Here is a 57,671-nt window from a genome sequence, read left to right on the forward strand (position 1 = left end):
GGTCCTACAGCTGCACAGCCAAGCACCTTGCCCTTGCGGCTGACTACAAACACATCGGCCTGTATCGTTGTGCACAGCACCTCCGCCATTTCCCGGAAATTGAGCGCTCCACCGGCCGCACGCTGCAGCAGCCGGTTTAGCGTTCTTGTTTTTGCTAGTAAAATCATTTTTTCTTTGCCTCCTACTTTCCTATCCGTGCCCTATAAAATATATTGACTCAAATCGCGATTTTTCGCAATATTGCCCAGCTTCTCACGAACATATTCCGGCGTGATCATCATCTGATCCAGCTGCAGCTCAGGCGCTTCAAATGAGAGATCCTCCAGCAGCTTTTCAAGTATGGTGTGAAGTCGTCTTGCACCGATATTCTCCGTGTTCTTGTTCACGTCCGCAGCTATTGACGCAAGCTCATGTATCGCTTCATCCGAAAACTCGATACGGATCCCTTCGGTCTCAAGAAGCGCTGTATATTGCTTGGTCAGCGCATTTTTAGGCTCGATCAGAATTTTCACAAAATCCTCCAGGCTGAGATTGGTCAGCTCGACACGGATCGGAAAGCGCCCTTGAAGCTCAGGTATCAGATCGGAAGGTTTGGCCATATGGAAAGCACCCGCAGCGATGAACAGAATGTAGTCTGTTTTGACTGGGCCATATTTCGTCATAATTGTCGAGCCTTCTACGATTGGCAGAATGTCGCGCTGCACCCCTTCACGCGACACATCCGGTCCTGATCCGCGAGACGGACTCGCGATCTTGTCGATCTCGTCAATAAAGATAATGCCGGATTGCTCCGCACGGTTTACCGATTCGGAGATGACATCATCCATATCAATCAGCTTGTTCGCTTCCTCCTGTGTCAGCGCCTTGCGAGCCTCTTTCACCGGCAGCTTGCGCTTCTTGGTCCGCTTGGGCATGAATTGGCCGAATAGCTCCTGCATGTTCATCCCCATGCCTTCTCCGCCCTGTCCAGACAGCATATCGAGCATGTTGGGGGAAGTATCCTCCACTTCAATCTCAATACTCTCATTCTCCAGCTTGCCGGCTTCGAGCTGCTCCTTCACCTGTCTGCGGCGCTCCTGCAAGGATGCGTCCTGCTGGGGCTCCTCCTCGGTCTCCTTGTTCGCCGTATTGCCGAATAGCATCTCAAGCGGATTCTTCTGCGTCTTCGATTTCGAGATGGAGGGAGCAAGGAGGGATACGATTCTTTCATTAGCCAGTCTCTCCGCCTTATCGCGCACCTTTTCCGTTTTTTCCGCCTTGACCATCCGAATAGCCGTTTCCACCAGATCACGCACCATAGATTCCACATCCCGGCCAACATACCCGACCTCTGTGAATTTGGTTGCTTCCACCTTAACGAAAGGCGCATTAACAAGCTTCGCCAGCCTGCGCGCAATTTCGGTCTTGCCGACACCAGTCGGACCGATCATTAGAATGTTCTTGGGAACGATTTCGTCGCGCAGCGCTTCGTCCAGACGACTTCTGCGGTAACGATTGCGAAGCGCAACCGCGACAGACCTTTTCGCTTGCTTCTGGCCTACAATATATTTATCGAGCTCTGTCACGATTTGTCTCGGCGTCATTGCTTCATTAACCATTCATTATCCCTCCACCGGTTCGCGGCCGTCCGCGGCTACTCTAACTCTTCTACAATAATGTTGCGGTTTGTGAAAACACAGATGTCTGCTGCAATCTCCAATGCCGATCTTGCCATATCCTTTGCTTCCATATGCGGCGCATGCTGGTACAATGCCCGCGCTGCCGCCAGTGCGAAGCTCCCGCCCGATCCAATCGCCAATATGCCGTCATCAGGCTCGATAATTTCTCCATTGCCGGATATAAGCAGCAGTCCATTGGCATCCATGACAAGCATCAGCGCTTCAAGCTTGCGCAGCACACGGTCAGAACGCCAATCCTTCGCGAGCTCGACAGCCGCCCGCTGCAAATTGCCATGATGCTCTTCCAGCTTGCCCTCGAACTTCTCGAACAATGATATCGCATCCGCCACAGAACCAGCGAACCCGGCAATAACCTGACCGCGATACAGACGCCTAACCTTCTTGGCTGTCCCCTTCATGACCATGCTGTTGCCGAATGTCACTTGCCCGTCTCCCGCTATTGCACCCTTGCCGTTGTGACGAACCGCGCAAATCGTCGTTGCATGAAACTGCATCTCCATCGATTAGCTCCTCCTTTAGTTGAGGCCGTATTGTATATGTACAAAGAAAGCAGCGGCTGGCAACTGCTGTTGGGCCGCCGTTTCCGTTCAGTCGTGGTTAAGTTGTTCCTTGAACTGCTCCAAGCCCTCCAGAGCACGATTGGCAATGGCATCATTCTTATCCTTCTTGCTCTTCATCCGCTTATCCAGCGGCGGGAACAGTCCAAAATTTGCATTCATCGGCTGAAAATGCTTGAAATCTGCCGTAGTGATATACTCTGCCATACTGCCCAGCGTCGTATCCGGCGGAAACACAACCAGTTCCTGACCTAAGGCAAGACGTCCTGCATTCAAGCCTGCAATGAGTCCTGAAGCCGCTGACTCCACATAACCTTCCACACCCGTCATTTGACCGGCAAAAAAGAGTGTGTCGCGGTTGATGGACTGGTAGGTGGCACGAAGCAGCTTAGGCGAATTGATAAAGGTGTTGCGATGCATAACGCCATATCGGACAAACTCCGCATTCTCCAAGCCAGGAATAAGCGATAATACCCGCTTCTGCTCCCCCCATTTGAGATGGGTCTGGAAGCCGACTAAATTGTACAGCGTGCCTGCCGCATTATCCTGCCGCAGCTGCACAACCGCATGCGGCAGCTTGCCGGTATGCGGGTTCACAAGCCCCACTGGCTTCATCGGACCAAACAATACAGTCTGCTTGCCTCTGCTGGCCATCACTTCAATGGGCATACAGCCTTCAAAGTATTGCTCCTTCTCGAAATCTTTGATTTCGGCCTTCTCGGCCGTAATGAGCGCCTCATGGAAACGCTCGAATTCCTCTTCGGTCATCGGGCAATTCAGATATGCAGCCTCCCCTTTGTCATAACGGGAAGCCAGATATACTTTGCTCATATCAATAGAGTCCTTCTCTACGATAGGCGCAGCCGCATCGAAGAAATAGAAGTACTCCTGACCGAGCAGCGCTTGAATTTGCTGCGAAAGCTCTGGCGCCGTCAATGGACCTGTAGCAATGACTACGATTCCATCCTTCGGAATTTCCTTCACTTCCTCACAGCGCACATCGACAAGCGGATGCTCGCTGAGCAATTGTGTAACATTGCCGGAGAATCCGTCACGGTCAACAGCCAGCGCACCGCCAGCTGGAACCGCGTGACGATCCGCGCAATCAAGGATAAGCGAGTTCATTCTTCGCATCTCTTCCTTCAGAACGCCTACGGCGTTGGCAAGACCGTTGGCACGCAAGCTGTTGCTGCATACCAGCTCAGCGAATTGATTCGTATGATGCGCTGGCGTTTGCGTCTCCGGACGCATTTCGTAAAGGGTGACAGGCACACCCTGCGAGGCGATTTGCCAGGCAGCCTCGCTGCCGGCAAGTCCTGCGCCGATCACTGTCACTCGTTGTGGATGAGACAAAACATTTTCCTTCCTTTCATGAGCCCATTGAGTAGGACACGATTGCGCAGACTTCAGCGGCCCTATACCTCGATGCCATCGTTCTCTTCAATTACCTCTTCGTTGAAATCACATTGGGTGCATTGATGCTTGGCACCGCTGCGGTTGCGCTTCTCAACCAGCAGTCCCTGGCATTGCGGGCACGGCTTTCCAACCGGCTTATCCCACGATACATAGTCGCAGCCGGGGTATTGATCACAGCCATAGAAGAAACGTCCCTTCTTGCTGCGCCGTTCAATAATTTTGCCCTCTGCGCATTTCGGGCAGGCAACGCCTATATCCTTCACAATCGGCTTCGTGTTCCGGCAATCCGGGAATCCGGAGCAGGCGAGGAACTTACCGAAGCGACCCATCTTGTACACCATATGACTGCCGCACTTCTCGCATGTCTCTTCTGACACTTCATCTTGAATTTCTATTTCCTTCATCTCTTCTTCGGCAACCTCTAGCCGCTTCTCGAACGATTCATAGAAGGAGCCGAGAACCCGCACCCAATCTTCCTTGCCTTCCTCAACATGGTCGAGATCGCCTTCCATATGAGCAGTAAATTCGACATCAAGAATTTCCGGGAAGAACTCCTCCATCAGCTGAATGACAAGATCGCCAAGCTCTGTCGGAATGAATTTCTTCTCTTCCATCGCGATGTAACCGCGCTTCTGGATCGTCTCCAGCGTCGGGGCATAGGTGCTTGGACGGCCAATCCCGATTTCCTCCATCGTCCGCACAAGCCTTGCCTCTGTATAGCGCGGAGGCGGCTGTGTGAAATGCTGCTTCGGATCAATCGCCTCAGGGTCAGCAACATTGCCGATCACAAGAGGCGGCAGAAACTTCTCTTCCTCTGTCGCGCCATCGTCATTGCCTTCAACATAAATTTTCATGAAGCCATGGAACTTGACCTTGGAGCCTACTGCTCTGAATACAGCCGTTCCGACCTTCAAATCGACAGACATCGTGTCCAGCACAGCAGAAGCCATCTGAGAGGCTACAAAGCGTTCCCAAATCAGCTTATAGAGTCGGAACTGATCCCGGCTCAAGTACTCTTTCATCGTATCGGGATCACGAAGAACGGATGTCGGGCGTATCGCCTCATGCGCATCCTGAGCATTGCTGTTCTTCTTGACATAGATGCGGGGCGTATCGGGGAGGAATTTCGCGCCGTATTTCTCTTGGATGTACGGATTGACCTCTTCCTGCGCAACGGGCGAGATTCGCGTGGAATCTGTACGCATATAAGTAATTAAACCTACCGTGCCTTCCTTGCCAAGATCAACGCCTTCATAGAGCTGCTGTGCGACCGACATCGTCTTGGAGGCACGGAAGCCCAGCTTGCGCGCCGCTTCCTGCTGCAGGGAGCTCGTAATGAATGGAGCTGCAGGATTGCGCAGACGCTCCTTCTCCTTCACTTCGCTTACCGTAAAGGCAGAAGAGCCCATCGCAAGCAGCACTTCCTCCACATCCTCCTTGCTGCCGAGCTCGCGTTTCACGCCATCAATGGAATGAAACTTCGCTTCAAAGGCTGCAGATTCATGCTTCAGCTGTGCCGTTATCGTCCAGTATTCCTCAGGAATAAATGCGTCAATCTCATTCTCGCGATCAATGATAATTTTCACAGCAACGGATTGGACACGACCTGCGGACAAGCCCTTCTTTACTTTCTTCCATAGAAGCGGACTAATCTTGTAGCCTACCAGACGATCCAGTATTCTTCGCGCCTGCTGCGCATTAACAAGATCCATATTGATTGGACGCGGAGTTTTGAAGGCATCCTTTACTGCCTGCTTCGTGATCTCATTGAACACAACCCGACAGGAGTCCTTCTCGTCAATCTCCAAATAATGAGCCAAATGCCATGCAATCGCTTCCCCTTCGCGATCCGGGTCAGCCGCGAGATATACTTTCTTCACTTTCTTCCTGGCATCCTTGAGCTCTTTGAGCACACTCCCTTTTCCACGAATCGTTATATATTTAGGATTGAAATCATTATCAACTTCCACGCCGATCTGACTCTTCGGCAAATCACGAATATGTCCCATAGAAGCCTTAACGATAAATTTGCTTCCAAGATATTTGCCAATCGTCTTCGCCTTGGCCGGTGATTCGACAATTACTAGTGAATCCGCCATAAACGCGCCCCCTCTCCAACATGCTACGTTACACTATATATAGAACCTCTGTGCTGCTCGATCTTCCGTTTTATAGTTAAATTTATCAGAACTGCGTGCAAAAGTCCAAAAGGCATTGAAGAAAGCTCATGCAGCTCATCTGTTGAGCACGGTTGATCCAACAAAATCTGGTAAATGCGCTCCTCATCAGCCGTCAATATCGGCGAGGGCTCCGAGCCCCACTCACTGTTTATCAGCCCCTGGGCCGACAGCCAGCTGTATTCCTCCAATATATCTGCCACTGATGTAATTAGCTTGGCTCCGCTCTTGCTGATCAAACGGTTCGTCCCTGCACTCTTCGGCGATGACAGCGGTCCCGGCACTGCAAACACTTCTCTTGACATCTCAAGCGCCAAATCCGCTGTTATCAGAGAGCCGCTTCTTTGTGCGGCCTCGACAACAACCGTACCGAGCGACAGGCCTGCTATGATGCGGTTGCGTAGCGGGAACAGCCCCGGGTGAAGCGGGGAGCCGAGCGGAGTCTCCGATACAAGGACCCCGCGAGCTGCAATATCATGATACAACGACCGATTCTCAGCCGGATAAATCATGTCGACTGGCGAGCCGAGAACAGCTATCGTTCCCCCTCCGCCTCTCAGCGCCCCTTCATGAGCGATGCCGTCAATTCCCCGAGCCAAACCGCTCACAACCGCAATGCCGCGCTCTGACAAGCCCTTGGCAAGCTCAGAGGCCGTCTTACGGCCGTATGCAGTCGGAGCTCTCGTACCGACAATCGCAATCGACGGCCGATTCAACAGATCCATATCCCCAATCACATACAGCACCCAAGGGGGCTGCGGGATTTCGGACAGCAGCTCCGGGTACGCTGCATCGAAACGTGTAATCACATTAATTTTCCGCTTATAGAATTGCTCGCTGCGCCGCTCGATGTCAAGCGCTTCGAATGCTTTCACCACCGTATTCGCCTGTTCCTGCCTCATGCCGATCGATGTCATCCAAGCGTTTGCTGTAAAGCGCTGATAGCTGTCCCATCTGCCATATTCAACGATCTTGCGAATCGTCTGCCAACCGATCCCTGCTGATTCATGAAGTGTAAGTATCATTTCCCTGCGCATATCATCGCTCGCCAATAAGTCCATCCCCTTATGAGGGCGGGCACACATTCTTACCCTATTTTGCTTGAGCGTGATTCAGAATGCAAGCCGCACCTTAATATTAATGAAAAAAAGCAACCTTCCGAAGCCCCAAAGACGGGGTCCACGGAAGGTTGCTTACCTTCTGTTCAAGCTATATATAATAGAAGCTTTATATCTTAATGCTCTACTTGGACAGGGTCAGGCTTAATGCGTTTTGCACTTTTCGAGCAAGCCTTGCTCTTCAAGTACAGTCACAAGCGTCGAGCCCATATCCGATGGCGTTGGCGCCACTTTAATTCCGCATGCTTCCAGTGTCGCAATCTTCTCAGCAGCTGTACCTTTGCCGCCAGAGATAATTGCGCCAGCATGTCCCATACGTTTGCCTTCAGGAGCAGTAGCGCCGCCGATGAAGCCAACCACTGGCTTCTTCATGTTCGCTTTCACCCATTCAGCAGCTTCTTCTTCAGCAGAACCGCCGATTTCACCGATCATAATGACCGCATAGGTATCCGGATCTTCATTGAACAGGTTCAGAATATCGATAAACTCTGATCCTTTGACAGGGTCGCCGCCAATACCGATCGCGGACGATTGTCCAATGCCGCGTGTCGTTAATTGATGAACCGCTTCGTACGTCAATGTTCCGCTGCGGGAAACGACGCCTACATGGCCCTTGGTGTGGATATAGCCCGGCATAATGCCGATCTTGCACTCGCCCGGTGTGATGACGCCCGGACAGTTTGGTCCGATCAGGCGTGTCTTGCGGCCTTCCATGTAGCGGTTAACCTTGACCATATCAAGAACCGGAATGCCTTCTGTGATACAGATTACAAGATCAAGCTCCGCGTCAACAGCTTCCATGATGGAATCTGCTGCGAATGCAGGCGGAACGTAAATAACGGATGCTGTTGCACCTGTTTGCTTCACTGCTTCCACTACCGTGTTGAACACAGGCAGCGAGACGGTAGTGCCGTTCTCAAGCGTGATGTCCACGTTCGTGCCGCCTTTGCCCGGCGTTACGCCGCCGACCATTTGCGTGCCGTAATCGAGGGCGCCTTTCGCATGAAACAACCCTGTAGCGCCGGTAATGCCCTGGGTAATCACTTTTGTATTCTTGTCTACCAAAATGCTCATCGAAACTCACATCCCCTATATGAATTCGTATGCCGCTAAGCGCGTGCTGTTACTCACCTTACTTCACAAGCGCGACGATCTTCTGCGCACCGTCGGCCATGGAGTCAGCGGCCACGATGTTCAGTCCCGATTCGTTCAAAATCTTTTTGCCAAGCTCAACGTTAGTACCTTCCAGACGAACGACAAGCGGACGGTCCAGACCGATTTGCTTAGCTGCTTCCACAACACCGTTTGCGATAACATCGCACTTCATGATGCCGCCGAAGATGTTAACGAAAATCCCCTTCACTTTCTCATCTGAGAGAATGATCTTGAAAGCTTCCGTAACCTTCTCCGTCGTCGCACCGCCCCCTACATCGAGGAAGTTCGCCGGGTCGCCGCCATAATACTTGATAATGTCCATCGTTGCCATCGCAAGTCCTGCACCGTTAACCATACAGCCGATGTTGCCATCCAGCGCGATATAGCTCAGGTCGAACTTGGACGCTTCGATTTCCTTCTCGTCTTCCTCTTCCAGGTCACGCAGCTCCAAAATGTCCTTATGACGATAGAGCGCATTGGAATCGAAGTTCAGCTTGGCGTCAAGCGCCATAACATTGCCGTCACCAGTAACGACAAGCGGATTGATCTCTGCGATTGAGCAGTCCTTCTCTTCGAAAGCGCGGTACAGTGCAAGCATAAACTTCGCCGCTTTGCCGACCAGCTCATTCGGGATATTGATGGCATACGCCAATTTCCGAGCCTGGAACACTTGCAGACCTACAGCCGGATCAACGACCTCTTTGAAAATTTTCTCAGGCGAGTGAGCAGCAACCTCTTCGATTTCTGTACCGCCCTCTTCGGACGCCATCATGACGATGCGGCCTGTTCCGCGGTCAACAACGACCCCGATATAGTACTCTTTCTTAATGTCGCAGCCCTGCTCGATAAGCAGACGTTTGACTTCCTTGCCTTCTGGCCCTGTTTGGTGCGTAACGAGCACTTTGCCCAGAATTTCACTGGCGTAAGCGCGAACCTCGTCCAAACCTTTGGCAACTTTAACGCCGCCCGCTTTACCACGGCCACCTGCATGGATTTGCGCTTTCACAACGACAACCGGTGTTCCTAGAGCTTTGGCAGCCTCCACCGCTTCGTCGACAGAAAATGCCACTTTACCTTCAGGGACAACTACCCCATATTGCTTCAGCACTTCTTTACCCTGATACTCATGGATATTCATTGACGATATTCCTCCTGTCCGCAGTCATATCCTACGTATGTACACAAAACCTTACTTATTGTATCACGTTTTTATGTGCCTTTCTATTTTTTCACCAGATTAAAGCCATCATTTTTGATATCGATTTCATCTCATTGCGAGATGGGATTCCTTTAATTCCTTTCGTATTATGACCAACTGTGTCGAATAATATTGCTATCCACCTTCAACTATTCGGCAGAAGGCTGTATGGATGCCGTTGACAATAATTTACTGACTGTACTATGATAATGGGGAAATAAGTTATGGAAATAAGTTCATGTGAAATAAGTTCATGTGAAATTCCATAATTCTGATTCACGGAAAAGCATTGCAAGACGTGAATGCGAAGAAATGGATCCATGAAATGAATTGATCAATGAGATCAATGAGATCAGTGAGATCATTAAGATCAATTAGATCAATTAGATCAATTAGATCAATTAGATCAATTAGATCAGTGAGACCAATGAAATCAATGGAAATACGGATATGTGAGGAAGCACCTTCATCCGATTACGGCGGAGGTGTTTTTTGTTATGTATAGAAATGTTTGGGGCGGAAGTGTTTATGGTGTAGAGGGCCGATTGATTGCTGTAGAGGTGGATTTATCGAACGGTCTGCCGCTTGTGAATGTAGTGGGACTGCCGGACCCGGCGGTGCGTGAATCGATTGATCGGGTCAGAGCGGCAGTCAAGAACTGTGGATTTTCCTTCCCGCTGCAGCGAATAACGGTCAATCTCGCGCCCGCTGATCTGCGGAAGGAAGGAACGGCATTTGATTTGGCGATCGCCGCAGGAATACTGACTGCCAGCGAGCAGCTTGTCTACGAGCCCTTCGACAGTACTCTTGTGCTTGGCGAGGTTGCTCTGAATGGCGAGATCAGAGCTGTTTCGGGCATACTGGCAATGGTGGAGCAGGCTAAGCAGAACGGTCTGAAGCGAGTGCTTGTACCTGCTGACAACGCGCTGGAAGCTTCATTCATTGATGGCATGGAAATATTCTCAATCACACATTTGCACGAGCTGGCAGTATGCAATAACGGAGATTGGAACACTTTGCGCTATAACAGCATGGGCAGGAAGACCGCTATCGAACAGCATCATGAAAGTTTAACGATAAACGGCGATTATGGCGATGTGCTGGGGCAGCATCATGCGAAGCGGGCGCTGCTCATTGCTGCGGCCGGCAGGCATAACGTGCTGCTTTCAGGGCCTCCTGGCACTGGTAAAACGATGCTGGTCCGCAGATTGCCTGGCATTATGCCTCCGCTTGATGAGAAGGAAGCTCTTCAGGTGACGAAAATATACAGTGCGGCAGGCAAGCTGCCAGGCGGCTTCCCCTCTCTAATGAGCGAACGCCCCTTCCGTACGCCGCATCATACGATATCATCCGCCGGTCTTGTCGGCGGCGGCTCTATTCCAAGACCCGGCGAGGTAACATTAGCGCATCATGGCGTATTGTTTCTCGATGAATTGCCGGAGTTTTCAAGGAGCTCGCTGGAGGTGCTGCGGCAGCCGCTGGAGGACCGCGAAGTGACGATTGCCAGATCGAGAGCGGTATTCCGTTTCCCTTCGCATTTTTTGCTGGCGGCATCGATGAATCCGTGCCCGTGCGGCTTTTACGGCCATGAGACCGAAGAACAACGCTGCCAATGCAGCATTGGCGGCATCGCTCGTTATAAAGCGAAAATATCCGGCCCCTTAATGGACCGCATCGACATCCATATCGAAGTACCCAGACCGCAATCCTCCGAAGGATTGCAGAGCGGGATGACATCGAAAGAGATGAGGCGAATCGTGCACTGCGCCCATCATCGCAGGCAGGAGCGGCTGCGGATGAAGTGTTCGACTGGAGCCGCGTTTCACACAGAAGCTGAGCTGGCAGGATCGGCGCTTAGAAAATCAATCGCTTTGACGAAGGAGGCTGACAAGCTGCTGCGGATCATCTATGACAATCTTGGCATAAGCTTGCGCGCTCATGACCGCATCCTGAAGCTTGCGCGAACCATTGCCGATATCGAGGGCAGCGACACTGTCGAAGAGCAGCATGCCGCAGAAGCGGTCAGCTATCGCAGCTTGGACCGCCAGTTGCTGGCACTTGAGCAGCGGATAAAACCGTAGGTATCGCCGCCGTCTCGCCATATGATGGCCAGCTGTGCGCAATGCAGACGCCGCGATAAAAATGAATAAGTACTGCTTGCAATTAATGGAGTAACATTGGATAATAAAGAAACTATAAATAATTAAGTAGGAGGCAAAAAAATGACTTCCCATCTCTATTCGCCATTCACGATTAACAACATGGTATTAAAAAATAGAATTGTTATGCCGCCAATGTGCCAATACTCCGTCGATGCGCATGACGGCACGCCTACCGACTGGCATTTCGTCCACTATGTATCCCGGGCTGTCGGCGGCACTGGGCTTATCATTATCGAGATGACCGATGTCGAGCCCGACGGCAGAATTTCGAACCGCGATCTCGGGTTATGGTCTGACGAGCAAATTCCGGCGTTCCAGCGGATCATCTCTGAATCCCAGAGACACGGAGCGAAGGTTGGCATTCAAATCGCCCATGCTGGCCGCAAAGCCGAGGATGCAGCCGTTCCTGTTGGCCCCTCTGATATTCCGGTAAGCGCCGACTATAAGAAACCCCGGGCTCTTACTACGCAGGAAGTTAGAGACATGGTCGAGAAATTCAAGGATACAGCTAGAAGAGCGGTTGAAGCTGGCGTGGACACAATTGAGATTCATGGCGCGCATGGCTATCTTGTCCACCAGTTTCATTCGCCATTGATTAACAACCGGCAGGATGAATACGGCAAGGATCTTGCCAGATTCGGCGTAGAAATTGTTCGGGCAGTTAAAAGCGTTATGCCCGAAGGCATGCCGCTTATTATGAGAATCTCCGCCATCGAGTATATGGACGGAGGCTATGATCTCGATCACAGCATCGAAATCAGCAAGCGCTATAAAGAAGCCGGCGTCGATCTATTCCATGTTACGAGCGGTGGCGAAGGTCCGGCAGGAAGGAAGAAGCCAGGCAATTATCCCGGCTATCAAGTCCCTATGGCCCGGGCCTTTAGGCAGGCTTTGGAGGTGCCAGTCATCGCTGTTGGCAATCTGGATGATCCGAAGCTTGCGGAGGCGACAATCGCGAATGAAGATGCCGATCTCATTGGCGTAGCACGCGGGATGCTGCGCGATCCCTACTGGGCCCTTCATGCGATCCAGGCAGTGGGCAAGGAAGGAACACCGCCTGAACAGTACGGAAGAGCTTACTAAATTCAGGGACTTCTAATAAGGGGATTTGAATGATGCCCTTCCCAATGAGTTGGCTGGCTGCTATCGTAGCGTCCCACCGCGCACAGCTCCCGGCGCGCGGTGGGGCGGTACGGGTTTCACCATATACCATATCGTTAACCTTTTGAAAGGAGACAGTCTATATGGCTATTCTGAACGAAATACCGGCAGTTAAAGCGGAAATGCTTATCCGCAAACCGGTGGAAGAGGTATTTGAAGCTTTTATCGACCCGGCAATTACTACGCAATTCTGGTTTACTAAAAGCACCGGCAGATTGGAAGCGGGAAAGCGCATTCGGTGGGATTGGGAGATGTATGGCGTTTCTGATGATATTATCGTTAAAGAAATTGAGCAGAACAAGCTCATTCGAATTGAGTCATCGGATAACACAACAGTTGAGTGGGTATTTGCTCGCAGGGCGGATAATGAGACCTTTGTCACGATTACGAACAGTGGATTTACAGGAACCGGAGATGAAATCGTTATTCAAGCGATTGACTCAACAGGTGGATACACGATGGTTCTTTGCGGACTAAAGGCCTATCTTGAACATAACATCAAGTTGAATCTTGTAGCAGACAGAGCGCCTGACGCCCATGTTAAACACGACGAATAAACGCAAAACGCATAGGCGCAACTCCATAGTGAGAATGTGAGAATTGCCTGTTGTTCCGCTTAATCGACGAGGTTGTCCCATTACAGCAGCGGTCTGCTTTTGGGACAACCTCATTTTGTTGGTGCAGGAGCGAGCGCCTGGGTTATTTTCAGACTAGAACGCCCCTTCGATATGATTTATAGCTATGATCTGATCACTGCTCCGCTCGATTGTCACTGCCATCACATCGAATCGAATCGCGGCGGCTTGGCTCAATTTGTTGGCCAGCATGTAAACCTGCGATGTCGCTATTACCTGATGCTGCTTGCGCAAGTCAACTGATTCAGCAGCCGTTCCAAAACGGCCGCCCTCCGTTCGGGTTCTAACTTCGATAAAAACAACAATCCCGTTATAACTTGCTACAATATCAAGCTCTCCGGATCGGCAGCGCCAATTGCGGTCCGATATGTGATAACCCAGCGATATTAGACGCTCAACCGCCGCATCCTCGCCTCTCCTGCCAAGCAGCCGCCTTCGATCCGTTCTCTCACTGCCGGTGTTCACTTTTTCAAGCCTCCCGCTCGCTGATCGGACCGATAAACGAAAGACAGTATTTCTGCGACGAGCGTGTACAGCTCTGATGGAATTTCTTGATCGATGTCAAGCTTGGACAGCACTTCAACTAATGAAGCGTCCTGCTGGATCGGCACTCCGTTCTCCGCTGCCTTATCCATTATAGCCTCGGCTATTTTCCCCCGTCCTTTTGCAACTACTACAGGGGCTACCCGATCGCCCGGCTCGTATTTGAGGGCCACAGCTTTCTTCAGCGGCGACAGCTTTCGTTCGTTGGCCTGGTTCTGTGACTGCTCGTGCCTGTTATCGCTCATGCGCGGAAATCCACTCCTTTGTAAGGCTTGGAGGACCATTCCGCCGCAGCTGGGGTTTGCAGTGAGGATGATTTTGTTTCAACCGCACCGGATGCATCTGCAGTACGGTCCGGCATTGGCGTCGAACGAAGCGTCAACAGCTGATAACCGGCATTTTGCAGCGCTTCTGTCACTTCCCCGCGAGAGGATTCAAGCAGCTCGGCAATTGCCGGATGATCGTTCCACAGGTTAAGGCTGACGATTCGGTCAACAATCTGCACATCGACAACGGTGTCGCCAAGCGATTTCATGCGAAGATCGAACAGCAGCCTGCAGTTATGCGCATCAAGCTCTCCCTTGCGCCCGCGACGGGTCTGTATATGGACGGAAGCCGTCTGGCTGCCATCGCTGCCGCGAAGCGGAATGAACATCGTAATATGGGTAAATGGCGAGCCTGTTCTTTCCTGTGACAGCAGCAGCTGCTGCCCAGTAATTTGTTGAACCAACTGCTGCGCTGTTTCGCGAAGCGCGGGCGGTACATCGTCACCAGAAGCCAATGTCATTAGTACACTTTTGAGCGAGTCGATGGAGGGCGGCTTCGCCGCTTCCTGTTGAGCAGCATCAGGCACTATCATCTGCGCCGGCGTACCGGCTTGAGCAAGCTGTCCTATGCGATCTCCATGAACAGGAACGGCTCCCCTGTCTTGTTGGAGAGCGCCGGTTTGCTGCTGATCCCCCGGGCGAGCTGCAGCAGCTTGTTTATCCGCCCCTTGCGGCAGCACCGTGCCGTCAGGCCGGCCTTCAGGCGCGCTTCCGGCTTGCAGCGCCGGATTGGTTCCCGGCGCTGCAAGCATGCGCTCATGGTCAACGCCAAGCCATTTGATCAGCTGGTCTAGCCAGCCGGACGGGCTGCTCTGCTGCGCGGACTGGGTTGCGCCAGCGCTTGCGGTAGTACCGGCTTGGTTCTGTGCCGGTACGTTGGGGCTGCTTGGCGCAGCAGCAGCAGCCTGCGCTGTGCTGGGATTGGCGGCGCCTTTGGCTGCGGCGCCCTGGGCGGCTGCGCCGGTATTGGCTGCGGCAGCGCCGGCAGCCGCAGCACTGGCGCTGGCCGCGGCCGCAGCGGCTCCGGCGGACGAGCCGCGCCAAGCGGCAAGCCCCTGCTCCAGCGTCTCCAGCAGCGCATGAGCAGGCGCTCCATAAAGCGCCTGCTGCAGCGCGCCTATCGTTGCGCCGGTCATCGGCAGCCCTCGCTTATGAGCGAGCGAAGCTGCCCCCATCCAGGTCTGTGGATCCTCGCCCTGTGGCATCAAGGCGGCGGCTTGCTGGAATTGACGCGCGGTTTCTCGCGTCACAGCAGTCAAGCCATCGCGGCGAAGATCGCGAGCAAGCTCCAGCGCCCACTTCTGATCCGGCAAGCCAAGCGCTTTCGCAAGATCCTTCAAGCTCTCTTCCGGAAGCACGGCGGATTGCCCGTCAACCGGCTTTAACACAAGAGTCCCTGCAGTCGACTGCGGCTGTACTTGCAGCAGAGTCGATTGCCCTGGTTGAAGAGGTGTTTCCAGCTTGGCACGAACCTGAGTGCCATTTATTTGTACAAGCGCTTCCTGATTGTCGATCATTTGCACGAACACACCGCGCACAATTTGACCGACCTTCAGCTCAAGCGCCTTGCTGTCAAGCGCTTGAACCTCTCCGAGCAAGCTGCCCATCAATTGTCCAATATTCATAAGCAATCGCTTCCTTTCCGTCAAGAGCCTGCACCGTTACAGCGCACGCGGACTGCCCGCGCTCTCTCAAACTGCCTCTATTCTCATTATCGGCTGTTTCACGGGACTAGTGAACCTGCAAAACGAAGCAATATCAAAAAATAAGTTTTATTTACACTCCACTTTTCTCTCTATAGTCGATCTCGCTCTTTACACTCCACTATTCTCTCTATAGTCGATCTCGCTCTTTACGCAACACTTTTCTCACAAAGCTCGGCCTGGCCCTTCACGCTTTCCAGCCCTAGAACAGCACCTGCTGCTCTGTGAACAGCTTGCCTAGAAACGATTGACGGTGAATGGGGCTTGGACCGTATTCAAGCAGCCTCTCCCGATGGAGCTTTGTCGCATATCCCTTATGTATAGCAATACCGTAGGCCGGATATAGAGCATCCCACTCTCCGGTGCATAGACGATCACGCGTTACCTTAGCGAGAATGGAGGCGGCAGCAATCGATTGGCTTCTGGCATCGCCTTTAATAATCGCCATCTGTGGGATATCACAATCCACCTTCTCCGCATCTACCAGCAAATAATCGGCAGCAATTTGTAGTGACCCCACCGCCTGTTTCATTGCCAGCCTTGCAGCCTGTTTAATATTGATTTGGTCAATCGTCGCAGCGTCTACCCGAGCTACAGCCCACGCCAGAGCATCCGCAACAATCTGCTCGTAAAGCAGCTCGCGTTTCTTCTCCGATATTTTCTTGGAATCATCCACGCCATCCAGCACCAGCCCCTGCGGCAAAATAACAGCAGCAGCGACCACGTCGCCGAACAGACATCCCCGGCCTACCTCATCGATCCCCGCTATTGCACCATATCCTTGCGCCCATAGCGGCGTCTCAAACTCCAGCATCCCCATGCCTCCCAATCATATTCCTTCATAGCCCCGCCGTGCCCAATCCTTCTCCATCAATTCAAAAAATGCCCCCTATTAAAGGGGGCAGCCATCTCTTCCTACCTATCTTCCGGCGCTTCAAGCGAGATCCGGCCAAGCTTACCTGCACGCATTTCGCGTAAAATAATACCGGACGTCTTCTCCAAATCGACGCGACCGCCGCTTACCAGACATCCCCGCTTGCGGCCAATGTCCTCCATGACGCGAATAATTTCATCCGCGTCTTCCATATCCTTGGGCGGCTGGTCAATGCCGAATCTTTCAGCAACGGTAGCCCAGTAGCGCTTCACGAGCACCTTAACAGCGAAGAAAGCAATATCCTCCACATTCAGCACCTGCTCCCGAATCGCCCCTGTCATCGCCAGCCGATAGCCAACGAGTTGGTCCTCGAACTTCGGCCAAAGAATGCCTGGCGTATCCAGCAGCTCCAGCTCCGTTCCGGCTTTGATCCACTGCTGGCCCTTCGTAACGCCCGGCCGATCACCGGTTGCCGCAATATTGCGGCCTGCCAGCCGATTGATAAGTGTAGACTTGCCGACATTCGGAATACCGACGATCAGCCCTCTCACCGCTCTTGGATTAATCCCTTTGGCAATTTGACGCTCGATCATCGCATGCAGAATTGCCCTCGCACGTACCGGAATCTCATTCACTCGCGTACCTGTAGATGAATCAACCGCCAGACAGGCATGGCCTTCCTCCGCAAAAGCGGCAATCCACTGCTCAGTCGTGCGGCTATCCGCCAAATCCGATTTATTGAGCACGATAAGACGCGGCTTATCCCGCAGAATCTCGTCAATCATCGGGTTCCGGCTCGAAATTGGAACGCGTGCATCAAGCAGCTCAATAACGATATCAATCAGCTTAAGCTTGTCTTGAATCTGCCTCCGCGCTCTCGTCATATGACCGGGAAACCACTGGATCGTCATGCTGTCACCTCATTCATGTTTAACAAACGAAATATCCTTGAGCGGCCAAAAAACAACATCCGCCCGTCCGACAATTTCTTTCATCGGAATATAGCCGATTGCCCGGCTGTCCTGGCTGTTCCGACGGTTATCGCCGAACGCCAGCACCATATCCTCCGGCACGGTATCACTTTGCACCCTGTCATTCGGGAAGTTTGCAGTCGGTCCTTCATTGTTGAAAATCTCGCCATTTGCCTTGGCCGCTTCAATTGATTCCTTCAAGTAGGGCTCCTCAACCTTGACCCCGTTAATATATAAATTATCTCCTTCGTACTTCACTTGATCGCCAGGAACGCCAATAACCCGCTTAATGAAATCCCGGTTCTGATCCGGCACATGGAACACAAGCACTTCTCCGCGCTTAGGCTCGCGAATATCATATATCAGCTTATTTACAATAAGCCGTTCACCTGTATGAAAATTAGGCTGCATGGATGGACCATCAACGATAAAAGGAGAGAATAAGAAATATCTGATCACGATGACGAGCAGCGCAGCAATCGCAAGCGCCTTCACCCATTCGACAATTTCATTTTTCGCACGACCGCCAGAGGGAGCACCAGCAGCAACCACTTCAGAACGGGCAGCATTTGCTGATTGTCCACCTTCTGAATGTCCCTTTTCCAGCTCTTGAGATTCATCATTTGACCGTTGCTGTTGATCCATATTCTCACCCTCTTCAAAGCAAATATTAAGACTTCTAAAAAAACGAAAAGGGACTTGTTTGTGCAAGCCCCTTCTTGTCGTTCATTAGCGAATTTCTTTAATTCTCGCAGCTTTACCACGAAGGCTACGCAGGTAGTACAGTTTCGCGCGGCGAACTTTACCACGACGTGCTACTTCGATCTTCTCGATTTTCGGCGAGTTGAATGGGAACGTTCTTTCCACACCAACACCGTACGAAATTTTACGAACCGTGAACGTTTCGCTAATTCCGCCACCGCGACGTTTAATAACAACGCCTTCGAAAAGCTGGATACGCTCGCGAGTGCCCTCGATAACTTTAACGTGAACTTTCAACGTGTCACCTGGACGAAAGTTGGGAAGATCTGTCCGCAACTGTTCACGAGCAATCGTTTGTAAAAGATTCATGATTAATTCACTCCTTCCACCACAGACGTTCTTATGTGCTCACCGATTGATTCAACAAACCGGTATCATAGCCTCATAGCGGACCGCCCGACTATTCAAATACAACACCAGCAATTTTACCACATCTATATCCATAAAACAACAGCCTATTTTCTGCTTGCCCATTTTTCTGCATGACCTATTTATCAGGTATGTCTTTTTTCTGCATAGCCTGTTTATCAGATCTGTCTATTTCTCTACATAGTCTATTTATCAGATCTGTCTATTTCTCTACATAGTCTATCTATCAGATCTGTCTATTTCTCTACATAGCCTGTTTATCAGATCTGTCTATTTCTCTACATAGCCTGTTTATCAGATCTGTCTATTTCTCTACATAGCCTGTTTTCCTGCTCCAGTGCAGCATCACATTAGAGCATTCCTCACACCATATCACCATGCAGCCTCACTCAGAGGCATACATCGCATTATGCACATCGTTCACAGACGTTCTTCACGCTATGGCACTCTATGGTCAATTGTCCGTGCCACATCTCTGAAGCCCATGCCAGTCTCTAAAGTCTGCAATACAAGTCTAGCTACTCCTGCGACTTCTCCTGTATTACAAGCCGTTTAAGCCAAGCGCGCTCCTTCGCAGTCAGCTCAGCGCTCTCCAGCAGCTCCGGCCTCCGCTGAAGTGTACGGAGCAGTGACTGCTCCCTTCTCCACGCTTCCACATTGGCGTGATGTCCCGACAACAGGACTTCCGGCACTTCCCAATCACGGAAAACGGCTGGTCTTGTATAGTGAGGATATTCCAGCAATCCCGTACTGAAGGAATCCGTCACCGCAGACGTTTCATTCCCTAGAACGCCTGGCAGCAGACGGACAACGCTGTCGACCACGACCATCGCCGGCAGCTCGCCACCGGTCAGCACATAATCGCCAATCGACAGCTCGTCCGTGACGAGATGCTCGCGAATGCGTTCATCATAACCTTCATAATGGCCGCACACAAAGATGAGATGGCTCTCTCCCGAGAGCTCCTCTGCTTTGCGCTGGGTAAATGTCTCGCCCTGCGGGCACATCAGAATAACGCGCGGAGCTTGAGCGCCCTCCGCAACCAAATCCTCCACAGCTGCAAACAATGGCTCGGGCTTGAGCACCATGCCGCCGCCGCCCCCGTATGGATAATCATCGACTGTGTTATGCTTGTTGTTCGCATAATCACGAAAGTTGACCGCATTCAGGCTTACGATCCCTTTATCTCTCGCCTTGCCGAGAATACTCGCCCCGAATACGCCTTCGAGCATTTCGGGGAACAGAGTCAGCACATCAATTCTCATGATGTCAGATCAATCCTTCCATCAGTCGCACAATGATCTTCTTCGACTCCACATCGACGTCAAGAACAACCTCGTCGATGACAGGAATAAGCAGCTGCTTCCCTTTGGCCGGTTGAACTACCCATACATCATTGGCTCCAGGAACAAGGATTTCCGTAACAGCGCCCAGCTCTTCGCCCTCTTCCGTGACGACTTTGCAGCCGATGATCTCGTAATGATAGTATTCCCCTTCATCCAGCTCGCCAAGATCATCCTTGGATACTTTAAGACTCCAGCCCTTATACTTCTCCGCAACATTAATATCGTCAAGATCCTTAATCTTCACGATATACATGTTTTTATGCAATCTAGCTCCCTGAATCACGACGGTGATTCGCTGCCCCGTCTCCGGATTCTCCATAACCAGCTCATTGCCCTGAGCGAAACGCTCTTCGGGAAAATCTGTTTGCGAGACCACTTTGATCTCGCCTCGAATACCGTGCGTATTGACTATCTTCCCAACGAGCAGCCATTCAGTATCCATCATTGTTCCCTTCACCTTCTTTCGTATTTTCCATCGAAAAAGGGCTAGGACATTTCATCCTAACCCTGCTTCGATGTACGATCGTTACGAAATAATATCGACCATGACGCGCTTATGCGATTTGACAGCCGCCGATGTGACAACCGTTCGCAGCGCTTTAGCAATCCGTCCTTGCTTGCCGATCACCTTGCCGATATCGGCGCTATTGACCGACAGCATATAGACGGTGCCCCGATCGTCTTCCTTCACGTCGACTCGCACGTCTTCCGGGTGATCCACTAAAGCCTTCGCTATGACAAGAATCAAATCTTTCATCGTCTAGGCCCTCCGCTAAAGAGCAGTTATTTCTGAACTTTAAGCTCATGGAACTTTTTCATAACGCCTGCTTTGGAAAGCAAGTTGCGAACCGTATCAGAAGCTTGCGCTCCGTCTTGAAGCCATTTCAACGCTTTTTCCTCATCGATGCTCACTTGAGCCGGTTGTGCAACCGGATTGTAAGTGCCGATCTCTTCAATGAATCGACCGTCACGCGGGGAACGGGAATCGGATACTACTACGCGATAGAAAGGCGCTTTGTGCGCACCAATCCGTTTCAAACGAATACGTACTGCCATGTCATTCACCTCCTTGAAAGAATAAACAGCTATGCGGCATCATTTCCCGCCTATTTAGAAAACGGGAATTTCTTCCCGATCATTCCTTTGAGACCCTTCATTCCGCCCTTTGGCCCTTTCGGCCCCATCATGGACGAGAATTGCTTCATCATTTTCTTCATATCGTCGAATTGCTTAATAAGACGATTCACATCAGCTACTGTCGTACCGCTGCCTGTTGCAATCCGTTTGCGGCGGCTGTGGTTCATAATCTCAGGCTTCTGCTTCTCTTCCTTTGTCATCGATTTGACGATGGCTTCGACGCGTCCGATCTGCTTATCATCCACCTTGACGTTTTTCATTTCCTTCATCTTGCCCATTCCGGGCAGCATGTCGAACAATTGATCCAGCGGTCCGAGCTTTCGCACCTGCTCCATTTGATCAAGGAAATCATCGAATGTGAACTCAGCCGTGCGCATCTTGCGCTCCATCTCAGCCGCTTTCTCCGCGTCGATGCCGGATTGCGCCTTTTCAATGAGAGAAAGCATATCGCCCATTCCAAGAATACGCGAAGCCATCCGGTCAGGATAGAAAGGCTCCAACGGTTCGATTTTCTCACCAGTAGCGGCGAATTTGATCGGGCAGCCGGTTACAGCTTTTACCGACAACGCAGCTCCGCCTCTAGTATCGCCATCGAGCTTCGTCAGGACAACGCCTGTCAGCTCAAGCTGGCTGTGGAAGCTTTGCGCAACATTGACAGCCTCTTGGCCTGTCATAGCATCGATAACGAGCAGCACTTCATCCGGCTTCGTAATGGCATGAATCTGATGAAGCTCTTCCATCAGCGCTTCATCAATATGAAGACGACCAGCTGTATCGATGATTACATAGTCATGATTATTGTCTTTCGCATGCTGCAGGCCAGCCCGCGCAATCTCGACAGGCGAGGTTTGGTCTCCCAGTGTAAACACTGGCACGCCAATTTGTTCGCCCAGCACCTGGAGCTGTTTGATTGCAGCAGGACGATAAATATCGCCGGCAACAAGCAATGGCCTATGCTTTTCCTTAAGCAGCAGCTTCGCCAGCTTGCCGGAAGAGGTTGTCTTACCGGCACCCTGCAGACCAGCCATTAGAATGACCGTCGGCGGTTTGTTCGCCTTCGCCAGCTTGCTGTTGGTTCCGCCCATCAGCTCGGTCAGCTCTTTATTAACAATATCGACGACGACCATGCCTGGCGTGAAGCTCTTCATCACTTCTTGGCCGATCGCGCGTTCCTTCACCTTGGCGATAAAATCCTTCACCACTTTAAAGTTAACATCGGCTTCAAGCAGTGCAAGCCGGACCTCGCGCATTGCCTCGTTTACATCGTCCTCCGACACTTTGCCTTTGCCGCGCAGCTTGCCGAATACGTTCTGCAGCCTGCTTGCCAATCCTTCGAACGCCATGACCGTCACCCCCTAAAGTAATCAAAGTTTAACACCCTTGGAGACTTCTAACACAACAACATTCATTTCAGTCAACCGTTCGCCAAGCATCCAACCATCTAGGTAAACGACTCTGTAAGCCGATATATTCCCCTTACAGACTCGAACGTTGCTGCTTTTCGTGCTGTAAGCAGGTTTTTCCGCCTTAACACTGCCACTACAGCTCGTTTGCCGCTGATTGGTGCGCTGTAAGAAGGTTTTTCCGCGTTACAGCCACTGACGATGCTGCTTTTCGTGCTGTAAGCGGGTTTTTCCGCCTTAACACTGCCACTACAGCTCGTTTGTCGCCGATCGGTACGCTGTAAGCTGGTTTTTCCGTGTTACAGACTCGAACGTTGCTGCTTTTCGTGCTGTAAGCAGGTTTTTCCGTCTTAACACTGCCACTACAGCTCGTTTGCCGCCAATCGGTGCGCTGTAAGCAGGTTTTTCCGTGTTACAGACCGAACGTTGCCGCTTTTCAGTGCTGTAAGCAGGTTTTTCCGTCTTAACACTGCCACTACAGCTCGTTTGTCGTGACTCAGCGAGCTAGAAGAGAATTTCAGTGCTAAACGGATGCTGGCTTTGTTATGTACCTTTGCCACAATCCATCGGGCGGGAAGTTAGTCGCGTTCCCCTTCGCGCAAGCCATCGGCGATTCGGAGAAGCTCAGTGCGCAGCAGAGTGTCAGAACCAGCTAATTCGTTAGCGCAGTTCGTGAGCTTCTCCAGCCATTGTTCAGCAGCCTCGTGCTTGACTAGCAGTCCGAGCTTGCTCTCGTAATCCTCTAATGCGGATTCAGCCCGCTTAATATGCTCATATACAGCTTGTCTGCTAATATCGAACTCACCAGCGATTTCACTTAACGTATAATCATCGTGAAAATAATATTTAAGAAAAGTCTGCTGCTTCTCAGTGAGCAGCGGCTCGTAAAAATCAAAAAGCATATTGATTCGGTTAGTTTTCGCCAGGGCGTCAGTTTGTTGAAACGTCATCAGCAGCCCCCCCCTTCGTCAAGGGAAATACCTTGACACTTTACCACGACGTCTATCATAACGCAGACATCCATCCACTGTCAAGTATATTCCCTTGTCAGCGTGTCTTTGTTTGTGTCTTTGTTTGTGTCTTTGTTTGTGTCTTTGTTTGTGTCTTTGTTTGTGTCTTTGTTTGTGTCTTTGTTTGTGTCTTTGTTTGTGTCTTTGTTTGTGTCTTTGTTTGTGTTTGTGTTTGTGTCTGTGTCTGTGTCTGTTCTTATCAGTTTTAAGACTGGACTTCCGACTCTTCCGCTTTTTGAATGAGACCCGCGAATAATGCATGTACGAACTGATCGGAATCAAATTCCTGCAGATCGTCCATTTTCTCGCCGAGTCCGACCAGCTTCACTGGCAAATTCAGTTCATTGCGAATCGCAATGACGATACCGCCTTTGGCTGTTCCGTCCAGCTTCGTTAACACAAGACCCGTCACGCCGCTTTTCTCTCCGAATAGCTTGGCTTGGCTTAGCGCATTCTGCCCTGTAGTCGCATCAAGCACGAGCAGCACCTCATGCGGTGCGCTTGGCACCTCGCGCTGGAGGACGCGGAATATTTTGTTCAGCTCATCCATCAGGTTGGACTTGTTCTGCAATCTGCCCGCCGTGTCGCATAAAAGAACGTCAACACCGCGATTTTTGGCCGCATTAATGGCATCGTACATAACGGCTGCCGGGTCGGCGCCGGACTCCTGCTTGATAACGTCGACGCCGACACGCTGGCCCCATACTTCCAATTGCTCAATCGCGCCAGCGCGGAAGGTGTCTCCCGCTGCAAGCAGGACGCTTTTTCCTTCAGATTTGAACTTATGCGCCAGCTTGCCGATTGTCGTCGTTTTGCCTACACCATTGACTCCAACGAACAGAATAACCGTCATGCCCGAATCTGCCATGCGAAGCCCGTTATCCTCATCCCTCTTGAGCAAGCCGACTAGCTTCTCTGACAATACCGGCTGCAATTCTGCCGCATCCTCGATTTTGCGCTTCTTCACTTCGGCGCGCAGATCGTCGATCAGTCCCATAACTGTATTGACGCCTACATCTGCTCCGATCAAAATTTCTTCCAGCTCTTCGTAGAAGGCCTCGTCGATTTTTTTGCGGCGGGTTATGAGCTCCTCCACCTTCTCCACGAAGGCGGTGCGCGTCTTGGTCAACCCCTCTTTAAAAATATTCGTAACCGCTTCGGTTTTTTGCGAAATGCTTTCCTTTAACCGTTTGAAGAAACTCATACTGATCACTCCATCCCTTTACTCGCAAAAACCGGGCTCGGACCCGACATGTATCGCCCCACCTCACGCTGGAATCTGCGCGCGGTGCAGAAACTTATGTCCGTCCGACTCCGGTTTCTGTTCATGTATATGAAAACACTAGCCCGTCTTTAGGAAGCATATACCGGCTCCTCGTCCTCCAAGCGGACGGATACCAGCTTGGATACGCCGCCTTCCTCCATCGTAACCCCGTACAGCACGTCCGCTTCCTCCATCGTTCCCTTGCGGTGTGTAACGACGATAAACTGCGTCAGCTCCGAGAATTCACGAAGATATTGCGCAAATCTGGAGACGTTGGCTTCATCCAATGCAGCTTCAACCTCATCGAGGACACAGAACGGCACAGGCTTGACTTGCAGTATAGCAAATAACAGCGCAATCGCCGTCAATGCTCTTTCTCCGCCCGACAGAAGCTGCAAATTTTGCAGCTTCTTGCCCGGAGGCTGCGCAACGATGTCAATGCCGCTATCCAGCACGCGATCCGGCTCGACCATAATAAGATCCGCCCGTCCGCCGCCGAACAGCTTCGCGAATACGATGACAAAGTGGCCGCGAATCGCCTCGAACGTCGTGCGGAATCGCTTGGACATCTCTTCATCCATCTCGCGAATAACCTGATAGAGCGTCGTCTTGGCATCAATCAGATCATTCTTCTGGTCGCTCAGGAAGGTATAACGTTCCTTAACGCGCTCATACTCCTCAATCGCCCCAAGGTTGACCTCGCCAAGCGCCGAGATGCTGCGTTTCAGGTCGCGCACCTCATTCTGCATCGCCTGAATGTCTTCAGGGACAGGGTAGCGCTCCTTCGCCAATTCAAAGCTCAGCTCATATTCCTCGCTGAGCTTGCGAAGCAGGTTCTCCAGCTCGACATCGAGACGATTGGCTGCAATTTCTGTCTGACGCAGCCCGTCCTCAACGGTGCGCAGCTGTGCCCGCTGCTCCTTCGTCTCGCTCTCGCCCTGCTCCAGCTCGCGAGTCATATTGGCTCGCTGCGCGCGCTGGATATCCGTCTGCTCCGAACAGGAATCCTTCTGCAGACGCAGCTCGTTCAACTGCTCAATCTGTCTGACGCTCTCCTGCGCATGCTGCTCCGCATCCTCTTCCTGGCGCGCCAGCATATCGCGAAGCCCTGCCAACTCCCCTTTCGCGCGGCCGATATCCGACCTGACGCGAGCGGCCTGATCCTCGAAGGATTGCTTCTCCTGGTCGGTCTTGGCTACAGCGATCTTGATATCTGTCAGTTGGCCTTGCAGATGCTCCTTGGCCGTCTCGTTCTCCTTGCGCCGACTCTCAGCCTGCCGAATCGCCTCCTGGAGCTTCGCTTCCTCCCCAGTCAGCTCTGCAAGACGACGCTCGGCTTCCGCAGCAGATTGCTTGATCTGCTCCCGCTCCGACTTGTGACCGACAGTGTCAGTCTCGAACAGCTGACGCTGCTCCTCCAAATGTCGGTTCTCATTATCGAGCTGCTGCAGCTCTGCCCGCAGATGCTGCTCATCAATCCGGCGCTGCTCGCCTTGACCGCGCAGCTCATCGACATTCTGGCTTCGAATGGATTGCTCCTTGCGCAGGTCGCCGATTTTGTCGCGCAGCTTCACGAGCTGCTCCTCTGTCGACTTGATCTCTCCATCCAGAGCTTCGATCTGACGCTGCCTGCCGAGCAGGTTGGCGCCCTTCTTCTGCAGACTTCCGCCCGTCATGGAGCCGCCCGCATTGACAACATCGCCTTCCAGCGTAACAACTCGGAACCGATAGTGGCATTTCGCCGCGATCCGGTTCGCTTGCTCCAATGTTTCAGCGATAATGACATTGCCCAGCAGATTGTCGACGATGGACTTGTATGCAGAATCACAGGTGACCAGATCAGCTGCTACGCCGACAAAGCCCTCAATCCCGGCAATAACCCGCTTATCCTGTTCTGGAATGTTCCTCCCGCGAATAACGTCCAGCGGCAGGAATGTCGCTCTTCCGAGCTGGCGCTGCTTCAGGAACGCGATTGCAGCGCGAGCGCTCCGCTCATCATGCATGACAACATGCTGCAGCGCGCCGCCAAGCGCCGTCTCCACGGCCAGCTCCACCTTCTCCGGCACGCGGACAAGCTCGGCAACAGCGCCGTGCACCCCCTCAAGACCACCGGAGGTGCGGCGTGACGCCTTGAGCACTTCACGGACGCCCTGCATGAAACCATCCAGATCATCCTGCATTTCTTTCATCGTGTCGCGTCTGGATCGCAGCGCTTCAACTTTCTGCTCCCACTTGCGGATGGCTCCCTGCGCTTCTTCCAGCAGCTTCTGCCCGGATTGCAGCCGTTCGCCCTCTTGAATATAGCGATCGCGCGTAGCTGTAATCTCAGCTAAAGTATCCGCTAGTCTTTGCCCCAGCTCCTCGCGGCGCGCAGTCAGCTTCCCATACTGCTCCTGCCACTTGGATTGTTCATCGCCCAGCCGTTCCATTCTGCGCTGCAGCGTTTCCTCCTGCTGCGAAGCATAGCGAATTTCATTGCGCAGCTGCGCCATGGAGCTGAGCACATCAAGGAGGTCGCTCTTGAGCGATTCCTCGGCATCCCCTGTTAAGGAAGCCGCGTTGCCCAGCAGCTGCGCTTCCTCTTCAAGAAGCTTCTGGCGAAGAATGGTCAGCTCGTTCTCCAACGCAGCCCCTTTGCTCCGAAACTCTGCCTCTTCCTTCGTCAGAGCCGCGATTCGCTGCGATTGCGATTCAATCGATGTCTCCAGCTGTGCCCGATTCCCGTCCAGATTGCGCTTGCGCTCCTTCAGAACCTCGCCATAGCCCTCGCACTTCTCATAATCCTCGCTGATCTGCAGCATCGATTCATGCAAACGATCCAGCGCTTCCTCAATCTCCCGCAGCTTCTGGCGATCCTTCTCAAGCAAGGCATCATGCTTGCTCACTACCGTAGACAGCTGCAGCTGCTCTCCCTGAAGCCTGTTCATTCGCTCATTGGCCTCGCTCCAGGAGCGATGCACCGTCTCAATATTATGTACATACATGGAAATCTCAGACGTCTTAAGCTGTTCCTTCAGCTGTTTGAAATTTACAGCCTTCTCCGATTGCACACGAAGCGGCTCCACCTGATCCTCAAGCTCGGATACAAGATCATGAATCCGCAGCAGATTCTGCTCCGTTTCATCAAGCTTCTTCTGTGCTTCGCGCTTGCGCGACTTATATTTCACAATACCGGAGGCTTCCTCGAAAATTCCGCGGCGATCCTCCGATCTCGTACTTAGAATCTCTTCGATCCGGCCTTGTCCGATAATCGAATAAGCTTCCTTGCCGATTCCGGTATCCATGAACAATTCCGTAATATCTCTTAGCCGGCATGGCTGCTTGTTAATCATATATTCACTATCGCCGCTGCGATGGACGCGGCGCGTAACCGTCACCTCATTATAATCAAGCGGCAGCGCATTATCGCTGTTATCCAGCGTCAGCGACACTTCACTGAAATTAACCGCTTTACGAGCATCGCTTCCGGCAAAAATAATGTCTTCCATCTTGCCGCCGCGCAAGCTCTTGGCACTCTGCTCGCCAAGCACCCAGCGAATGCCGTCGCTAATGTTGCTCTTGCCGCTGCCGTTCGGACCGACAACCGCCGTTATACCCCTGACGAACTCCAGCTCCGTCTTGTCGGCAAACGATTTAAATCCTGCTAATTCAATCCTTTTCAGGAACATAGCTCAGCCTTCACCTCACCGACTATTGTATCATAATTAACCGAAAAGGACATGCTGAAATCCACCATCGGAGTGGAATAAAGCGTTGCGAAAAAGCGCTTGAAGCAGCGTTGTGACGACACATTCTTCCCCCTCGCGTGAATAAAAAAATCCCGGTCTCCACAACAGTGGCCCAGGATTCATCCATACCAGCATCAAGCTTGTTTAAATAAGCTCCGCCAGGCTTCCGCAGCCGCCTGCTGCTCCGCTTCTTTCTTCGTGCGGCCTACGCCTGTTCCCCACATCTGCTCGCCGATATAAACCTCGACGACAAATTCGCGATCATGCGCAGGTCCACGCTCTTCCTTGATCCGATATTCAATGGGACTCATTCCGGCATGCTGCGCTCGCTCCTGAAGGGTAGACTTGTAATCCTTCACAAGCAATCCGCCGTCTATGTCGATATGCGGAAAGATGTTGTCAGCCAGAAATGCGCGGACGGCCTCAATACCCTGATCCAGGTAGATCGCGCCGACAAAAGATTCGAACAGATCCGCCAGCAATGCGGGACGCTGTCTGCCGCCCAGCTGCTCTTCGCCCCGCCCAAGCAGAACATGAGCGCCGAAGGAGAGCATATCAGCAAAACGCGCAAGCGAGGGCTCGCATACGATGGAAGCGCGCATTCTCGTCAGCTGTCCCTCAGGCCTGTCCGGAAAGGTACGGTACAAATGCTCGGAGACGGTAAGCTGCAGAACGGCATCGCCCAAAAATTCCAATCGCTCGTTATGCTCAAGCTCCCTCTGCTTATGCTCGTTCACATAGGAAGTATGCGTAAAGGCCTGCTTGAGCAAACGCGGCTTATGAAAGCGAAGCTGCAGACGCTGCTGCAGCTCCTCAAACCTATCATGCTTCATATTTCTTCATCACGATCGTAGCGTTATGACCGCCGAAACCGAACGAATTGGACAATGCCACCTTTACATCCGCTTTGCGCGGCGTGTGAGGCACATAGTCAAGATCACATTCCGGATCAGGATTATCCAAATTGATCGTTGGCGGTATGATGCCGTTTACAAGCGTAAGGCCGAGAATAACAGCCTCAACGCCGCCGGCTGCGCCCAGCAAGTGGCCTGTCATCGATTTGGTCGAGCTGACAGCAACCTTGTAAGCATGATCGCCGAACGCTTTCTTAATCGCAAGCGTCTCCGATCTGTCTCCGACTGGCGTAGACGTTCCATGCGCATTGATGTAATCAATAGTCGAGGGCTCCAGACCCCCGTCCTTCAGAGCGCGCTGCATGCAGCGCGCTGCTCCGTCCGGATCAGGCTCTGTCATATGATAAGCGTCTCCGCTCATGCCGTAGCCGGCAATCTCCGCATAAATGCGAGCGCCACGCTCCAGCGCATGCTCCAGCGATTCAAGCACAAGCACACCAGATCCTTCGCCCATAATGAATCCGTCACGGTCGATATCGAACGGGCGGCTCGCTTTGGCCGGCTCATCATTGCGGGTTGACATCGCGCGCATGGAGCAGAAGCCTGCCATGCCTGTCGGACGAATGGTCGCTTCTGCGCCGCCGCAGATCATAACATCCGCTTCGCCGCGCTGAATCAGCTTGTAGGAATCTCCGATGGAATGCGTACCCGTGGCACAAGCCGTTACAGCTGTGCTGTTAGGGCCTTTGGCGCCAGTTGCGATAGAAACTTGACCGGAAGCCATATTCGCGATCATCATCGGAATAAAGAATGGACTGACGCGTTTAGGTCCCTTCTCCAGCAGAATATTATGCTGATCCTCCCAGGTTCCAAGACCTCCAATGCCGGAGCCGATCATAATGCCGACACGCTCAGCATCCACATTGTCGCCTATTTGGAGCGCTGCGTCCTTAACAGCCATCTGACTGGCAGCGACTGCAAATTGAACGAAACGATCCATGCGGCGTCCTTCTTTTTTATCAAAATAATCCTCTGGATTGAAATTTTTGATTTCTGCAGCAATTTGGGTTGGATATTCGGATACATCAAATGCCTCGACATGCGAGACGCCAGACTTACCTTCCATCAAGCTTCCCCAAAATTGATCCAAATCAGTGCCGAGCGAGGTCATGACCCCCATGCCCGTAACGACCACTCTCTTGTTCATTCCAAATCACCTCTGCTGGACAACAATATTTGTTACGTGCCTGTAATCTATTAAAAACGCGGTTGCGCTTGTTCATTTCCAGGGGAACCATGCAAGAAGAAATAGTTGACGCCGTCATTAATGGCGGTGCAAGGGCTTCTTCCCGTTGGAAATATAATCAAAGTATAGGATGAGCATATACTTTCTTATATTTTGAAAAAATGCGTTAGATGGAGAGAAGTCCCGCCTTGTGAACGGGACTCGCCTTTAACTTAGGTGTGAGATTGTATGTAATTAACTACTTCTCCCACACTCGTAATTTTCTCTGCATCTTCATCAGAGATCTCCAAATCGAACTCATCTTCCAGTTCCATAACTAGTTCAACGACATCGAGAGAGTCAGCGCCGAGGTCGTCTTTGAACGACGCTTCGATGGTGACTTCTGTTTCGTCAACGCCAAGGCGATCGACAACGATGCGTTTTACACGCTCTAATACATCGGACATCCGGTTCACCTCCTCCATGGTATTATACGAGAATTGCGGACAAATTGCCATATGTCTATCGGCTGCCTCAGCGTGCTCCACAGAAGCAGCAAATTTGCTACATGTACATGCCGCCATCCACATGAATAGTTTGGCCTGTCATGTAAGATGCCGCATCAGATGCAAGGAACCGGACTGCAGCGGCAATATCCTTAGGCGCGCCAAGCTTGGCCAGCGGAATGTCCTGCGACAGCTTCTCCTTCATCTCCTCCGGCAGCTTGTCTGTCATATCGGTTTCGATGAAGCCCGGCGCTACACAGTTCACTGTAATGCTGCGTGACGCCAGCTCGCGGGCCGAAGCCTTCGTCAAGCCGATTACGCCCGCCTTAGCGGCAACATAGTTCGCTTGTCCGGGATTGCCCAGAACGCCAACGACTGAAGAGATGTTGATGATCCGGCCGGAGCGCTGCTTCATCATTTGCCGGGTAACCGCCTTAATGCCGTTGAAGACGCCCTTGAGATTCGTCTCGATCACTTGATCGAACTCCTCTTCCTTCATGCGCATAATAAGGTTGTCGCGCGTAATTCCGGCATTATTGACAAGAATATCAATGGACCCGAACGCTTCCAAGACCTGCTTCACCATCGCCTCGAACTCGTCAGGCTTGCCTACGTTGGCTTGCAGGATGAGCGCGCGGCGGCCTAATGCTTCAACCGCTTGAGCAGTTTCGGCCGCTGCCGCCTCGCCTCCTGCATAGTTGATGGCAACATCTGCGCCAGCCTCTGCCAGCTCGATTGCGATTGCACGGCCAATGCCGCGGGATGCGCCGGTTACCAGTGCTATTTTACCTGTAAGGTCAGCGAACATATCGATCTCTCCCTTCAATAATATTGCCCTCCTGTGCGGGCTGTCCGACTGACTGTCAGGCAGTCACTGCTGTTTCCAGGGAGGCTAGACTGTTGATCGTTTGTATGGAAACGGTTTTGTCGATTTTTTTGATCAGACCTGACAGAACGGAGCCTGAGCCGATTTCCACGAAGGTATCCACACCCTGCTCGATCATCCATTTAACGCTGTCTTCCCAAAGAACCGGAGAATACACCTGCTCTGTGAGAAGGCTGCGGATAGCCCCTGCTTCGCTGACAGGTCTCGCTGTTACGTTGGCAATGACAGGTATTGCTGCATCTCCCATCGGAATGTCCGCCAGCACGCCTGTCAACCGATCCGCCGCAGACTTCATCAGCGAGGAATGAAACGGGCCGCTTACCTCCAGCGGTATAACGCGCTTGGCTCCTGCCTCCTTGCCGCGCTCCGCTGCCGCCGCAACGCCTGCTGCCGTGCCCGATATAACGATTTGGCCGGGACAGTTCACATTAGCAAGCTCAACCGAGCTTCCTTCAGCAGTTATAGCAGCGCACAACGACGACAGCGCCCCGCGCTCTGCGCCAAGAACAGCCGACATTGCCCCTTGGCCGCTCGGCACTGCCTGCTCCATATACTCGCCGCGCAAACGAACCGTGCGCACAGCATCCTCAAAGCTCATTACACCAGCCGCTACAAGAGCGCTGTATTCGCCCAAGCTATGGCCTGCCACATAATCCGGCTGCAATCCGCGAGCCTTGAACAGCTCCAGCAATGCCACGCTGACGGTCAGCAAAGCAGGCTGTGTATGAACGGTTTGCTTCAGCAGCTCGTCTGGTCCGTTAAAAATGATATCGCTCAGTTTGAAGCCAAGCGCCGCGTCAGCGCGTTCAAAGAAATGCCTCGCTTCAGCTATTTCATCATAAATGTCTCTACCCATGCCAACGGCTTGTGCGCCCTGGCCGGGAAATACGAATGCTGTTTTTCCCATTGATGCTGCTCCTTCCTACGTCGAGATTGCCATTACCATACCAATACAGATGCGCCCCATGTAAGTCCGCCTCCAAAGCCGACAAGCACCAAGCAGTCACCCTCGTTCACGCGCCCTTGCTCAACAGCTTCAGCGAGCGCAATCGGAATGGATGCCGCAGATACATTGCCGTACTTGTCAAGGTTGATCATACACTTGTCTTCGGAGAGACTGAGCTTGTTCAGCGCGGATTGAATGATACGGATATTCGCCTGATGCGGAATTAGCAGATCAATCTTGCCTTTGTCTATCCCTGCTTTGCTTAGCGCTTCCTCAGCCGCATTCCCCATGATGCGCACAGCAAATTTGAACACTTCGCTGCCTGCCATATAGATATAATGCTGCTTCTCTGCAATGCTGGCCTCTGTTGACGGTACTCGCGAGCCGCCGCCGCATACTTTGAGCAGCTCGCCTCCAGAACCGTCTGCGCCCAGCTCGAATGAGCGGAAGCCGCGGCCTTCCGGCACTGGGCCAAGAACGACTGCGCCAGCGCCGTCTCCGAACAGGATGCAGGTGTTGCGGTCGGTATAATCAGTAATGCGCGAGAGGCATTCCGCTCCAACGACGAGTACATGCTTGTACATGCCGCTTGCAATCATGCTGTTAGCCGTTGCCAAGCCATAGATAAAGCCCGAGCAGGCAGCAGAAAGATCGAACGCCGCCGCTTTCGTTGCACCCAGCTTCTCTTGAAGCAGGCATGCTGTCGAGGGGAAGAACATATCCGGCGTAATGGTCGCCACAATAATGAGATCAAGCTCGGCTGCCGTTATGCCCGCAGCCTTCAAGGCGATCTCCGCCGCATTAAAAGCGAGATCCGATGTCGCCTGCTCCGGAGCTGCGATGCGCCGTTCGCGAATGCCTGTGCGAGTAACGATCCACTCATCGTTCGTCTCGACCATCTGCTCTAATTCTTTATTCGATAAAATCCGCTCAGGAACATATTTGCCAGTACCGATAATACCTACGGAATTTAATTGCATCTTCCCACTCACTTCCTGCCCATTTCCGCTGTAATAGATTGAATCAACTGTGTCTCAATGGCTGTGCGCGCCTTGCCGACCGCATTTCTAACGGCCTTATTGTCAGATGAGCCGTGGCACTTGAGCACCAAACCATTCACGCCAAGCAGCAGTCCAGCGCCATACTCTTTATAATCCATCTTCGCCTTTAATTGGAGCATCTTCGGACGAACGATCAATGCTGCAATTTTCGTCAGCCATGTGCTCGTGAAAGCATTGCGGATCTCCTTCATCAGGAAGCCTGCCGTGCCCTCCATCGCTTTAAGCATAATATTGCCGGAGAATCCATCGCATACAAGCACATCGCATTTGCGTGTCAGCACTCCGTTGGCCTCCACATTGCCGACAAAGTTAATTGGCGCCGCTTCCAGCAGCTCATAGGCCGCCTTCGTCAGCTCATTGCCCTTCATCGCTTCCGTCCCCACATTCAGCAGCCCGACTCGCGGGTTGTCCATTCCGTGGATCTTGGTCCGAAAAATACTGCCCATAATGCCATATTGCAGCAAATGCTCCGGCTTGGCATCCATATTCGCGCCCAGATCAAGCGCCAGAACGCCGACATCATCCATCGTCGGCAGCATCGGTGCAAGCGCTGGCCGTTCAATGCCAGCGATGCGGCCGACGACGAGCAAGCCCGTTGTCATTAATGCGCCTGTATTGCCGGCAGACAGCATCGCCTCCGCTTTGCCTTCCCGCACTAGCTGGCCGGCAATAACCATTGACGATGTTTTCTTGCGGCGCACTGCTTTAACCGGCTCATCATCCGGTCCGATAACCTCATCTGCATGAATGATCGTCACATTCGGCGGTTTCACGCCGCCTAGCTCCTTCTCAATCAATGCGGTATCTCCAACAAGGAGAAGCTGCGTATCCGGCCATTCAGCTGCCGCCTCCAGCGCACCTTTAACGATAAGCCCAGGCGCATGGTCGCCACCCATCGCATCAATTGCGATCCGCACGTTAAATTCCTCCCTCAATCGCACTCTCGCCCGTAGAACGATAGATGACAAAGTGGCCCTGAAACACCATTTCGTCGCCTACGTACGAGAACACCTCTACCTTCGCTTTGCTCCGTTCGCCCGAGATTGATCGGACATAGGCTTTGGCGATGCATTTCTCGCCAAGCTTGACCGATCTTACGAATCGAATGTCAGCCGTTGCTGTAAGTGCGATCTCTTCATTAATAACAGCCACCGCAAGCGAGTTGGCCTGTGCAAAAACATGATGGCCCCTTGCGATGCCCGTTCTTGAAAACACATGCTCCGCACGAATTTCGAATATCGAAATCCCGCTGCGATCCAGCTGCAAATCCACAATATCGCCGATGACCTCGTGAAGCGGCAATGACCGGACAGCATCATAAGAGCGCTCCGCCATCAGCTTCATTCGCTCGCGCAGCTCGGGAATAGCGAGCTCCATCCGGTCGAGGCGCACAGTTTGTATGCTTACTTTCAATTGACGTGTCAGCTCACGGTCCGTAATAAATGGATTCTCTTCTATTAGACGGGAGAGCTGCTGATGCCTCTGCCGTTTCGGAAGACGTTCGATGGTCCGCACCACCTTGCCTATTGATATCTGAAATTGAAACTATAAACAAAGAAATAAGAACACCAAAATGGCTGTAGTTGAAAGCAGCTATTATAACCAGGTACTAATAGTATATATAAGATTCCGCCGTTAAGCAATGTCAGAAGGATGGATATCGTTCCTTCCACACGCTGCGGTTCAGAGTGCAGCAAAAAAATAGCACCTCATCACGGGATGAAGTGCTGCTTTTGTATGGAACTATTGTTTGATAATCTCTTTTGCCTTATAAGTTCCGCAAACTTTACAAACGCGATGGCTCAATTTGAGCTCTCCGCATTGATCGCATTTCACCATACCAGGCACCACTAATTTAAAGTGCGTACGGCGTTTGTCACGACGAGTTTTGGACGTTCTGCGTTGTGGTACTGCCATGTTTCCCACCTCCTTAAAGAAAGTTCAGTTACAAAACCCCATGTCATTAACGATCCTTGAACAAATCTTTCAATGCGGCAAGCCGGGGATCGATTTCATCCTTCGTGCATCCGCAATTTTGCTCATTTAAGTTGGCGCCGCATGTGTGGCAAAGCCCCTTGCAATTCTCGCTGCAAAGCGGTGCGAAAGGCAATGACAGAAGCATCGTATCTTCGAAAAAAGGCTCCAAATCGACGGGGTCCTCTTCCACGATGATGACCTCTTCGTCATTTGACGGCTTTCTTGAAGCAGCAGGCTTGAATTTCTCCGCGAACGGAACGGCAACGCGTTCATTCGTCGGCTCCAGACATCTGGAACAAGCAATATCGACGCTAATCGACAGCTCGCCCTCCACATAAGCGATGCCCTCTTCTCCCCTTGCTGTAAGATCGACCTCCAGCGGGCTTGCACCGATGATATCCTTGCGCACCTCCTGCAGCCAGTCCGCATTGAGACTAGCGCGAAGCGAACGCTTCAATCCTTTGGACACCATCTCTTGAACATGAATCTCCATTAAAATCACTCCAAACAAACAAAGTTTATTATATCGATTCCTCAGTCGTTTTGTCAACATTTTCACGTCATGATATAGTGAAATGAGATTAAAACGATTCGGAGGACTGATTATGCGCGCAGTTGGGCTCATTGTTGAATACAATCCGTTCCATAACGGACATCTATATCATTTGCAACAATCGGTCAAAATAACGGAAAGCGATGCCGTCGTCGCCGTTATGAGCGGCAACTTTCTGCAGCGCGGCGAGCCCGCGCTGCTGAACAAGTGGACGCGTGCCGAAATGGCGCTGCGCGGCGGCTGCGATCTCGTTATCGAGCTGCCGGTCGCCTATGCGACACAGGCCGCGGAATGGTTCGCATACGGCGCCGCCGCGCTGCTCGATGCGACGGGGGTCGTCGACGCGCTGTGCTTTGGCAGCGAGTCGGGCGATATTGCCCCGCTGCGGCGCATCGCGCGGACGTTCGCGCAGGAGCCCGCGCCATTCAGCGGGCTTCTCGCGGAGGCGCTCGCTGGCGGCGTCAGCTACCCGGCGGCTTACAGCGCAGCGGTGCGCCGGCACATGGCGGCCGAAGGCGATGCGGAAGCCGCCGCCTTCCCGCTGGAGCAGCCCAACAATACGCTTGGGCTGCATTATTTGCTGGCTCTGGAGCGGCTCGGAAGCCGCATCGAGCCCTTCTCTGTGAAGCGGGAGAAGGCCGGCTACTCGCAGGCCGACATTACCGATGCGGGAATCGCCAGCGCTACAGCGATTCGCAAGCTGCTCGCGGAGCGGCAGTCGCCGGGCGAAGCGGCGCCATTCGTTCCCGAGACGACGCTGCAGCTGCTGCTTCGCGACTTCGAGGCCGGGCACGGTCCTGCAGGCTGGCAATCGTTCTGGAAGCCGCTTCTCCACATTATCGTCAGCAGCTCTCTGGAAACGCTGTCGGACTATCACGAGATGAGCGAGGGGCTGGAGAATCGGCTCAAGCGAGCGATTCCGACGCTTCCATCGCTTGATATGGAAGCGCTGCTGACCGCCCTGAAGACGAAGCGGTATACGCGCACCAAGCTGCAGCGGGCGCTGCTGGCGATTCTGCTCGGCCATCGCAAGGATCAGCTCTCCCCGCGTCATCTGCGCGAGGGCGTTCAATACATACGGGTGCTGGGCTATTCCGCCAAGGGGCGCGAGCTGTTGAAGCGAATGCGCACCGCTGCAAGGCTGCCGGTATTGCTGAGCGCTGCGCGTCCGCCGGAGCCCTATCCGTTTTTGGAGCTTGATGTCAGAGCAACGTCCCTCTATTGCTCGGCATGGCCGCAAGCGACAGCTCGCGATTTGTTCCGCGATTACTATGAGAAGCCCGTGACGATATAGATCTAGCGGGCTTCGACCTCATCGTTGCGCTCCATCCCAAGCGCTGCCAGCGCATCGTCCAATGTCTCAACCGGAACGATCCTCATCTCACTTCCAAGCTCCTCCGCTTTAAGTCTTGCATCCTTGGCATTACGTTTCGGCACGAGGAACAGCTCGGCTCCGCGCTCCTCCGCTGCTGCAACCTTGTGCGCTATCCCGCCGATTTCGCCTATACCTCCATTGGGATGAATCGTTCCCGTCCCGGCTATCCGCTTGCCACCTGTCAGATCGCCTGGCGTTATCTCATCTATAATCTGCAGCGCGAACATCAGCCCTGCTGACGGCCCGCCGATCGCTGACGCTTCGATTGTAATTGCTTTGGCTGGATCGGCAGGTTTGATCGTACGCAGCTCCGATAATGCGCTTACCTTCAAAGCTTGCGCCGCCCAAATTTCAGATGCCTCTATGCCCTGCCCTTCAGCACCGCTCCATATGCCTGCTTCAAGCTGTAGAGTCAATTCCATCCGCTGTCCGTCGCGCACGATGCTCACCTGCAATTCGGCCGCTTCATCCCCGGCATTCGGTCGGCTGTGCAGCTCCTTGAGCAGCCCCTCCAGACTGCGAACCTTGCGTCCTTGGGCGGCAACAATCTCATCGCCTGTACGCAGCGACTCCTCCGAGTTCATGCGGTCGCTGTCATCTTTAGTATCCGATACAATCAGCGAGACGGGGATCGTTTGATAATCAGTGCCAGTGGCGATATAAGCCGCTTCGATGGCATCACTTTGCGATCCGCGCATAATGACGGATTGCCGCTGCATATATTCCTTGTCTGTTTTGCCCCGAAGCAAGTCCTTTTTACGGAACAGCTCGATATCATGATCCCAGCTTGAGGAGATGACAGTCCAGAAGTTCGGATAGGACATTTTTACAGTAGTAAGCATCAATTCGCCTTTGCTTCCTTCATCAGGTTGAGCCGCCCTCACCAGCGGTTCGGTATCTATTGCTATGCCCGGCTCATATGCCGCAAATGGAGTCGGTATGTATAGCAGCAGCGTCATTACGATTGCCGCCAACAGTGCCCACCGCAATCCAACGGCTGAATAGGTTTTGTTTCCGCGCATACTTCTCTGACGCCCCCTTGCATTCATATGGTCTAACACGGAGAAGACAAGCGTACAATGTAGTGGTCCTTTGTCCACGCTGTCCACGCCACTAATCTGCAATGGAGATGAACGGGATGAAACGCACCTTGCTGCTTGCCTTCCTATCAATTGCTGCAGTCGCTGCTATTATATCAAATCCCGATGAAGCATTTCAGGCATCGCTGCAAGGCTTGACCGTTTGGTGGAATATTGTGTTCCCTGGCTTGCTGCCCTTTCTGGTGCTGCTGGAGCTGATGCACGCCTTTGGCGCCGTGCACGCATTGGGCAGTCTTATTGACCCGCTTATGCGGCGGATATTTGGCCTGCCCGGTGCATCGGGCCTGGCGATTGCTGCCGGCTGGACCGGCGGCTACACTGCCGGAGCGGAATCCGTAGCCGCCCTCAGAAGAAGCGAGACTGTGACGAAGCGTGAAGGGCAGCGGCTCCTTGCCCTCGCCCATATGCCAAGCCCGCTGTTCATGCTGCTCGTCATAGGCGCAGGCTTCCTTCATCGTGCCGAGCTGGGCGCGGCCATAGTGGCCGCCGTATGGATGACTGCGCTGCTCGCGGCGCTCGCGCAGCGCTTGTTCGCGAAGCAGGAGAAACTCCATTCCACTCCTCTTATCGCACAAAAGAATCCTCAGCCACTATCAGTACTGCTTCGACACGCGGCCGCGGCGATGAATGCAGAGCGGCAGCGCGATGGCCGCACCTTCGGCAAAGCGCTTGGCGATTCCGTCATAAACGGTGTATACAAATTGATGGCTGTCGGCGGCTTTATGATGTTTGCCGCTGTACTCGTGAAACTCATCGAGCCGTTGCTCCCCCATAATGTTCCGAGCTGGATGCTGTCCGGACTGCTTGAAAGCCATATCGGAGCCTATGGCGCCGCTGTCGCTCCCATGGCCTTCGGACTGCCGTGGAACGCCGCAGCTATTGCCGCTATTGTCAGCTGGGGCGGCATCAGCGCCTTGCTGCAGACTGGCAGCGCGATAGCTGGAACCGATTTGTCTCTGCGCCAGCTCGCAGTCAATCGGCTCCTTCAAGCCATGCTTGCCTTCGTCGTAACGTTGCTGCTGTGGCAGCCATTGACCCATTTGTTCACACGATTGCTGGCGACAGCTGCGCCTGCGCTGCAGCAGCACGGAGAGAATGCCTTCATCGATCATTATGCGATGATAAGGGCAAGTGATCTGCCTGGACTATGGACGTATTCGCCCGTGCAGCTCCTTATGTTTGTCTGCTCGATCTTTCTGCTGGTCACATTCTCATTGGGCGCTGCCAGGCTGCGGTCTCGCCAATAAAAACGCCGCTGTGCCGCCCATCGGCGATGGCACACAGCGGCCTTCCAGAATGCTAAGTAAAGCTATATGTACTTGGCGGCAAGAGCCTGTTCAATCTCCGGCGGCACCAAATCCTGCACATTGCCCTGAAATTGCGCGATTTCCTTCACAATGCTGGAGCTCAGATAGGAGTATTTGGGGTCCGTCATCATAAAAATCGTCTCAATCTCGCGATCCAGCTTCTGATTCGTGGATGCGAGCTGAAGCTCATATTCGAAATCCGTAACCGAACGGATGCCTCTCACTATAACCTGTGCGTTGCGCGAGCGCATGAATCGAACGAGCAGATCGCGGAAGCTGTCAATGGACACATTCGGCAAATCACGGGTTACCTCTGCAAGCAGCAGCTTGCGTTCCTCGACGGAAAACAACGGGTTCTTGCTGGAATTATTAAGCACCGCCACAATGAGATGGTCGAACTGCTTCGCCGAGCGGCGAATAATATCCAGATGACCGCATGTGACCGGATCGAAGCTGCCCGGATAGACGGCAACTCGTTGACCTGATGATTGCATAAACTAAGATTCCTCCAATGGCGCATCAAGAACGGCTTGAGGCTTGTATTCATAGATCGTGACTGCCGTATCGCCGTACTGCGCGTGCTTCAACTGATAGAACTGTCCCGTTTGCTCCGGATACCGGTGAGAGGCGTCATGCTCAACGACAATATAAGCATCGGGCTCCAGCAATCCGCCCGCCGCAAGGTCGACCATCAGGCTGTCCATTTCCTTCATCCGATAAGGCGGGTCAAGAAATACGAGCCGAAATGCGATTCCCCTCTTCGTGAGCGCTGCAACTGCTCGCCTTGCTTCATTGCGGTAAATTTCAGTGCGATCCGCAAATCCGGCAGCTTGTACATTCTGCTTGATGGCATCAATGCTCATGCGCTCCAGATCGACGAATACAGCATGATCTGCGCCGCGGCTGAGCGATTCGATGCCAAGCCCGCCGGTTCCGGCAAATAAATCAAGCGCCCGGCCGCCGTCAAAGTAAGGACCGATCATACTGAATATCGCTTCCTTCACCTTGTCCGTCGTCGGGCGCGTATTCAAGCCGGGCACCGCTTTAAGCGCGCGGCCCTTGGCCGTGCCTGCAATAACTCTCAACGATGCTAACTCCTCTCTTGCATTCAACTGCTGTTATATTATCATACTTTTCTGTCCTTGTTAAAGCTTTCCTTCCCATTATAGCCGCTCCGAAACGACTTTGGGCTGAAGAAATTGCAGCAAATAATCCGGCCCGCCCGCTTTGGAATCTGTACCGGACAGGTTGAAGCCGCCGAACGGATGCACGCCAACGAGCGCTCCCGTGCATTTGCGGTTCAGGTACAGGTTGCCGACATGAAACGTTTCGCGCGCCCGCTCCAGATGCATGCGCTCCTGAGAGAACAGCGCTCCAGTCAATCCATAAGGCGTATCATTCGCGATGGCAAGCGCCTCCTCGAAATCCCCAGCCTTGACCACCGCAAGAAGGGGACCGAAGATCTCCTCCTGCGCAATGCGCGAACCGCTGGATACCCCAGCTATAACGGTGGGCTCGGCATAATAGCCGATGGAGCCATCCCCACCCCCGCCGCATAGGAGCGTCCCTTCGTTCCTGCCGATTTCCACATAAGCAGCCGTCTTCTCAAAAGCGCTGCGGTCGATCAATGGCCCTACATCCGTCTCAAAAAGTGCAGGGTCGCCAACGCGGAGCTGCCCCGTTAAGCGAACGATTTCCTCCACGACATCATCATGCACCGCCTCATGAATGATCGCTCGCGAGCAAGCAGAGCATTTCTGACCGCCATAACCAAACGCCGATTGCACAATCGCCTCGGCCGCAGCCGTTATCGATGCGCTGCGGTCCACAACGATTCCGTCTTTGCCGCCCAGCTCGGCGACAACCCGCTTTATCCACCGCTGCCCAGGCCTTCGCATATTCGCATTCTCGTTCAACTTCAGGCCAACTTCCATTGAGCCTGTGAAATTGATGAACCTGATCAGCGGATGCTCTGCCAGCACATCGCCAATGACATTTCCGGCGCCAGGCACAAACTGCACAATCCCGTCCGGCAATCCCGCCTCCCTGAGCAAATCGACAAAAACAGCAGCGATCACCGGCGCCGCGCTTGCTGGCTTCAGCACCACCGTGTTGCCGCATACAATCGCCGCAGCGGTCATGCCGGCCATAATCGCAAGAGGAAAGTTCCAGGGAGAGATGACAGCTCCGACACCAAGCGGCAAATAGGTCCATTCATTGTCTTCGCCCGGATAAGGGACAAGCGGGGTCCGCACTTCCAGCAAACGCTGCGCTTCCCTTGCATAATAGTTCAGAAAGTCGATCGCTTCGGCTGTCTCTGCATCTGCTTCCGGCCACGTCTTGCCCCCTTCATACACCAGCCATGCTGAGAACCTATGCTTTCGCCGGCGCATAAGCGCAGCTGCCCGATAGAGAATACGCGCCCTTATGGAAGGCTTGACGCCCTTCCACGCTGTAAAGGCCTCCGCTGCCGACTCGATCGCCCTCTCCACCTGACCGCAATCAGCCTGAGCTGCATATCCGACGACCACACTATGGTCAGCAGGACTGAAAGAAGGAAGAACCGCTTCCCCAATGAACCTCTGCCCGTTCACCAGCAGCGCGTACTTCCGGCCCCATTGCAGCTTCACTTCCGCCAGCGCATCCATGAACGCCAGACGATTGTGCTCCAATGCGAAATTCGTGAACGGCTCATTGTAAAATGTCTCCACAGCCTCTCACGCCTCCTTTTGTTGTCATGTCAACCAAGCGTAATGTCTATATATAAGCAAGAAGATTGTCAAAAATGACAGCTTGCTAGCCGTCATTCAAAGCGCTGTATGGTTGTCAGCAGCGAGAAAACAGGGGGAGCGTGGTACGGATGGATATTGGCACGCGGTTGTTTCGATCGGCACTTCTCGGTTTGGCAGGCAACCGCGCTGCAAGGGCGCTGTCGCAGAAGTATGGGCTGAAGCTGGGTGCCGGCCGATTCGTGGCGGGAGAAACAATGGAAGACGCTCTGACACATGCCAAACGGCTGAATGCGGCAGGGATAAAGGTCACGCTGGATTATTTGGGCGAAAGCATCAGCAGTATGGAGGAAGCGAAGGAGAGCGAACGGGCGTATATGGCGTTGCTGGAAAACATTCATCGCGAGGGCATTCAAGGCAACGTCTCGCTGAAGCCCACCCAATTTGGACTTGCGCTGGATCAGGAGCAATGCGGAGAGGGCATTCGCAGCGTTGTGAAGGAAGCCGAGCGATACGGCCTCTTCGTCCGCCTCGATATGGAGGATAGCCCTTGGACGGATGCGACAATCGCCCTCGTTCGCAAGCTGCGCGCAGAGGGCTGCTGCAATGTCGGCACAGTCATTCAGGCCTACCTGTACCGCAGTGAGCTGGACGTTCATCAGCTTTCAGCAGAAGGGATCAATCTGCGTCTGGTGAAAGGAGCCTACAAGGAGCCGCGAAGCGTTGCATTCGACTCCAAGCGTGTCGTCGATGCGAACCTTCGCCGCCTGATCGCCGCAAGACTGGATAGTCGTGCCTACACCGCAATCGCCACACATGATGAAGCGATTATCCGCTACACCCAATCCTATGCAAGAACGCGGGGAATTCCGCGGAGCGTCTTTGAATTCCAAATGCTGTATGGCATTCGCACCCCCCTCCAGCTTGCATTGGCCAAGGAAGGCTATACCGTGCGAAGCTATGTGCCGTTTGGCCGAAGCTGGTACCCCTATTTTGTTCGCAGACTCGCTGAACGGCCTGCCAATCTCACCTTCATTATGAGGAGCATCTTCTCGCGGAAGTAAGCTAAGCGCATATTGGGCCGAAGGAGGCTGACAATGAAGGATAAGCAGCCGATCTCTATTCTTCCTGTACCATTCGACTGGGGAGCCAGCCGCAGAGGGGCAAGCGACGGTCCACAGGCGATGCTGAGCGCCGGCTTGGAACGTAAGCTCCAGCTTCTCGGTCATCGCTTTGAAGTGCGTTCAGACAGCTACCTGTCGGATTTCACCGCTGACCGCCGCTCGTCTCCGCGAATGAAGCATTGGGGGGCCGTGCTAACAATGGCAGAAGCAGTAGCCAAGGAAGTCGCCCTGTTAACAGCTAGCAGAGCTTTTCCATTAATCATTGGCGGAGATCACAGCATCTCCATCGGCACAATAGCCGGACTGACGCAGGAGAGAAAGAAGCTCGGTGTGATCTGGATCGATGCCCATGCAGATACCAATACACCGGAATCATCGCCTTCAGGCAATATGCATGGAATGTCGCTTGCCGTCAGCCTCGGATTGGGCGATACCCGCTTCACTGGTATCGATCATCCATCGCCAAAGCTGCAGGCGCAGCGGATTGCGCTCGTTGGCACGAGGCAACTGGATGAAGGGGAGAAGGGATTGATACGCAGTCGCGGGATCGCCTGCTATACGATGCATGATATCGACAAGCTCGGCATGGCTCGTGTGATGGAAGAAGCTATAGCTATCGTGTCTAAAGACTCTGACGGCGTACATGTCAGCTTCGACATCGACAGTGTCGATCCCGGCGAAGCTCCAGGAACGGGGACGCCTGTTCGCGGAGGTCTAAACTTCCGTGAAGCGCATCTGGCAATGGAAATGCTCTATGAGGCCAAAGCGGTGACCTCTGCTGATATTGTTGAAGTAAATCCGCTGCTGGACAATGGCCATCAGACAGTTAGACTGGCTGTTGATCTGGTCGGATCGCTGCTCGGCGCAAGGATTCTGTAACGAGTCTGTTCCTACATGCGAAGAGACCGCCTGCTTGGTGAATAATCACCTCAGGCGGTCTCTTCAATCGAACTATGTTTTACAGTCATCTGGCAAGCTTATTCTTTAGCAGCGTTCTCTTCTTTGCCAGTATCGGCTTTATCATCTTTCTTTTCATCATCTGTCAGCGTATTCTTGATTTCAGCTTTGTCCTTCAGATCTGTCATCCATTTCTCTGACATTTCGTATACTTTGTTATTGACGATAATATCACGCACTTCTTCCTTCTTTTCTTCAAAAGTAGCGGAGTACGCTTCTTTGCGATCCAGAAGTTTAATCACATGGAATCCGTTTTCGGTTTGTACAATATCGCTCAGCTCGTCCTTCTTAAGAGCGAACGCCGCAATCTCGAACGGCTCATGCATCGTTCCACGAGGGAAGAAGTCATATTCGCCGCCATTATCCTTGCTGCCTGGATCTATGGATTTCTCCGCAGCAAGCTTGGCGAAGTCTGCGCCTTCCTTGAGCTGCTTCAGCACTGCTTCCGCTTCTTCCTGGGTTGCCACCAGAATATGAGCTACTTTAACCTGCTCAACAACATCAAACTGAGCCTTGTTCTCTTCGAAGAATTGCTTTACTTCATCATCAGTAATCGTAATATCCTTCTCTAGAATCTTACGAAGACTAAGCTGCGGCACCATTTGCTTTTTGAGAGAATCGATCGTCATGCCGCTGCTCGCAAGCTGCGTAGCAAGCGCTTCAGATCCGCCCAAGCTTTTCTCGATCTTCGCGATCTCTTTATCAACATCCGCGTCTGTTACTTTAATTCCCGCCTTATCTGCTTCTTGTTTGATCAGCTCTTCATAAATAATGTTTTCCAGTGTTTGCTTGCCCCCTACAGCTACCAAGGCAGTGTAGAACTCGTCCTTCGTAATATCTTCTCCATTAACAGTGGCAACCGCTTCATTGCTGCTGCCTCCTCCGAATGGCGGCTTCCATAGGACAACAACCAGAATCAAGGCCAGACCAATCGCAACAAACATCCAAGCCTTGCCGCCGCTCGATTCACGACGTCCTGCTGATCCTTGAGACAGTTCACCATTGCGAGCGCCTGTCTCGCTTATTTCGGTTTCCGGAACAGTCGTATTGCCCACGGTTCCTTCGGTCTCTAGACCCTTATCCGAATCTTTCTTCGATAATTCCAATTCCTTCTGTTCTGAATCCTTCTCGTTCAACGTTTAAATCTCCCTTCTGGCATTAGAGCGCAGTGAATGGTTCTACTGAGGTCACTATACCAGAAAGTCAAATAAAAAACCTTAAGATTAAATAAAAAAAAGCAATCGCTTACAAAAAAATACCGGAACCATATGGAAAAGAGAAGACGGGAACAGCTCAGAATCGACTGTCCCCGCCTATTTTCTGGCCAGAAAGCTCTTTAACTGGGACACCAATCGAATGCTAGTTGACCTGGTTGACAATCTGTCCCTTCTGAAAGGATTGCAGGCTGCCGGCGGCAATTTGCATGAGACGTGAGCGGGCCTCCACTGTTGCCCAAGCGATATGCGGCGTAATGTAACAGTTGCGCACTCCTAATAAAGGATGGTCCCGTGGCGGCGGCTCCACGGCCAGTACATCAAGCGCTGCCCCTGCGATACGCCCTGCATGAAGCGCGTCCGCCAAATCCTGTTCAATGATATGCCCGCCTCTTGCAGTATTAATGAGATATGCGGATGATTTCATAAGACCAAGCGTTCTGCTGTTGACGATCCCTGCCGTTTCTGTGGTCAGTGGACAATGAAGGGTCACGACATCTGCAGTGGTGAACAGCTCATCAGCCGCAACGAATTGAACATACTCCAGGCCTGGAACATTTCGAGGTGTTCTTGTATACACGCAAATTTTCATTCCGAACGCAGCTGCCGCTCTGGCTACCCCTTGTCCAATACCTCCGAAGCCGATGATCCCCATCGTTTTACCTGCCAGCTCCATGAGCGGCTGGAGGGTGAACATGAAATCCTGGGCTGCTGACCAGCGTCCTTCATGCACAGCCTCGTTATGCTCACTGACATGACTGCAATGCTGCAGCAGAAGCGCGAATACGAGCTGGACGACAGATTGCGTGCTGTAATCCGGGACATTCGTAACGACAATACCTTGCGCTGAAGCAGCGGCCATATCCACAATATTGTAGCCCGTTGCAAGCACGCCGATATATTTCAGCTCCGGGAGTTCCCGAATCGTCTCTGCTGTTAACGGCGTTTTATTCGTAAGAAGAACGTCCGCTCCTTGCGACCGCGCGGCTATTTCCTCTGGCGCTGTCCGATCATATATCGTTAATTTCCCGAGTGACCGAAACTCCTCCCAAGACAAATCACCGGGATTCAATGTATATCCGTCCAGTACGACGATGTTCATTGTTTGCATGCAGCTCCTATCCTTTAGTATGAGTTACGTTCGTGTTCTAAAGTGAGCTCAGATGCGCGAATGTCATGCGTGCAGGCTATAAGTAAGTAGCCGCTATCTCCGCTCCTACTATAACTGTACCTGAGCCGGTTACAATAATCTACCCTGCATTATTATTGTTGTCCGCCATGTATAAATTGGAGCCGCAGCGGAAATCATGAAGGTATCGGCGTTGAGAGACGCCGTAGACAACCGCGGAGAAGACTTACGTTTCCCCATAAGCTCTTCGTCCGGTTTCTCCTCTCCCATGAAAGAGCGCTCTCGAAAGAGGGCGCTCGAATTTTTGTTTAAAGCCAGTATCTAACTATGAAAAAGGCTCTGGCCCCTTCTTTTCAACCGGTGTCCTAAGAATATATTCAAGATCCTTCTTACAAACAAGATCCCAGCCTTCCATTGATTGTTTCCCTTCTAACCAATCGAAGAATTCATCCCTTGAAACTTCCCCACTCCATTTACATGGGAAGGTGGATCTTCATCTCTCCCTTTCTAAAATATATCGTAATGAGTTAGGAAGGATTTAAGCAGTCTAGCAGCCTCTCCTGCTGATCCTCAGTTCATTTTTCACATGATAGCATATCGTTCGAGTGTCGAATTCACGTAATACATCCACAGTGACTACATAGCAAATCAACGCTAAACACCCCCCAACAATACATTTGGATAATAGGAAGGTATTACCTCTTTTCATGTCGAAAATACAGTTTTATGAGGATGGTTACTCTGACACCCATCTCGAAGGAGGACTTATACCTATGTCTGACAAGCCAATTGATGGACATGCATCCCCATTTGAACAAGCTCGCCAAGAAGATGGAAACGGAAATGAGTTTTGGAGTGCACGAACTTTATCACGAATTTTGGATTATACAGATTTCAGAAATTTCGAGAAAGCTGTTAAAAAGGCTCAAACCGCTTGTGAACATAGCGGACAAGAAGTTAATGACCATTTTGTTGAATCCAACGATATGGTCGAAATCGGGTCTGGTGCGCGTAGATCCATTCGTGATTACCGACTATCCCGTTATGCCTGCTACCTCATCATTCAAAATGCCGACCCCGCAAAGGAAATCGTCGCACTTGGGCAAACTTACTTCGCTGTCCAAACCCGTAAACAAGAAATTTTTGAACAAGCAACGGAAGATGAACGGCGCGTTATGCTACGCGATGAGTTGCGCAAACATAACTCCCAACTGGCAGACGCAGCCTATCAAGCTGGAGTAATCAGCGATATTGATTTTGCCGTATTTCAGAATCACGGCTATAAGGGGTTATACGGCGGCATTGACGCTAAAGGTATCCATCAGCACAAGGGCCTCGAAAAATCACAGAAAATTCTCGATCATATGGGCAGTACAGAGCTTGCTGCAAACCTGTTTCGTGCCACGCAAACTGAAGAAAAGATCCGACGAGAGAATATTCAGGGCAAACGAAATGCAAATCAGGCTCACTTTGATGTTGGGGCCAAAGTCCGGCAAACGATTCAAGAACTTGGCGGGACTATGCCAGAAGAGCTGCCTGTTCACGAGGATGTGAACAAGGTGGAACGCCGTCTGCAGAAGCAGCAGCCTAATCAACTCCTTAAAGAAAAGTGATTATCCATATATTGAAGAACGCACTTCACGGCTGATTGGGAGGGTTGCAATGGAAGGCTATCGATCTGGAGCAAGGTACACTGGAAGTAAAAACAACCATTCCCAAGACTAAAAACGGATTTTCATCGCAAGCACGGCCTGAAGCCGATCCGGCTGCATGATCTACGCCATACTTCAATCTCATTCATGATCTTCAAGAAAATTCATTCAGAAGCAATCGCCAAAAGGACCGGTCATTCAAATAAGAAAATGATGGCATTCTACGGTCCAACTTCTTTAGCACAAAACCGGCCATTTTTCTCCTCTCCCATAAAAGAGCGCTCTCGAAAGAGGGCGCTCGAATTTTTGTTTCCCCGTCTTGTATTTTATAGGCCAATAGACTCATTATTATTGGTTTTTATTCCGCATATCGCCAAAATGCGACTTTTGTTGTAAACTATTCTAAAATTATATAGGGGGTTAAGTATGGCTAGTATATTGAAGATTATAGGTGTAGTATGCATTATTGGTGGATTCTTCGTTGGGACCATCAACGGGCTCTTAAGTGAAGAAGTCTACGGAGATCAAAGTAGTTTTACAGTTGCTATCTCATCGTGGATCAGCGGGATTTTATTTGGCACTCTGTTTATTGCATTTGGGATAATGTACGAGAATGTAGAGGACATCGCTTCCAGGGTAAGAAACCCCGAATATTATACAACTGGGAATGCAAGCGAGACCGGAAATTCAAGAATGAACAGTCTTGAGACGATAACAGACTACAAAATGAAATCTATGGATTAAGAACAGGGATCATCAGCAACAGAACATAAATATTGAATAGCCCACTGGTCGCGCAGACCAGTGGGCTTCATATTGAATCAGAATAATCGGCAACAGTACCAGCAGCACCTCCCCATTAGGAGGAACGATCAAGTTCCGTAACCCGCCTCCTCCAACGGCACTCCCGTTAGCTCCAGCAGCTCGTTAATAATGATGTTGCGGCCGATTGGCGTCCAGCTCATGCGGAGCCAGTGCGGAACAGCCATCACATTGCCAGCGCGCACCGCATGAATCGATTTCCATGCAGGAACGCCGCATAGACGCTCGTAAACGTCGTCGCTGCCGGCACGCTGATGCTTCTTCAGAATAAACAGATAGTCAGCCTCAATCGGCGGCAGCCACTCCGGGGGAAGCTCCAGCATTTTAGCATGCAGCGGCACACTTCTGCCGGGTCTCAAGCCCAAATCGCGATACAACAGCTCATTAAGCGGATGATCAATCGCTCCCTGAATGCTGATGCCATCGTGGCTGACTTGAATGACGCACACCGTCTTATTCTCCAGCTTCCTATGCAGCAAGCCCTTCGCTTCCGTAACGCGCAGCGCCAGCCTGTGGATCGTCTGCTCCGCCTCCTGCTTCCGCCCCAATATATCGGCCATCTTGCGATAATTCACGATCCAGCTGCCATCGGAAGCCAGCACAACGGAAGGGGCGATCTCGCTAAATTTATCGTATAAGTGCATATGATAAGCATCGCCAATCAACACATCCGGTGCGGAACGCACCAGTTCCTCCCATTGCTTCGTGAAGAAATGCTCGTATTCCAGTTCACCCATGCCAGGATTTTTGCAGCAATTGACGGATGCGACCGGCTCCACCCCCAGAGAGAGTAGGCTGTTCTGCAGCTGAAGGCATGATGCGACCGCTACCTTCAACTGATTTCGCTTCATATAAAAGGTAGGCGACACGCCCACAGTACGGTGAAAAATACGGCTGAAATGAAATTCATCCTCATAGCCGACAGCGGCGGAAACGTCCCGTACCCTGCTGCCCTTTTGCGATAAAAGCGTCTTGGCGCTGTCCATTCTAACTCGGGTCAAATACTCCATAGGCGATTCGCCCAACGTCCTTTTGAATAAACGGGAAAAAGAGCTGGGGGTGAGATTGGCCATTGCCGAAAGGGTCTTCATATCGATTTTGTCGTGGAAATGAGATTGCATATATTCGGTCACTTGATTCAAGCCCTGCTTGGCGCTGTTCTGCCGTGGACGGTCACTGCACTCCTGCATAATGAGATAGAGCAGCTCTTGAAATTGCAGATGGAGCCTCATCGCATCAGACGAATTGCGGCTTGCTTCATATAGCAGCTGGATCCGGCTCCAGATTTGCTTGGCCTTCCTTGTGCGGATATAGCCCGGGATGAACAACGCTGGCGGTTCGCTGCGCATATGCATCGTATTTGCTTGGACGGCTCCAGCATGCTCCGTATACTGCTGCAAGGCCATTGTATACACTTCAAGCTTCCCCGAGCTCAGCGACAGCTCAACCGAAGTATCGCAATCCACATAATAGAGCTGGTAAGGCTCGAATTCCCTTCGTTCGTTGCCAATAAGCACCGTCCCGCTTCCTTCTGCAACAAAGCATAACATCGCCGAGGGAAAACCTTCAAAGCGCATATAGTTATCCTTCACACAGCTGCGCTTGCGAATGGAAGCAAGGAATAGAACAGAACGTTTCGTTAAGGGGATTCTACTATCGTTCACGACTCGGCTCATTCCTTTCTCATTCATGGATATAGTGATAACTATTATCATTATAGCGAATCCAGACAAGTCCCGACAACGACGGCGGCCGGTCGCCCACAGAGATACTGTTTACACCACTGCATCACTCTGACGGGCAAGCTGACAAAACACGCGCCACTCCGGGCGCGTGCTGCCAGCCTGCTTATTAGCGTTCGAAACGTCTTCAAGCGTTATTTCAATCCAAAGAATGTGTACAAATCCTGCAGGAGCAGCTTGGCAGCGGTGCTTCCCCCTCCAAGATTCCAGATGATCGGATCGGCCAAGAAATAATTGCCGTCCTTTACACCTCTAAGATTGTTCCACAACGGATGGGAGGTCCAATCCGCCTTCGTCTTGGCGTCTTCTTCGGAGGTACGGGAAATGTCGAATATATAGTCGCCGTCCAATTGCCCCATCTGTTCCTTGGTGTTCAATGTGACCGCTGTCTTGCCCTCCACTTGCTGCGCTTCAGGTCTTGCTAATCCAAGCTCGTCAAACAGTTCTCCAGCAAAGCCAGAAACATAGAATCGGGCTGTTCCGTCAGACTCAAAGCGGACAATCGACATTTCTTTCCCGTTCAGCTTGTCTCCCAGCTTCGCTTTGAAATCGGCAACGCTGTTGTTCCAATCCTCCATCATTTTGGCAGCTTCGTCCTTCTTGCCCAGCGCATCAGCAGCAACAGCCAAATTCGCTTTCCAGTCAAACAGCTTATCAAGCACAATCGTCGGCGCAATATCCTTAAGCTGGGAATAAATTTTTTCGTGGCGCGATTTAGCAGCGATAATCAAATCCGGTTTGAGCGCCACAATTGCTTCCATATTCGGCTGCGTTTCTTCACCCAAATTCTCTACCCCGTCCATACTTGCACGCAAGTATTCGTACCACGGCTTCTCCTCCCATGATTCAACCGCGCCAGCTGGCTTGACGCCAAGCGCAACGGTGATGTCCACCATGCCATTGAACAACACGACAACACGCTTCGGTTCACCCTTTATTGTGGCCGTACCCATAGCATGCTGAATCGTCCGCTCGCCTGCTGCTTCCGCACCCGATGTTTCGGGCGACTGCACTGCTGCCTGTTCATTCGTCGTTCCCTTGGTCGGCTTTGACTCCCCAGTCTGGCTCCCCTGATTGGTGTTGCTTCCTCCACAGCCGGCAGCAGTTATCAGCGCCACCAGCAATACGAGTAATTGTACAGCTTTCATTTGTTTCATCTCTCTCTTCCTCCCCGTAAATCTATCACTGAATGTTTGCTCTTGAATATCTCATTCATCGCATATGGACAGCCATGCCATTCATTAGTGATTATGATAATCATTATCACTAATAATGATAGCCTTCTGCCATAAGATTGTCCATGTACATTTTTACCCCGCTATCTGCTCATTTTTGTCCCATTTCGCTGCCTTGAACTCACATCCGATGCGATCTTCAATGGCAAGCGGCATTAATGAGGTGATCGGGTATCGTGAACCGTCAAATAATGGACAGCATCCGTGCGTGGTCTCGGATCAGGTATTTGGTCAGGATATCCGATGTGCAGAAGGCCGACTATTTTCTCTCCCGCCGCAACGCCTGTCCTGCTCCTGAAGCGGGGATCATAGATGAAAGCATTCGTCTTCCAGACGACGCCAATCCCCTCTTCCCATGCTGCAAGCTGGAAATTCTGAATCCAGCAGCATACAGCGGCGTAATCCTCCTCCCACTGACGCGGGCGCGGGTCTTCCTTCATGATAACAAGCAAGTGCAGCGGAATATGATTGAAGTAATCCAGCTTACCTCCACCGTATTGCTCCCTCTCCGCTGCCGATAATGCTTCGAGCATCGCTTCCGCGAGCTCTGCTTTGGCATCGCCCTTATACAAAATGAAACGCCATGGCTCCCTTACACCGTGGTTAGGCGCCCATACTGCTACATTGAGCAGCGACATGAGCAGCTCCATTGATACCGGGTCTTTCTTGAATTGTCGTATCGATCTTCTTCCTTTAATGACTGCCGCCGCTTGGCCGCCTGTGTAACCGTCATTTGCTTTCATCATGAACCCCAATCTACAAGAAGGTAGAATGACATAGACATCATTGCTGACATAGCCCCTGTGCACGCCCTGCGAGAATGATTATCATTCGGATAGGTAGATCATACGGGTGCAGCCATTCTTTTGTACATGTACGCTTTTGTCTTATTAACTGAATGTTTTTGTCCTGCCACACACAGAAAAGCAGAGCCGTCCCTAAGCCCGCCATAAAAACCCGGCTTTGAGGATCAGCCCTGCTTGTTATCAACCATAAATCCGGTTACCCCTTATTCGCGCCAGCCGTCAATCCGTCTACAAAATAACGCTGCAGATACATGAACAGAATGGTTATCGGTATTGCGATGAATACCGCCCCAGCTGCAAATAAAGTAAAGTACGCGTTCTGATAGGAATTAACCATATCGTACAATCCAACTGCCACTGTCCATTTCTCCTTGGAACGTAACACAAGACTCGCGAATATAAAATCCACCCATGCACCGGTAAAGGTAGTTAATGCGACGAACACGAGCATCGGCTTGGACAAGGGCAGCATAATGCTTGTGAATACACGAAAGTTGCTGGCTCCATCTATCCGCGCCGCTTCCTCGATCCCTTTCGGCAGCGTATCGAAAAAACCTTTGGCAACGAATAAATTAAAAATAATCGAGCCAAACGAGTAGACGATGACAAGCGCCATATGCGTGTCCAGCAGTCCTAGCTGCATAAGCAGAATATACACCGCAACCATGCTCATGAAACCAGGGAACATCCCCAGCACCAGTACCAAAGTTAATGAAGCTTTTCTCCCTGGAAAACGAAATCGGGATAAGGCATAGGCTGTTATCGTTACAAGGAATGTACTGAGCAGCATGCTGAAGATGGCCACTTTAAACGTGTTCATATACCAGGTGGAGAACATGAGGCTGCCGGATTGAAACAATTCCGTGTAATGATCCAACGTCAGGCTCTTCGGAATAAACGACTCGCTGTATAGCGACTTGCCCGGTTTAAAGGAAGAGAGCACGACCCAGGCAGCCGGATACAAGCTCCAGCACACCACAATCGCAAGAAAGAGGTAGCTGGCGATTACTCTGAATTTCGTTGACATTCTGTTTATCATTGCGTCATCTCCTCATCCTTGAACGACCGGGTTTGCCGATAGTTCCATATCGAGAATCCGGCGATAATAATAAAGAGAATGATCCCTATAGCCGAAGCAATATTGTAGATATTGTTGTTCAAGGTCAGCTTGTACAGCCATGTAATCAACAAATCGGTATGCCCTGCGAACTGATATTCCGGATTGGACGGACCGCCGTTCGTCAGCAAATATATGACATTGAAGTTGTTGAAGTTGCCTGCGAGCTGGATAATGAGAATCGGCGCAATCGCGAACATGATGAACGGGAACGTAATGATCCTCGCCTGCTGCCATCTCCCTGCCCCTTCGACCCTGGCAGCCTCGTACAAATCCGGCGAGATCGTGGACAGAACGCTGCTGATCAAGAGAAACGACAGCGGCATTCCTACCCAAATGTTGACGATAATGACGGTGAACTTAGCCCAGAATGGGTCTGTCAGCCAAGGCAATTGCCCTAATCCAAAATGGGATAGATACTGATTAATAGGACCGAACTTGCCGTTGAACATCATTTTCATCGCTAATAGAGATATCATCTGAGGGATGGCGTATGGAATAATGATAAGCGTCCTCCATATCCCCTTCAGCCTGATTTCCTTCTGCGAGAGCACCAATGCAACGGCTAGCCCGCTAATAAATGTCGTTGCTGTTGCGACAACAGCCCACAGCACCGTCCAGCCCAATACGCCAAGAAAGGTGCCGCTCCAGCTGCTTAGACGGAACAACTGGGCAAACGTATCGAGTCCCACCCAATCAACCAGATTGCCTGGCGGAATATGATGCGGCGAGGAATAGTTGGTGAAGGCGAGCAGGACCATGAATACGATAGGCAGAATCGTCAGAAACAGTATGCCTGCCCCCGGCAAGACTAGCATCGCTTGAGCAAATTTGAAATCATGAATGAAGGTCAGCGTTTGTCTGAAGGTTGCCGGGGGCAGGCCAGAATCCCGCTTCCGCCCCGTTCGGTAAGCATCCTTGATTACGCTGATATAAACGATCAAATAGAGCACGAACAGAAAGAGCACGATCAAGCTTTGTATCATCAGATTGATCGAATGATCTCCAGGAACATTCACAGACCTGCCATTGACTTCTTCGAGTCGGGAAGGGACGTCACCGAGCGTAATCATTCCCCAAACCGCTGTCCGCAGTGTGGACGCGAAGTAGCTGATGGCGAAGCCGCTTAAGAGGAGCATCATTAACCCCTTGATCCATTGGCGGTTATAGATCTGTCCCGAGCCAGGGATTAATGCCGACAAGACAGGTGCGACCATATGATGTCTAGTTTTCATAGGGCCGTCAGAATGGGGCTTCGGTTGAGCCCGGCTCACTCGGTTTGTCCCCTTGCTTGGCATTCAGCGACATGGCATCCCGGATTTGCTTAACCGCTCTGTCCAAAACTTCCTTCCCGTCATTCCCGTCCCAAATCTCCACCATTGCAGCATCCATCGGAACCCATACACTGCTAATTTCCGGAATGGAAGGCGCCGAATGCGAGTTGCTGAACTGTTTATAGAAGGTGCTCGTAATCTCGTCTCCCTGAATAACAGCATTTTGCGCCGCTTCCTTATGTGTCGGCACTGCGCCCGTCAGCTCGTAATTAAGCAGCTGCGCCGACTTATTGGAAGCGAATCTCGCGAACAATTTGGCTGCATTGGGATACTTGCTGTAAGCGCTGACATACCAGGAATTGACTTGAGACAGCGTGACAGAATCATTGCCGCCAATGGCCGGAATTGGAGCCACTCCAAAGTTGATGCCTGCTTGCCTGAACGTCTCGATGAACCATGATCCTGTCACATTCATCGCCACGCTTCCCTCGCTGAACAATGTAGTTTTGATATCGCTTGCAATGTCGCCCGCAGAGATCGGAAGAACCTCCTTGCGCAAGCTTGCGAAAACTTCCATTCCTTTGACCGCGCCCTCGTTGTTTAATCCAATATCCGCAGGATCGGTACCGTTGTTGCCGAAAATATAACCGCCGGTAGAACCGATGAAAGGATAACTGAAGTAGAAGAATGGCGCATCGAACATAAAGGCGTACTTGTTGCGGTCAGGGTCAGTAAAGGTTTTGGAGAAGGCAATGACCTCTTCCATCGTTGCCGGAGGCTTGCTGATCAAATCCTTGTTATAGAACATCGCATAGGTCATCACCTTGATTGGATAGCCGTACAGCTTATTGTTATACGAGCCTGCAGTGACCGCGACCGCTTCGTGCTCGCTTCGCGTAGCCTCTTCGAACTCATCGTTGGGCAGAATAAGCCCGGCGCTCGCTGCCTTGCCGAGATGATCCTGAGATGTCGTAATAACATCTGCGGCCAGTCCAGCCGGACCGTCCAGCTCGAATTTCCCGATCTGGTCCATCGTTCCAAGCTCCTGCATTCTCACCTCGACGCCATATGCAGCCGTGAACTCCTTCATGATCGCTTCGACGAACGGACGAGCCTCCTTGCTTTCCCAGATCAGCAGACTTGCGCCGGGCTCTGGGACAAGATCCGTCTCCAGCTTGTTGAAGGTCAGATCAAACTTGCTTTGATCGGGCGTGTTCCCCGTTCCTTTCGAGTCGTTCGGATCGTTCGCGTTGTTAGAGCATGCCGTCGTTATAACCAGCGACAATGTTAAGACGAAGAGCGATACCTTTGCCAAACCGCCTAAAGCTTGTTTTCTTTTCATTTGAATTCCCCCCGTCATTATAAGGTTTGCCCTTGAATCCAGCT

55 protein-coding genes (2 of these 55 running past the window's edge) are annotated in these 57,671 nt (G+C 52.0%); 9 read left to right on the plus strand and 46 right to left on the minus strand.

Annotated features, from left to right (window positions below):
• From codY to sucC, 8 genes are all read right to left on the minus strand, one after another.
• On the minus strand, window positions 1-167 hold the beginning of the coding sequence (codY, locus tag L6H65_RS04975) for a GTP-sensing pleiotropic transcriptional regulator CodY (protein WP_236339369.1). Its footprint begins 604 nt before the window's first position; 167 of the gene's 771 nt are visible here — the first part of the coding sequence; it begins with the start codon at window positions 165-167; the stop codon falls past the left edge of the window.
• Between the two features lie 33 nt (window positions 168-200).
• On the minus strand, window positions 201-1,598 hold the full coding sequence (gene hslU / locus L6H65_RS04980; RefSeq protein WP_236339371.1) for an ATP-dependent protease ATPase subunit HslU: 1,398 nt from the start codon (window positions 1,596-1,598) through the stop codon (window positions 201-203).
• 35 nt (window positions 1,599-1,633) lie between these two features.
• The gene (hslV, locus tag L6H65_RS04985; RefSeq protein WP_236339373.1) at window positions 1,634-2,179 is read right to left on the minus strand and encodes an ATP-dependent protease subunit HslV; all 546 of its coding nucleotides are present in this window, start codon (window positions 2,177-2,179) and stop codon (window positions 1,634-1,636) included.
• 87 nt (window positions 2,180-2,266) lie between these two features.
• Window positions 2,267-3,589 (minus strand): FADH(2)-oxidizing methylenetetrahydrofolate--tRNA-(uracil(54)-C(5))-methyltransferase TrmFO, encoded by a 1,323-nt coding sequence (trmFO, locus tag L6H65_RS04990; protein WP_236339374.1) that lies wholly within the window; start codon window positions 3,587-3,589, stop codon window positions 2,267-2,269.
• 62 nt (window positions 3,590-3,651) lie between these two features.
• Window positions 3,652-5,751: a type I DNA topoisomerase gene (gene topA / locus L6H65_RS04995; RefSeq protein ID WP_236339376.1), complete on the minus strand. Its 2,100-nt coding sequence runs from the start codon at window positions 5,749-5,751 to the stop codon at window positions 3,652-3,654.
• Window positions 5,752-5,774: 23 nt separating this feature from the next.
• The gene (dprA, locus tag L6H65_RS05000) at window positions 5,775-6,881 is read right to left on the minus strand and encodes a DNA-processing protein DprA (RefSeq protein ID WP_371877654.1); all 1,107 of its coding nucleotides are present in this window, start codon (window positions 6,879-6,881) and stop codon (window positions 5,775-5,777) included.
• Between the two features lie 210 nt (window positions 6,882-7,091).
• Entirely contained in the window at window positions 7,092-8,021 is a 930-nt protein-coding gene (gene sucD, locus L6H65_RS05005; RefSeq protein WP_236339380.1) for a succinate--CoA ligase subunit alpha, read from the minus strand.
• Between the two features lie 58 nt (window positions 8,022-8,079).
• Entirely contained in the window at window positions 8,080-9,240 is a 1,161-nt protein-coding gene (gene sucC / locus L6H65_RS05010; RefSeq protein ID WP_236339382.1) for an ADP-forming succinate--CoA ligase subunit beta, read from the minus strand.
• A gap of 557 nt (window positions 9,241-9,797) precedes the next feature.
• Between sucC and L6H65_RS05015 the strand changes: the two genes are divergently transcribed.
• From L6H65_RS05015 to L6H65_RS05025, 3 genes are all read left to right on the plus strand, one after another.
• A complete protein-coding gene (locus L6H65_RS05015; protein ID WP_236339384.1) occupies window positions 9,798-11,381 on the plus strand; it encodes a YifB family Mg chelatase-like AAA ATPase in 1,584 nt (527 codons plus the stop codon).
• A 141-nt stretch (window positions 11,382-11,522) separates the two neighbouring features.
• Window positions 11,523-12,545 (plus strand): NADH:flavin oxidoreductase/NADH oxidase, encoded by a 1,023-nt coding sequence (locus L6H65_RS05020; RefSeq protein WP_236339387.1) that lies wholly within the window; start codon window positions 11,523-11,525, stop codon window positions 12,543-12,545.
• 161 nt (window positions 12,546-12,706) lie between these two features.
• Complete coding sequence (locus tag L6H65_RS05025; RefSeq protein ID WP_236339389.1) at window positions 12,707-13,180, plus strand: SRPBCC family protein; 474 nt, start codon at window positions 12,707-12,709, stop codon at window positions 13,178-13,180.
• A gap of 153 nt (window positions 13,181-13,333) precedes the next feature.
• Here the strand turns inward: L6H65_RS05025 and L6H65_RS05030 are convergent, their stop codons facing one another.
• The 25 genes from L6H65_RS05030 to L6H65_RS05150 all read right to left on the minus strand — a co-directional run bounded on the left by L6H65_RS05030 (window position 13,334) and on the right by L6H65_RS05150 (window position 36,642).
• Complete coding sequence (locus tag L6H65_RS05030; RefSeq protein ID WP_236339390.1) at window positions 13,334-13,723, minus strand: YraN family protein; 390 nt, start codon at window positions 13,721-13,723, stop codon at window positions 13,334-13,336.
• A complete protein-coding gene (locus L6H65_RS05035; protein ID WP_236339391.1) occupies window positions 13,720-14,046 on the minus strand; it encodes an EscU/YscU/HrcU family type III secretion system export apparatus switch protein in 327 nt (108 codons plus the stop codon). The genes L6H65_RS05030 and L6H65_RS05035 overlap by 4 nt, the downstream gene beginning before the upstream one ends.
• A complete protein-coding gene (locus L6H65_RS05040) occupies window positions 14,043-15,752 on the minus strand; it encodes a TP0910 N-terminal domain-containing protein (RefSeq protein WP_236339392.1) in 1,710 nt (569 codons plus the stop codon). The genes L6H65_RS05035 and L6H65_RS05040 overlap by 4 nt, the downstream gene beginning before the upstream one ends.
• A 280-nt stretch (window positions 15,753-16,032) precedes the next feature.
• Window positions 16,033-16,644 (minus strand): ribonuclease HII, encoded by a 612-nt coding sequence (gene rnhB, locus L6H65_RS05045; protein WP_236339393.1) that lies wholly within the window; start codon window positions 16,642-16,644, stop codon window positions 16,033-16,035.
• A gap of 101 nt (window positions 16,645-16,745) precedes the next feature.
• Window positions 16,746-17,615 carry a ribosome biogenesis GTPase YlqF gene (ylqF, locus tag L6H65_RS05050; protein WP_236339394.1) on the minus strand — a complete coding sequence of 290 codons (870 nt, stop codon included), beginning with the start codon at window positions 17,613-17,615 and terminating at the stop codon, window positions 16,746-16,748.
• Between the two features lie 9 nt (window positions 17,616-17,624).
• On the minus strand, window positions 17,625-18,320 hold the full coding sequence (gene lepB, locus L6H65_RS05055) for a signal peptidase I (RefSeq protein ID WP_236339395.1): 696 nt from the start codon (window positions 18,318-18,320) through the stop codon (window positions 17,625-17,627).
• 84 nt (window positions 18,321-18,404) lie between these two features.
• Window positions 18,405-18,746 carry a 50S ribosomal protein L19 gene (rplS, locus tag L6H65_RS05060; RefSeq protein WP_236339396.1) on the minus strand — a complete coding sequence of 114 codons (342 nt, stop codon included), beginning with the start codon at window positions 18,744-18,746 and terminating at the stop codon, window positions 18,405-18,407.
• 578 nt (window positions 18,747-19,324) lie between these two features.
• The gene (gene trmD, locus L6H65_RS05065; protein WP_236339397.1) at window positions 19,325-20,071 is read right to left on the minus strand and encodes a tRNA (guanosine(37)-N1)-methyltransferase TrmD; all 747 of its coding nucleotides are present in this window, start codon (window positions 20,069-20,071) and stop codon (window positions 19,325-19,327) included.
• A gap of 4 nt (window positions 20,072-20,075) precedes the next feature.
• The gene (gene rimM / locus L6H65_RS05070) at window positions 20,076-20,594 is read right to left on the minus strand and encodes a ribosome maturation factor RimM (protein WP_236339450.1); all 519 of its coding nucleotides are present in this window, start codon (window positions 20,592-20,594) and stop codon (window positions 20,076-20,078) included.
• An 84-nt stretch (window positions 20,595-20,678) separates the two neighbouring features.
• The gene (locus tag L6H65_RS05075; RefSeq protein ID WP_236339398.1) at window positions 20,679-20,909 is read right to left on the minus strand and encodes a KH domain-containing protein; all 231 of its coding nucleotides are present in this window, start codon (window positions 20,907-20,909) and stop codon (window positions 20,679-20,681) included.
• Between the two features lie 26 nt (window positions 20,910-20,935).
• Window positions 20,936-21,208, minus strand: coding sequence for a 30S ribosomal protein S16 (gene rpsP / locus L6H65_RS05080; protein WP_236339399.1), 273 nt, complete (start codon window positions 21,206-21,208; stop codon window positions 20,936-20,938).
• Window positions 21,209-21,258: 50 nt separating this feature from the next.
• Window positions 21,259-22,632 (minus strand): signal recognition particle protein, encoded by a 1,374-nt coding sequence (gene ffh / locus L6H65_RS05085; protein ID WP_236339400.1) that lies wholly within the window; start codon window positions 22,630-22,632, stop codon window positions 21,259-21,261.
• 638 nt (window positions 22,633-23,270) lie between these two features.
• A complete protein-coding gene (gene ylxM / locus L6H65_RS05090) occupies window positions 23,271-23,642 on the minus strand; it encodes a YlxM family DNA-binding protein (protein WP_236339401.1) in 372 nt (123 codons plus the stop codon).
• Window positions 23,643-23,907: 265 nt separating this feature from the next.
• The gene (gene ftsY, locus L6H65_RS05095) at window positions 23,908-24,906 is read right to left on the minus strand and encodes a signal recognition particle-docking protein FtsY (RefSeq protein WP_236339402.1); all 999 of its coding nucleotides are present in this window, start codon (window positions 24,904-24,906) and stop codon (window positions 23,908-23,910) included.
• 149 nt (window positions 24,907-25,055) lie between these two features.
• A complete protein-coding gene (gene smc, locus L6H65_RS05100; RefSeq protein WP_236339403.1) occupies window positions 25,056-28,634 on the minus strand; it encodes a chromosome segregation protein SMC in 3,579 nt (1,192 codons plus the stop codon).
• A 194-nt stretch (window positions 28,635-28,828) separates the two neighbouring features.
• Window positions 28,829-29,527 carry a ribonuclease III gene (rnc, locus tag L6H65_RS05105; RefSeq protein WP_236339404.1) on the minus strand — a complete coding sequence of 233 codons (699 nt, stop codon included), beginning with the start codon at window positions 29,525-29,527 and terminating at the stop codon, window positions 28,829-28,831.
• On the minus strand, window positions 29,517-30,755 hold the full coding sequence (gene fabF, locus L6H65_RS05110) for a beta-ketoacyl-ACP synthase II (RefSeq protein ID WP_236339405.1): 1,239 nt from the start codon (window positions 30,753-30,755) through the stop codon (window positions 29,517-29,519). Before fabF ends, rnc begins: the two co-directional genes overlap by 11 nt.
• Window positions 30,756-31,006: 251 nt before the next feature.
• Complete coding sequence (gene acpP / locus L6H65_RS05115) at window positions 31,007-31,240, minus strand: acyl carrier protein (protein ID WP_236339406.1); 234 nt, start codon at window positions 31,238-31,240, stop codon at window positions 31,007-31,009.
• A gap of 97 nt (window positions 31,241-31,337) precedes the next feature.
• Complete coding sequence (gene fabG, locus L6H65_RS05120; RefSeq protein ID WP_236339451.1) at window positions 31,338-32,087, minus strand: 3-oxoacyl-[acyl-carrier-protein] reductase; 750 nt, start codon at window positions 32,085-32,087, stop codon at window positions 31,338-31,340.
• A 55-nt stretch (window positions 32,088-32,142) separates the two neighbouring features.
• Entirely contained in the window at window positions 32,143-33,072 is a 930-nt protein-coding gene (gene fabD, locus L6H65_RS05125; protein WP_236339407.1) for an ACP S-malonyltransferase, read from the minus strand.
• A 32-nt stretch (window positions 33,073-33,104) separates the two neighbouring features.
• Window positions 33,105-34,091: a beta-ketoacyl-ACP synthase III gene (locus L6H65_RS05130; protein ID WP_236339408.1), complete on the minus strand. Its 987-nt coding sequence runs from the start codon at window positions 34,089-34,091 to the stop codon at window positions 33,105-33,107.
• A gap of 8 nt (window positions 34,092-34,099) precedes the next feature.
• The gene (plsX, locus tag L6H65_RS05135; protein ID WP_236339409.1) at window positions 34,100-35,089 is read right to left on the minus strand and encodes a phosphate acyltransferase PlsX; all 990 of its coding nucleotides are present in this window, start codon (window positions 35,087-35,089) and stop codon (window positions 34,100-34,102) included.
• Window position 35,090: 1 nt separating this feature from the next.
• Entirely contained in the window at window positions 35,091-35,690 is a 600-nt protein-coding gene (gene fapR / locus L6H65_RS05140; protein WP_236339410.1) for a transcription factor FapR, read from the minus strand.
• Window positions 35,691-35,915: 225 nt separating this feature from the next.
• A complete protein-coding gene (gene rpmF / locus L6H65_RS05145; protein ID WP_236339411.1) occupies window positions 35,916-36,089 on the minus strand; it encodes a 50S ribosomal protein L32 in 174 nt (57 codons plus the stop codon).
• Window positions 36,090-36,135: 46 nt separating this feature from the next.
• Window positions 36,136-36,642, minus strand: a complete 507-nt coding sequence (locus tag L6H65_RS05150; protein WP_236339412.1) for a YceD family protein — start codon at window positions 36,640-36,642, stop codon at window positions 36,136-36,138.
• A gap of 112 nt (window positions 36,643-36,754) precedes the next feature.
• Here L6H65_RS05150 and L6H65_RS05155 point away from each other — a divergent pair, with 112 nt between their 5' ends.
• Window positions 36,755-37,996, plus strand: a complete 1,242-nt coding sequence (locus L6H65_RS05155; protein WP_236339413.1) for a nucleotidyltransferase — start codon at window positions 36,755-36,757, stop codon at window positions 37,994-37,996.
• Between the two features lie 2 nt (window positions 37,997-37,998).
• On the opposite strand, the gene L6H65_RS05160 is transcribed toward L6H65_RS05155, so the two are convergent.
• A complete protein-coding gene (locus L6H65_RS05160; protein WP_236339414.1) occupies window positions 37,999-39,099 on the minus strand; it encodes a S16 family serine protease in 1,101 nt (366 codons plus the stop codon).
• Window positions 39,100-39,215: 116 nt separating this feature from the next.
• Here L6H65_RS05160 and L6H65_RS05165 point away from each other — a divergent pair, with 116 nt between their 5' ends.
• Window positions 39,216-40,424, plus strand: a complete 1,209-nt coding sequence (locus tag L6H65_RS05165; protein ID WP_236339415.1) for a nucleoside recognition domain-containing protein — start codon at window positions 39,216-39,218, stop codon at window positions 40,422-40,424.
• Between the two features lie 62 nt (window positions 40,425-40,486).
• Here the strand turns inward: L6H65_RS05165 and coaD are convergent, their stop codons facing one another.
• From coaD to pruA, 3 genes are all read right to left on the minus strand, one after another.
• On the minus strand, window positions 40,487-40,978 hold the full coding sequence (coaD, locus tag L6H65_RS05170; protein WP_236339416.1) for a pantetheine-phosphate adenylyltransferase: 492 nt from the start codon (window positions 40,976-40,978) through the stop codon (window positions 40,487-40,489).
• Window positions 40,979-40,981: 3 nt separating this feature from the next.
• On the minus strand, window positions 40,982-41,569 hold the full coding sequence (gene rsmD / locus L6H65_RS05175) for a 16S rRNA (guanine(966)-N(2))-methyltransferase RsmD (RefSeq protein WP_236339417.1): 588 nt from the start codon (window positions 41,567-41,569) through the stop codon (window positions 40,982-40,984).
• Window positions 41,570-41,647: 78 nt separating this feature from the next.
• Window positions 41,648-43,195, minus strand: coding sequence for an L-glutamate gamma-semialdehyde dehydrogenase (gene pruA / locus L6H65_RS05180; RefSeq protein WP_236339418.1), 1,548 nt, complete (start codon window positions 43,193-43,195; stop codon window positions 41,648-41,650).
• 149 nt (window positions 43,196-43,344) lie between these two features.
• On the opposite strand from pruA, the gene L6H65_RS05185 reads away from it, so the two are divergent.
• Entirely contained in the window at window positions 43,345-44,277 is a 933-nt protein-coding gene (locus tag L6H65_RS05185; RefSeq protein WP_236339419.1) for a proline dehydrogenase family protein, read from the plus strand.
• Between the two features lie 33 nt (window positions 44,278-44,310).
• Window positions 44,311-45,216, plus strand: a complete 906-nt coding sequence (rocF, locus tag L6H65_RS05190) for an arginase (protein ID WP_236339420.1) — start codon at window positions 44,311-44,313, stop codon at window positions 45,214-45,216.
• 98 nt (window positions 45,217-45,314) lie between these two features.
• On the opposite strand, the gene L6H65_RS05195 is transcribed toward rocF, so the two are convergent.
• Complete coding sequence (locus L6H65_RS05195; RefSeq protein ID WP_236339421.1) at window positions 45,315-46,430, minus strand: peptidylprolyl isomerase; 1,116 nt, start codon at window positions 46,428-46,430, stop codon at window positions 45,315-45,317.
• Between the two features lie 223 nt (window positions 46,431-46,653).
• Window positions 46,654-47,610, minus strand: a complete 957-nt coding sequence (locus tag L6H65_RS05200) for a D-2-hydroxyacid dehydrogenase (protein ID WP_236339422.1) — start codon at window positions 47,608-47,610, stop codon at window positions 46,654-46,656.
• 800 nt (window positions 47,611-48,410) lie between these two features.
• Between L6H65_RS05200 and dinD the strand changes: the two genes are divergently transcribed.
• Entirely contained in the window at window positions 48,411-49,250 is an 840-nt protein-coding gene (dinD, locus tag L6H65_RS05205) for a DNA damage-inducible protein D (protein ID WP_236339423.1), read from the plus strand.
• A 465-nt stretch (window positions 49,251-49,715) separates the two neighbouring features.
• Entirely contained in the window at window positions 49,716-50,033 is a 318-nt protein-coding gene (locus tag L6H65_RS05210; protein WP_236339424.1) for a hypothetical protein, read from the plus strand.
• 128 nt (window positions 50,034-50,161) lie between these two features.
• Here the strand turns inward: L6H65_RS05210 and L6H65_RS05215 are convergent, their stop codons facing one another.
• From L6H65_RS05215 to L6H65_RS05245, 7 genes are all read right to left on the minus strand, one after another.
• Window positions 50,162-51,826, minus strand: a complete 1,665-nt coding sequence (locus L6H65_RS05215) for an AraC family transcriptional regulator (protein WP_236339425.1) — start codon at window positions 51,824-51,826, stop codon at window positions 50,162-50,164.
• A 161-nt stretch (window positions 51,827-51,987) separates the two neighbouring features.
• Window positions 51,988-53,010, minus strand: coding sequence for an ABC transporter substrate-binding protein (locus L6H65_RS05220; protein WP_236339426.1), 1,023 nt, complete (start codon window positions 53,008-53,010; stop codon window positions 51,988-51,990).
• A gap of 233 nt (window positions 53,011-53,243) precedes the next feature.
• Window positions 53,244-53,834, minus strand: a complete 591-nt coding sequence (locus tag L6H65_RS05225; RefSeq protein ID WP_236339427.1) for a nitroreductase family protein — start codon at window positions 53,832-53,834, stop codon at window positions 53,244-53,246.
• Window positions 53,835-54,090: 256 nt separating this feature from the next.
• Window positions 54,091-54,933: a sugar ABC transporter permease gene (locus tag L6H65_RS05230; RefSeq protein WP_236339428.1), complete on the minus strand. Its 843-nt coding sequence runs from the start codon at window positions 54,931-54,933 to the stop codon at window positions 54,091-54,093.
• The gene (locus L6H65_RS05235) at window positions 54,930-56,246 is read right to left on the minus strand and encodes a carbohydrate ABC transporter permease (RefSeq protein WP_236339452.1); all 1,317 of its coding nucleotides are present in this window, start codon (window positions 56,244-56,246) and stop codon (window positions 54,930-54,932) included. The genes L6H65_RS05230 and L6H65_RS05235 overlap by 4 nt, the downstream gene beginning before the upstream one ends.
• A gap of 7 nt (window positions 56,247-56,253) precedes the next feature.
• The gene (locus L6H65_RS05240) at window positions 56,254-57,627 is read right to left on the minus strand and encodes a sugar ABC transporter substrate-binding protein (protein ID WP_236339429.1); all 1,374 of its coding nucleotides are present in this window, start codon (window positions 57,625-57,627) and stop codon (window positions 56,254-56,256) included.
• Between the two features lie 17 nt (window positions 57,628-57,644).
• Window positions 57,645-57,671, minus strand: the final stretch of a protein-coding gene (locus L6H65_RS05245) for an alpha/beta hydrolase (RefSeq protein WP_236339430.1). The gene runs 1,305 nt beyond the window's last position; only the last 27 of its 1,332 coding nucleotides appear in the window; its start codon lies beyond the right edge, outside the window; it ends in the stop codon at window positions 57,645-57,647.

Origin of the sequence: Paenibacillus plantiphilus, assembly GCF_927798095.1 — a bacterium.
Classification (GTDB): Bacteria; Bacillota; Bacilli; order Paenibacillales; family Paenibacillaceae; genus Paenibacillus_Z; species Paenibacillus_Z plantiphilus.

What these genes read in the sequence shown, in the direction of transcription:
- rimM (WP_236339450.1), bottom strand. Translation starts at nt 20,594, where the DNA reads ATGGATACTGAATGGCTGCTCGTTGGGAAGATAGTCAATACGCACGGT.
- ffh (WP_236339400.1), bottom strand. Translation starts at nt 22,632, where the DNA reads ATGGCGTTCGAAGGATTGGCAAGCAGGCTGCAGAACGTATTCGGCAAG.
- L6H65_RS05235 (WP_236339452.1), bottom strand. Translation starts at nt 56,246, where the DNA reads ATGAAAACTAGACATCATATGGTCGCACCTGTCTTGTCGGCATTAATC.
- hslV (WP_236339373.1), bottom strand. Translation starts at nt 2,179, where the DNA reads ATGGAGATGCAGTTTCATGCAACGACGATTTGCGCGGTTCGTCACAAC.
- rplS (WP_236339396.1), bottom strand. Translation starts at nt 18,746, where the DNA reads ATGAATCTTTTACAAACGATTGCTCGTGAACAGTTGCGGACAGATCTT.
- L6H65_RS05075 (WP_236339398.1), bottom strand. Translation starts at nt 20,909, where the DNA reads ATGAAAGATTTGATTCTTGTCATAGCGAAGGCTTTAGTGGATCACCCG.
- L6H65_RS05225 (WP_236339427.1), bottom strand. Translation starts at nt 53,834, where the DNA reads ATGATGAAAGCAAATGACGGTTACACAGGCGGCCAAGCGGCGGCAGTC.
- fabD (WP_236339407.1), bottom strand. Translation starts at nt 33,072, where the DNA reads ATGGGAAAAACAGCATTCGTATTTCCCGGCCAGGGCGCACAAGCCGTT.
- L6H65_RS05035 (WP_236339391.1), bottom strand. Translation starts at nt 14,046, where the DNA reads ATGAGCGATAACAGGCACGAGCAGTCACAGAACCAGGCCAACGAACGA.
- L6H65_RS05025 (WP_236339389.1), top strand. Translation starts at nt 12,707, where the DNA reads ATGGCTATTCTGAACGAAATACCGGCAGTTAAAGCGGAAATGCTTATC.
- fabG (WP_236339451.1), bottom strand. Translation starts at nt 32,087, where the DNA reads ATGTTCGCTGACCTTACAGGTAAAATAGCACTGGTAACCGGCGCATCC.
- coaD (WP_236339416.1), bottom strand. Translation starts at nt 40,978, where the DNA reads ATGCAATCATCAGGTCAACGAGTTGCCGTCTATCCGGGCAGCTTCGAT.
- ylqF (WP_236339394.1), bottom strand. Translation starts at nt 17,615, where the DNA reads ATGACGATCCAGTGGTTTCCCGGTCATATGACGAGAGCGCGGAGGCAG.
- L6H65_RS05185 (WP_236339419.1), top strand. Translation starts at nt 43,345, where the DNA reads ATGGATATTGGCACGCGGTTGTTTCGATCGGCACTTCTCGGTTTGGCA.
- ylxM (WP_236339401.1), bottom strand. Translation starts at nt 23,642, where the DNA reads ATGACGTTTCAACAAACTGACGCCCTGGCGAAAACTAACCGAATCAAT.
- smc (WP_236339403.1), bottom strand. Translation starts at nt 28,634, where the DNA reads ATGTTCCTGAAAAGGATTGAATTAGCAGGATTTAAATCGTTTGCCGAC.
- L6H65_RS05200 (WP_236339422.1), bottom strand. Translation starts at nt 47,610, where the DNA reads ATGAACATCGTCGTACTGGACGGATATACATTGAATCCCGGTGATTTG.
- topA (WP_236339376.1), bottom strand. Translation starts at nt 5,751, where the DNA reads ATGGCGGATTCACTAGTAATTGTCGAATCACCGGCCAAGGCGAAGACG.
- rocF (WP_236339420.1), top strand. Translation starts at nt 44,311, where the DNA reads ATGAAGGATAAGCAGCCGATCTCTATTCTTCCTGTACCATTCGACTGG.
- L6H65_RS05040 (WP_236339392.1), bottom strand. Translation starts at nt 15,752, where the DNA reads ATGAATATTGGACAATTGATGGGCAGCTTGCTCGGAGAGGTTCAAGCG.
- L6H65_RS05210 (WP_236339424.1), top strand. Translation starts at nt 49,716, where the DNA reads ATGGCTAGTATATTGAAGATTATAGGTGTAGTATGCATTATTGGTGGA.
- sucC (WP_236339382.1), bottom strand. Translation starts at nt 9,240, where the DNA reads ATGAATATCCATGAGTATCAGGGTAAAGAAGTGCTGAAGCAATATGGG.
- L6H65_RS05240 (WP_236339429.1), bottom strand. Translation starts at nt 57,627, where the DNA reads ATGAAAAGAAAACAAGCTTTAGGCGGTTTGGCAAAGGTATCGCTCTTC.
- L6H65_RS05160 (WP_236339414.1), bottom strand. Translation starts at nt 39,099, where the DNA reads ATGCGCGGAAACAAAACCTATTCAGCCGTTGGATTGCGGTGGGCACTG.
- rnhB (WP_236339393.1), bottom strand. Translation starts at nt 16,644, where the DNA reads ATGCTGGAGTTTGAGACGCCGCTATGGGCGCAAGGATATGGTGCAATA.
- L6H65_RS05020 (WP_236339387.1), top strand. Translation starts at nt 11,523, where the DNA reads ATGACTTCCCATCTCTATTCGCCATTCACGATTAACAACATGGTATTA.
- dinD (WP_236339423.1), top strand. Translation starts at nt 48,411, where the DNA reads ATGTCTGACAAGCCAATTGATGGACATGCATCCCCATTTGAACAAGCT.
- L6H65_RS05130 (WP_236339408.1), bottom strand. Translation starts at nt 34,091, where the DNA reads ATGCAATTAAATTCCGTAGGTATTATCGGTACTGGCAAATATGTTCCT.
- rpsP (WP_236339399.1), bottom strand. Translation starts at nt 21,208, where the DNA reads ATGGCAGTACGTATTCGTTTGAAACGGATTGGTGCGCACAAAGCGCCT.
- L6H65_RS05220 (WP_236339426.1), bottom strand. Translation starts at nt 53,010, where the DNA reads ATGAAACAAATGAAAGCTGTACAATTACTCGTATTGCTGGTGGCGCTG.
- rnc (WP_236339404.1), bottom strand. Translation starts at nt 29,527, where the DNA reads ATGAAGCATGATAGGTTTGAGGAGCTGCAGCAGCGTCTGCAGCTTCGC.
- L6H65_RS05150 (WP_236339412.1), bottom strand. Translation starts at nt 36,642, where the DNA reads ATGGAGATTCATGTTCAAGAGATGGTGTCCAAAGGATTGAAGCGTTCG.
- L6H65_RS05215 (WP_236339425.1), bottom strand. Translation starts at nt 51,826, where the DNA reads ATGATAATAGTTATCACTATATCCATGAATGAGAAAGGAATGAGCCGA.
- rpmF (WP_236339411.1), bottom strand. Translation starts at nt 36,089, where the DNA reads ATGGCAGTACCACAACGCAGAACGTCCAAAACTCGTCGTGACAAACGC.
- lepB (WP_236339395.1), bottom strand. Translation starts at nt 18,320, where the DNA reads ATGGATCAACAGCAACGGTCAAATGATGAATCTCAAGAGCTGGAAAAG.
- trmD (WP_236339397.1), bottom strand. Translation starts at nt 20,071, where the DNA reads ATGAGAATTGATGTGCTGACTCTGTTCCCCGAAATGCTCGAAGGCGTA.
- acpP (WP_236339406.1), bottom strand. Translation starts at nt 31,240, where the DNA reads ATGTCCGATGTATTAGAGCGTGTAAAACGCATCGTTGTCGATCGCCTT.
- fabF (WP_236339405.1), bottom strand. Translation starts at nt 30,755, where the DNA reads ATGAACAAGAGAGTGGTCGTTACGGGCATGGGGGTCATGACCTCGCTC.
- L6H65_RS05155 (WP_236339413.1), top strand. Translation starts at nt 36,755, where the DNA reads ATGCGCGCAGTTGGGCTCATTGTTGAATACAATCCGTTCCATAACGGA.
- L6H65_RS05230 (WP_236339428.1), bottom strand. Translation starts at nt 54,933, where the DNA reads ATGATAAACAGAATGTCAACGAAATTCAGAGTAATCGCCAGCTACCTC.
- L6H65_RS05165 (WP_236339415.1), top strand. Translation starts at nt 39,216, where the DNA reads ATGAAACGCACCTTGCTGCTTGCCTTCCTATCAATTGCTGCAGTCGCT.
- L6H65_RS05015 (WP_236339384.1), top strand. Translation starts at nt 9,798, where the DNA reads ATGTATAGAAATGTTTGGGGCGGAAGTGTTTATGGTGTAGAGGGCCGA.
- hslU (WP_236339371.1), bottom strand. Translation starts at nt 1,598, where the DNA reads ATGGTTAATGAAGCAATGACGCCGAGACAAATCGTGACAGAGCTCGAT.
- sucD (WP_236339380.1), bottom strand. Translation starts at nt 8,021, where the DNA reads ATGAGCATTTTGGTAGACAAGAATACAAAAGTGATTACCCAGGGCATT.
- ftsY (WP_236339402.1), bottom strand. Translation starts at nt 24,906, where the DNA reads ATGAGTTTCTTCAAACGGTTAAAGGAAAGCATTTCGCAAAAAACCGAA.